General features: G+C 69.9%; 26 protein-coding genes and 2 pseudogenes (1 of these 28 running past the window's edge). 7 read left to right on the plus strand and 21 right to left on the minus strand.

Annotated features, from left to right (window positions below; translation table 11 throughout):
• Window positions 1–188: 188 nt before the first annotated feature.
• Window positions 189–3,539, minus strand: coding sequence for a TM0106 family RecB-like putative nuclease (locus ACZ7SW_RS11180; protein ID WP_470230261.1), 3,351 nt, complete (start codon window positions 3,537–3,539; stop codon window positions 189–191).
• Window positions 3,540–4,429: 890 nt separating this feature from the next.
• Window positions 4,430–5,389: an alpha/beta hydrolase gene (locus tag ACZ7SW_RS11185; protein WP_470230477.1), complete on the minus strand. Its 960-nt coding sequence runs from the start codon at window positions 5,387–5,389 to the stop codon at window positions 4,430–4,432.
• A 321-nt stretch (window positions 5,390–5,710) separates the two neighbouring features.
• On the opposite strand from ACZ7SW_RS11185, the gene ACZ7SW_RS11190 reads away from it, so the two are divergent.
• On the plus strand, window positions 5,711–6,250 hold the full coding sequence (locus tag ACZ7SW_RS11190; protein WP_470230262.1) for a GNAT family N-acetyltransferase: 540 nt from the start codon (window positions 5,711–5,713) through the stop codon (window positions 6,248–6,250).
• A 199-nt stretch (window positions 6,251–6,449) separates the two neighbouring features.
• Here the strand turns inward: ACZ7SW_RS11190 and ACZ7SW_RS11195 are convergent, their stop codons facing one another.
• The 4 genes from ACZ7SW_RS11195 to ACZ7SW_RS11210 all read right to left on the minus strand — a co-directional run bounded on the left by ACZ7SW_RS11195 (window position 6,450) and on the right by ACZ7SW_RS11210 (window position 10,296).
• Complete coding sequence (locus tag ACZ7SW_RS11195) at window positions 6,450–7,292, minus strand: aminoglycoside phosphotransferase family protein (protein WP_470230263.1); 843 nt, start codon at window positions 7,290–7,292, stop codon at window positions 6,450–6,452.
• An 11-nt stretch (window positions 7,293–7,303) separates the two neighbouring features.
• The gene (locus tag ACZ7SW_RS11200) at window positions 7,304–8,212 is read right to left on the minus strand and encodes a ribonuclease Z (RefSeq protein WP_470230264.1); all 909 of its coding nucleotides are present in this window, start codon (window positions 8,210–8,212) and stop codon (window positions 7,304–7,306) included.
• 153 nt (window positions 8,213–8,365) lie between these two features.
• A complete protein-coding gene (locus tag ACZ7SW_RS11205) occupies window positions 8,366–9,331 on the minus strand; it encodes an NAD-dependent epimerase/dehydratase family protein (RefSeq protein ID WP_470230265.1) in 966 nt (321 codons plus the stop codon).
• Window positions 9,328–10,296, minus strand: coding sequence for a ScbA/BarX family gamma-butyrolactone biosynthesis protein (locus ACZ7SW_RS11210; RefSeq protein ID WP_470230266.1), 969 nt, complete (start codon window positions 10,294–10,296; stop codon window positions 9,328–9,330). Before ACZ7SW_RS11210 ends, ACZ7SW_RS11205 begins: the two co-directional genes overlap by 4 nt.
• Before the next feature lie 181 nt (window positions 10,297–10,477).
• On the opposite strand from ACZ7SW_RS11210, the gene ACZ7SW_RS11215 reads away from it, so the two are divergent.
• On the plus strand, window positions 10,478–11,101 hold the full coding sequence (locus ACZ7SW_RS11215; protein ID WP_470230267.1) for a ScbR family autoregulator-binding transcription factor: 624 nt from the start codon (window positions 10,478–10,480) through the stop codon (window positions 11,099–11,101).
• A gap of 405 nt (window positions 11,102–11,506) precedes the next feature.
• Here the strand turns inward: ACZ7SW_RS11215 and ACZ7SW_RS11220 are convergent, their stop codons facing one another.
• On the minus strand, window positions 11,507–12,124 hold the full coding sequence (locus ACZ7SW_RS11220; protein WP_470230268.1) for a ScbR family autoregulator-binding transcription factor: 618 nt from the start codon (window positions 12,122–12,124) through the stop codon (window positions 11,507–11,509).
• Window positions 12,125–12,398: 274 nt separating this feature from the next.
• Here ACZ7SW_RS11220 and ACZ7SW_RS11225 point away from each other — a divergent pair, with 274 nt between their 5' ends.
• The gene (locus ACZ7SW_RS11225; RefSeq protein WP_470230269.1) at window positions 12,399–13,166 is read left to right on the plus strand and encodes an AfsR/SARP family transcriptional regulator; all 768 of its coding nucleotides are present in this window, start codon (window positions 12,399–12,401) and stop codon (window positions 13,164–13,166) included.
• 270 nt (window positions 13,167–13,436) lie between these two features.
• Here the strand turns inward: ACZ7SW_RS11225 and ACZ7SW_RS11230 are convergent, their stop codons facing one another.
• The 11 genes and pseudogenes from ACZ7SW_RS11230 to ACZ7SW_RS11280 all read right to left on the minus strand — a co-directional run bounded on the left by ACZ7SW_RS11230 (window position 13,437) and on the right by ACZ7SW_RS11280 (window position 41,484).
• A complete protein-coding gene (locus tag ACZ7SW_RS11230; protein WP_470230270.1) occupies window positions 13,437–14,009 on the minus strand; it encodes a hypothetical protein in 573 nt (190 codons plus the stop codon).
• Between the two features lie 149 nt (window positions 14,010–14,158).
• A complete protein-coding gene (locus ACZ7SW_RS11235; protein WP_470230271.1) occupies window positions 14,159–14,986 on the minus strand; it encodes an ABC transporter permease in 828 nt (275 codons plus the stop codon).
• Window positions 14,986–15,909, minus strand: a complete 924-nt coding sequence (locus ACZ7SW_RS11240) for an ATP-binding cassette domain-containing protein (protein WP_470230272.1) — start codon at window positions 15,907–15,909, stop codon at window positions 14,986–14,988. The genes ACZ7SW_RS11235 and ACZ7SW_RS11240 overlap by 1 nt, the downstream gene beginning before the upstream one ends.
• Window positions 15,910–16,013: 104 nt before the next feature.
• A complete protein-coding gene (locus ACZ7SW_RS11245) occupies window positions 16,014–26,351 on the minus strand; it encodes an SDR family NAD(P)-dependent oxidoreductase (RefSeq protein ID WP_470230478.1) in 10,338 nt (3,445 codons plus the stop codon).
• Window positions 26,352–26,479: 128 nt separating this feature from the next.
• Entirely contained in the window at window positions 26,480–31,198 is a 4,719-nt protein-coding gene (locus ACZ7SW_RS11250; RefSeq protein ID WP_470230273.1) for a type I polyketide synthase, read from the minus strand.
• 11 nt (window positions 31,199–31,209) lie between these two features.
• A pseudogene (locus ACZ7SW_RS11255) lies at window positions 31,210–36,219 on the minus strand (type I polyketide synthase); the annotation flags it as partial.
• Window positions 36,220–36,436: 217 nt separating this feature from the next.
• Window positions 36,437–37,309 (minus strand): nucleotide disphospho-sugar-binding domain-containing protein, encoded by an 873-nt coding sequence (locus ACZ7SW_RS11260; RefSeq protein WP_470230274.1) that lies wholly within the window; start codon window positions 37,307–37,309, stop codon window positions 36,437–36,439.
• A gap of 99 nt (window positions 37,310–37,408) precedes the next feature.
• The gene (locus ACZ7SW_RS11265; protein ID WP_470230275.1) at window positions 37,409–39,964 is read right to left on the minus strand and encodes an ABC transporter permease; all 2,556 of its coding nucleotides are present in this window, start codon (window positions 39,962–39,964) and stop codon (window positions 37,409–37,411) included.
• Window positions 39,961–40,701 carry an ABC transporter ATP-binding protein gene (locus ACZ7SW_RS11270; protein ID WP_470230276.1) on the minus strand — a complete coding sequence of 247 codons (741 nt, stop codon included), beginning with the start codon at window positions 40,699–40,701 and terminating at the stop codon, window positions 39,961–39,963. The genes ACZ7SW_RS11265 and ACZ7SW_RS11270 overlap by 4 nt, the downstream gene beginning before the upstream one ends.
• 23 nt (window positions 40,702–40,724) lie before the next feature.
• Complete coding sequence (locus tag ACZ7SW_RS11275; RefSeq protein ID WP_470230277.1) at window positions 40,725–40,955, minus strand: hypothetical protein; 231 nt, start codon at window positions 40,953–40,955, stop codon at window positions 40,725–40,727.
• 109 nt (window positions 40,956–41,064) lie between these two features.
• Window positions 41,065–41,484 carry a hypothetical protein gene (locus ACZ7SW_RS11280; RefSeq protein ID WP_470230278.1) on the minus strand — a complete coding sequence of 140 codons (420 nt, stop codon included), beginning with the start codon at window positions 41,482–41,484 and terminating at the stop codon, window positions 41,065–41,067.
• 181 nt (window positions 41,485–41,665) lie between these two features.
• Between ACZ7SW_RS11280 and ACZ7SW_RS11285 the strand changes: the two genes are divergently transcribed.
• A complete protein-coding gene (locus tag ACZ7SW_RS11285; protein ID WP_470230279.1) occupies window positions 41,666–42,265 on the plus strand; it encodes a TetR/AcrR family transcriptional regulator in 600 nt (199 codons plus the stop codon).
• Between the two features lie 149 nt (window positions 42,266–42,414).
• Here the strand turns inward: ACZ7SW_RS11285 and ACZ7SW_RS11290 are convergent.
• A pseudogene (locus ACZ7SW_RS11290) lies at window positions 42,415–51,867 on the minus strand (SDR family NAD(P)-dependent oxidoreductase); the annotation flags it as partial.
• A gap of 248 nt (window positions 51,868–52,115) precedes the next feature.
• Here ACZ7SW_RS11290 and ACZ7SW_RS11295 point away from each other — a divergent pair.
• From ACZ7SW_RS11295 to ACZ7SW_RS11305, 3 genes are all read left to right on the plus strand, one after another.
• Complete coding sequence (locus tag ACZ7SW_RS11295; protein ID WP_470230280.1) at window positions 52,116–52,799, plus strand: PIG-L deacetylase family protein; 684 nt, start codon at window positions 52,116–52,118, stop codon at window positions 52,797–52,799.
• Between the two features lie 77 nt (window positions 52,800–52,876).
• A complete protein-coding gene (locus ACZ7SW_RS11300) occupies window positions 52,877–54,169 on the plus strand; it encodes a nucleotide sugar dehydrogenase (RefSeq protein WP_470230281.1) in 1,293 nt (430 codons plus the stop codon).
• A 12-nt stretch (window positions 54,170–54,181) separates the two neighbouring features.
• Window positions 54,182–55,141: an NAD-dependent epimerase/dehydratase family protein gene (locus ACZ7SW_RS11305; RefSeq protein ID WP_470230282.1), complete on the plus strand. Its 960-nt coding sequence runs from the start codon at window positions 54,182–54,184 to the stop codon at window positions 55,139–55,141.
• A gap of 59 nt (window positions 55,142–55,200) precedes the next feature.
• Here ACZ7SW_RS11305 and ACZ7SW_RS11310 read toward each other — a convergent pair whose 3' ends face one another.
• On the minus strand, window positions 55,201–55,344 hold the full coding sequence (locus ACZ7SW_RS11310) for a LuxR C-terminal-related transcriptional regulator (RefSeq protein ID WP_470230283.1): 144 nt from the start codon (window positions 55,342–55,344) through the stop codon (window positions 55,201–55,203).
• 17 nt (window positions 55,345–55,361) lie between these two features.
• Window positions 55,362–57,671, minus strand: the 3' portion of a protein-coding gene (locus ACZ7SW_RS11315) for a helix-turn-helix transcriptional regulator (RefSeq protein ID WP_470230284.1). 279 nt of this gene lie beyond the right edge of the window; the window shows 2,310 of its 2,589 coding nt (coding positions 280–2,589); its start codon lies beyond the right edge, outside the window — the gene reads right to left on this strand; it ends in the stop codon at window positions 55,362–55,364.

A 57,671-nucleotide genomic window follows, 5' to 3' on the forward strand; every position in this document is an offset into this window, starting at 1 on the left:
ACCCGCCAGGCCAAGCAGCCCATGGTCCTAGCCCGGGCAGGGCAGGCAACCCCCACAGCCCAGCCAGATCCGCCAAGGCGAGCGGCCCCAGCAACCCAGCATCACCCGCCATGGCAGGCAGCCCACGGTCGAGCCACACCGGCCAGTCAAGCAGCCCACAACTCAGCCAACCCGCCAGGGCAGGCAGCTCAGTCGATCCACTCGCGGGCGTCGCGCAGCAAGCCGAGCATCCCGGAGACCAGCCGCATCTGGTCCACCGTTCTGATGTCCGCCTCGAGCAGCTTCGGCGAGCACACCAGGACCGCGACGGACTGCGCGCGTGACAGAGCGACATTCAACCGGTTGCGGGACAACAGAAAATCCAGGCCTCTCGGCAAGTCTACCGCCGACGAGGACGTCATGGTCGTCACCACAACGGGTGCTTCCTGCCCCTGGAACCGGTCCACCGTCCCGACCCGGACGTCGCCGAAACCAGCGTCGGACAGCGCACGCGTCACTACTCGCGCCTGCAGGTTGTACGGGGCCACGACGAGGAAATCGGCGTCGGTGAGCGGCCGGCCTTCCCACGAACGGCCGTGCAGCGACTTGATCACCGAGACCACTTCCTCGGCTTCTTCCACCGAACGCGTGGTATTCCCGCGATGCTCGACCGACGCCAGGTAGAGACCCGACGGGAAACCGTCGATCGAACGTTCCGCGCTGGGATGCGAGTGCAGCAACCCGGCGTACGACAGGTTCGAGACCGGCGCACACACAGCGGGGTGCATACGGCGCGTCAGGTCGAGGAAATATCCCAGTTCCGGCGGGATGATGTCCGCGTCACCGATCAGGTGGCCCAGCGCGGACGCTTCCGCGCCCGCCGGGTGCGTGCCCTGCACCACCTGCGGCAGCTGCTGCGGATCCCCCAGCAGCACCACGTTTTTCGCGCACATCGACACCGCCAGCGCGTCCGCGAGGGCGAACTGGCCGGCTTCGTCGATCACCAGGACGTCGAAGGGTTCTTCGCGCACGGCGGCGTTGGCAAAGGTCCACGCCGTGCCGCCGACCAGGTGACCGGTGTCGTGTTCTTCACGCCAACGTACCAGCGCGGTGTTGTTTTTCGGTTGTTCCCAAGGCAATGACGGGTCCGGCGTCCGCTTCGCACGCTTGGCGCAGGCCATCTCCGGCGCGTTCTCCATGGCCGCCGACAGCACGTTCTCGACCGCTTTGTGACTGTTCGACGTGACGCCGACGGTCCGGCCCGAACGCACCAGGTGCGCGATGAGTTTCCCGGCCAGGTAAGTCTTTCCGGCTCCAGGCGGGCCCTGGACGGCGAGCACGGAACCGTCGAGCTGGTCGACCGCGGTGATCACCGTGGCGACCAGATCTTCCCCCGGTTCGGGCAAACCGCCGCGCAGCCGGGGGATGCGGCGGAGCAGGTCGACGCCGGGGTGTGACGGCAGCACAGGCAGAGTTTCCCCCACCAGCCGGGCGAGATCGGCCACCGCCTCGTCCTTCGGCGACGGACGGACGGGGCTGCCCGGCAGGACCGCCGCGGGAAGGTCGTTGGACGTCCGATCCGGGGCGCTGCTCTCTTCCAGGGTCACTTCGACGGCCGTCGCGGACACGACTTTCGCGTCGCGGGCATCGGCGCCGTAGCGCAAGCGCACGTCGTCACCGGGTGCGAACGGATGCGGACGGTCCGGGTCGCACCTCACGGACAGCGTGCGTTTCGCGGTGCGCAGCCGGCCGGACGGCGGCACCCACTCGCCAGCGGTCACCGACACCGGGACCGCGCAGGTCGTGTCCACTTCGAGGTCGGTGAGCGGGGCGGCTAGCTGCCGGAAGAACTCCCACCACGCCGGGTTCGTCTCGCGCCGGTGGTAGCCGACGGACGCCGCCAGCAGCGCGCGGGCGTGGTCGTCCGGAGTGAAATCCGCGGGGTCTTCGGGGAGGCCGTCCAGCAGCGGGTCCACCAGAGCCGCCATCGCGGCGGCACGTTCGGCTCGGCGCTGGGCGGCTTCCTCTTCTTCGGTGCGGCGGAGCAGAGCGTCCACTTCGGACTCGGGCTCCGGCTCGGCCAGGTCGATTCCGGCTTCGGCGCGCACGCGGTGGAGGAACTCGTGCAGGCGCAAGGTGGAGACGCAGTCGTACTCGTTGTAGTCCGCGATGCCGCGCAGGATTTCATCGGCTTGTTCGGTGTTTCCGGCGGAGGAGAGCGTCAGGTAGTCCTCGTACGCCTCGATGCTCGACGCTGCCGTTTTTACCTCGCCGTCACGGGCTTCCGGCATGTACAGTGGTTCTAAATACTTGATCGAATACGACCGCTGTCCTACCCGCAAAGCCTTGCGTACCACGGCATACAGGTCGATCATCGCGCCGCTGCGCACCAGCTCGTCCACGGCTTCCTCCCGCGTGCCGTGGACGGCGGCGAGCCGCTTGATCGCCGTGACCTCGTACGGCGCGTAGTGGTAGACGTGCGCGTCGGGGTGTTCCGCGAGCCGTGCGGTGGCGAAGTCGATGAACTCCTCGAACGCCCGTTTCTCCTGCGCGCGCGAATGTGCCCAGAACGGGGTGAAGCGCTCGTCCGGGGTGACCGCGCCGAAGAGGTACTCCAGGCCGGTGCCCGCCAGGGCGTACGGGTCGCCTTCCATGTCGAAGAAGACGTCGCCGGGGCTGGCTTCGGGCAGTTCGGCGAGCGCGTCCGGGGCGATGATTTCGTAGGCCAGCTCACCGGTTTCGTCCTGCCGGACCTGGATCGCGGCCTGCGCGCGCAACGAGGCGAACGTGCCCTCGGACATGTCGCGCGGACGGTCGGCGGGTTCGGAGCCGGCGAGCGCGTCGATGGTGCCGAGCCCGGCGGTCACCAGCTTGCGCCGCTGCTCGCTGCGCATCCCGGCGACCAGCGACAGATCGCGGTCGGCCTCGCGCGCGGACGAACAGTGGTCGGCGAACGCGCATCCGGTGCACGCCGGACGCTCGTCGGCCCAGACCCGGTCCGGCAACTGCGGCGGACGGTCCTGCAACCGGTCGCGGAGCCGGTCCACCAGCGGGAGGAAGTCGTCGACGCGGAGGCTGCGCGTGCTGCCGTCGCCGAGCAGCAGGTGCATCTCCGGGCCGGCGGGCCAGCCGCCGCGGCGCAGAGCGTCGGCATACGCGGTGAGCTGCACGACCGCGGACGGCTTGGCGTGCCGGGCGAGTTTCGTGTCGTAGACCTCGTAGCGGCCCTGGTCGTCGCGCAGGAGGAAATCGGCGCGGCCGGAGAAATCGCCGTCGTGGAACACCGCCTGGTAGACCACCGGCGCTCCCGCGCGCAACGCTTCCTCGGTGGCCTTCGCCGCGGCGACCGGATCGTGCTCCTCGATCTCGACGACCTGCGTCCGCTCGCCGCGCAACCGGCTGAGCGTGGCCGCCTCGTGCGCGCGCCCGTGCTTCACCGCCAGCCGATCGGGTGCCGAACTGGGCCGCGGCGCGCCGGGTATCCCCGCCGCCAGCGCCTGCTTGAGAATGCTCCGGTGCTCGCATTCGAGCAGGTCAGCGAGATCAGACGGCGTGTACATCGCTCGGCAGTCTGTCACGGGCGGTGGTGGCCTCTTGCGAGGCGGGGTGGCGACACGCCGCCCGGAATTGTCGGTGGTGGGTGGGATGATCTTGAGGTGGCGGGGAGAGGGAGCTGGGAAGGGTGGAGGTGAGTGCTGGAGCGGAGGTTTGGGGAGATGAGAGTGGGGTGGTGGCGAGTTGATGGTGCGGTTGGCCTGGTGCGGCGCGGTTGGCCTGGGGTAGTGCGGCTGGTCCGACGGGGCGCGGTTGGTTCGGCGTAGGGCAATTGGTCTGACGCGGTGCAGTTGGTTCGGAGGTGGTGCGATGAGTCGGAGTCGGAGGTGGTGCGGTTGGTCTCGCGGTGCGGTTGGCCTGGCGTAACGCGGCCGGTCGGACGCGGCGCAGTTGATCGAACGCGATGCGGCTGGTCCGACGCGGCGCAGCTGGCCTGACGTAACGCGGCCGGTCGGACACGGCGCAGTTGATCGAACGCGATGCAGCTGGTCCGACGCGGCGCAGCCGGCATGACGCAATGCGGCCGGTCGGAGGCGGTGCGATGAGTCGGAGGTAGCTCTGGGTTGGAGTCTGTGCTGATTAGCGCTTGGTGATCTGCGGGCTGGTGAGGTTGTCGGTCATGCCGTTCGGCGGGGTGCACACCGTCCCGGCGACTTGGGCGACCTCGGCGGGCGAAGCGCGATCCAGCTACGGCACGGAACGTGCCTAGCAACCGGAGCAACCGGACCGACCGGCGGAGCCAGGATCCACGAAACCGGTGTCGTCGGTCAGCGACAGCTCTGATCGACATCCACGCCGGGGCGCCGTGCCGCGCAAGGCGGTGGCGTTGTCGATCACGTCGTTCCGCCAGGTGCGCGCCACCCCGACGGCCTCGGCAGGGCGGCGCGCCATCCCGTTACGCAATCGGGCGGCTGAGCAATCGCTCGAGCCAGGACTCGCGTGCCGCGACGCATGCTTTGGCCAGGGCGGATTGTGGTGCCAGGTCGTGGAAGCCGTGGAACGCGCCGCCCCAGACGTGGAGTTCGGCGTTGCCTCCTGAGGCCCAGATCGCGGTCGCGAGGGCTACATCCTCGTCGCGGAAGACCTCCGCCGAGCCGACGTCGATGAAGGTTGGCGGGAGGCCGCTCAGGTCGGTCGCGCGTGCGGCTGCTGCGTAGGGCGAGACGTCGGCGGTTCCGCGGCGGTCGCCTAGGACTGCTGTCCACGCCGTCAGGTTGCTCGTGCGGTCCCAGACGCCGGTGCCGTCGTACTGGCGGGAAGACACTGTCTCGTTGCGATCGTCGATCATCGGGCATTGCAGCAACAGGCCGAGCAGTGCCGGGCCGTTGCGGTCGCGCGCCAGCAGCGCGGTTCCGGCGGCGAGCCCTCCGCCGCCGCTGCCGCCGAACATGATCAGGCGGTCGGGGGCGAAGCGCAGGGTTTCCGCGTTGGCGGCCATCCATCGCAAACCGGCGTAGCAGTCCTCGACGGGTACCGGGTCGGGATGCTCCGGAGCCAGCCGGTACTCGACGGTGACGGCGACTGCGTCGTGCTTCAGCACCCAGTCGATGAGCGGGCCCGCTGCGGCGAAGCGGTCTCCCATGACCATTCCGCCGCCGTGGAGGTGGTAGATGCCGACGCCGGGGGTCTCGTGGTCCGCGTGCGACAGGACGGAGACCTCGATCTTCGCGCCTTCGTAGCCGGTGATCGTGTGGTGCGTGCAGCGGATCGGACGGTCGCCGATTTGTTCTTCGATAGTGGGGAAAGGGAGGTTCCGGTAGTGCGGCAGCTGGTCTGCTGTCATGCCGACCGGTACGCCGCCGTCGAGGGTCGGCAGGATCGCGGCTAGTTCTGGATCAAAGGCGGGACGCGGCATTTCCTGCGTCATGAGTGCTCCTGAGCATCATCGTGCCCTCGCCGCGAACTGGCGCGCGACTGGGCGCACGCGTCGGATCGCGCGAAGAGGAGGTTGGCGGGAGACAGCTACTGCCAGGGCACTCGTCGGCCGGTGCGCCGCCGAGAACCCGGCGGCTAGCTTCTGTCCACCTCGATGAGCATGCCGCGAGTTTACCCGACTGCCGGGGCATCCCGGGCCGAATTTCTCGGGAACAGCACCCGAAGCCGGTGTCGGGTAAGGACTTTGGGCTGGCTCCGGAGTGGCTCGCGGACAAGGCTCGACGGTGCAGAATGGGCGGTCGTGACGGTCACCCTCGCCATCCCCCCAACCGGATCCGTGGCCGCTTTGCGGCTGCGGCCGTGGCGGCCGGAGGATCGGCAGGCGCTGGTCGCCGCGCATCGCGATCCGTTGTTGCGCCGCCGGTTGACCTCCCCGCTCATCGACGACGGCGATGCCCGGCGGTGGCTGGACGCGCAGGCTTCCGGCTGGGAGTCCTCGACACAGTTCAGCTTCGCGGTGGTGGCCGAGAACGACACGCCGCTCGGCCACGTCGTCGTGAAGGTTCGGGACGCTGGCACAGCCGAGGTCGGCTACTGGACTGCTGCCCAGGCCCGGGGGCGTGGCGTCGCTACCCAGGCGTTGGAAACCACGTCGCGGTGGGCGCTCGGCACGCAGCGGGTCGTCCCGTTGAGCCGTCTGGACTTGCTGCACGCCGAGGACAACCCGGCGTCCTGCCGGGTCGCGGAGAAATGCGGCTACGCGCTCGACGAACTGCTGCCGCCCGCACCGCCGGACTTCCCGGTCAGCGGGCACCGGCACGTACGCACTTCGGGTCGCTGACTGGGCCGTCACCAGCGAGTACACCCGAACAGGCAAACGGAGGCGTTCCCGTTGATGTTCCAGCGGTCCTCGCCCGATGCGCCCCCTCGCGTGAGCGGCTTAGTCGGGGTTCGAGCGCGGGGATGGGCGACCACGAGACGGTGGCGTTCATCCCTGCCACGAACACCGCCGACCCGAGCGCCGAAACTTCCGGGAAGCGCTAGCCGCGTGCCTCCAGCCAGGCGGCGACGGCCCGGACGAAGCCGTCGACGTTCGACAGAGGCTTGCCCGCGAAGACCGCGTGCAGGTGCTCGACGCCGATCGGGTCGTTCCAGGCTCGGGCGCGGCGGAAGGTCTCCTCGTCGGCGGCGGCGCGGAGGACGTCCCAGCCGTGCCAGGTCGCGACTAGTGCGGCGTCGATCGCGGGGTCCGCCAAACTCGCCAGGTCCCAGTCGAGGACACCGGTCAGCTTGCCGTCCGCGTCGAAGTGGACGTTGCTGCCGCCGAGGTCGCCGTGAACGAGCCTGGCTGGAACCTCTTCGAGCGCCAGCATCGTGTCGAGCCGTCGCCGGACTCCGTCCCGCCGCTTCGACGGCAGCCGGGGAAGGACCTCGTCGCGCAAGAGGTCCGCCCAGCCCAGGCCGTTGGCATATCTGCGCGGCCGGTGGAGAACGGCTTCGAGCTCCGGTGAGATCTCAACCTCACGCAGTGCGGTCAAGAGCGGGCCGAACGCCGCTGGGTCGCCGACGCCTTCCGGCAGGCCCTCGCCGTCGATCCAGGAGACCGCGACGGCCGCGCGGTCTCCGAACGTCGTCACCGGAGTCAGCGGCTCTGGCACGGCGAAAGGCAGTCCGGCCGCCGCGATGGCGCGAAGGATCTCGACTCGGCGCGGTAGCTCGGCTGCGGCGTCGGGGCGTTTGCTGATCCGCACGGCGGCGACGCTCGGCAGCAGCACGACGTGGTGCATGTTCCCCTGCGCGGCAAGGCGGGCGGAGCCAGCAGCGAAGCCGGGGACGAGGGCTTCGGCGATTTCCAGCAGGTCGGCGGGGACCGGTTGAGGCATTCCGCGAGTCTTCACCGTCGCGGAGGCAACGGCACCACGTCCAGGTCCCGTGCCACGTGGATCTCGCCGTCGAACACCTTCGCGGCCTCGTCGCGGAACCGGTCCGCCTCCTCGTACGGGTAGCGCTGCGAGAAGTGCGTCAGCAGCAACTCCCGGGCGCCCGACTCGGCCGCGATCCGACCGGCATCGGTGCTGGTCAGGTGGCCGTATCGGTAGGCCAGGTCGGCATCGTCGGCGCGGAAGGTCGATTCGGCGATCAGCAGGTCCGCCTCTCGCGCGCAGGCGAACGCGCCCGCGCACAGGCGCGTGTCCATCACGAACGCGACCACCTGGCCCCGGCGCGGCACGCTCACGTCCTCCAGCCGGACCACGCCGTCCGCTGTCTCGAAGACACCCTCGGCCTGGAGTTTTCGTACCGCAGGGCCTTGGACCCCCGCTGCGGCGAGCGCGTCCGGCAGCATCCGGATTCCGTCCGGTTCGGAGTAGCGGTAGCCGAAGCAGTCGATGCGGTGTTCCAGCGGATACGCCGACAGGGCGCCGCCCAGCGGGCCCGGCGCGGAGATCGGCAGCGGGACCAGCTCGGCGCGCTCGTGGAACGACGTCGAGTGCCGCAGCCGGTCGAAGTACTCCTGGCCGGACGCCGGGTAGTGGCAGCGCACAGGGTGCGCGACGCCGTCCAGCGACAGCCGCTGGATGATGCCGGCGAGGCCGAGGCTGTGGTCGCCGTGGAAGTGGGTCACGCACAGGTGCGTGAGTTCGCTCGCCGTCGCTCCGGCGTACATCATCTGCCGCTGGGTGCCTTCGCCCGGATCGAAGAGGACGCCGTCGGTGTCGAAGCGCAGCAGGTAGCCGTTGTGGTTGCGGTGCCGGGTCGGCGTCTGGCTCGCCGAGCCCAGCACGACTAGCTCGCGTCGGGACATGACGATCATCTTCGCGCCGCGCCCGTGCCCGACGCCACCGAAATGAACTCCGCGGAAACAGCGGCGGCCGTCCGGGATGAATTCCCCGGACAGCCGCGCGCCGCGAACAATTGCAGTTCGAATTCGTTCGATCACTTTCCGCGAATTCGATCTTCACCCGGCCTCGGGAATTGCCAGCGTTTCCCGATACCAGTTCCGGGCCCGTGCCATTCGGATGCCGAGTCCCGGCCCGGGAGAAACTCCGGTGACGTCCCAGACCTTTTCGCTGGCATACCAATGGTCCCGGGTGAGCAGCGACCACTGGTGCCCGCTGAGCCACGGCGTGCGCGCCCGGTGCTCGGCGAGCGGTACGTCGTGGCCGGGAATCGGCAGGTCAAGCAGGGTGCAGACGGCTTCGAGCAGCTCGCGCATCCGCACCGGTTCGGGGTCGGCCACGTGGAACACCTCGCCGGGCCGGCCCAGTGCCGGGTCCAGCGCGAACGCGCTGAGCACAGCAGCGAGATCCCACGACGAGACCACTGATGTCCGGGACCTGCCGCCCTCGGCCCACGCCGGCACCGCCCGCAGCCACTTGACCAGCGCCGGGACCACGTGCCGGTCGCCGTCGCCGTACACCAGGTGCGGCCGCAGAACGATCCCGCCCGCGGCGCGGACCCGCTGTTCCCCGGCCAGCCTGGTGCGGCTGGTGGCCGAGGCGGGCCCGAGGTCGAGCGTGTCCTCGGGCGCGCCTCGATGCTCGCCGTCGCGGTAGACCGCGCAGGTGCTGAGGTACACGATCCGGCGCGTGCCCGCACGCCGCGCTTCCGCGAGGAGCCGGGCCGTGCCGCGGTCGTTGACCTCGGCGCATTCCTCTTCGGTGCCGCCGATCCGGGACGCGGCGTGCACGAGCGTCGCGACGCCCGTGCACGCCCCGGCCAGCCCGGCGGCGTCGGTGAGATCGCCTCGGTGGATCCGCGCGCCGGATCGCGTGATCCACTCCGGCACCGCACCGCGCGCCAGCACCCGCACCGCGGCGCCGCGGGCGAGCAACGCCCGCAGCACCGCCGAGCCGATGAACCCGGTCGCTCCGGTGACGAGGATTTCCCCGGTCGTACTGTCCGCCCCCAGGCCGGCAGTCATGACCTGCGCATCGCCAGGGTGCCGCTCGCCACGGGACGGCCCTTCTGCTCCGCCACCACTCGCACCAGGCTGGACCCGTCCGCGTCGACGCCGATCTCTTCCGCCGTCAGCAGGCATTCCGAGTCGAACTCGATGTAGACGGAGAAGTCGAAGTCCGTGCGCAACGGCAGCGCGTACGGGTCTCCGAGCGTCAGCAACGCCGCCTGCCGCGCGCCTTCCAGCAGCACCATGCCCGGGACGTGGTCCACCGAGTGGTCGAACAGGACCGGGTGGTCCGGGTCGAACTGCAGGGACCAGGTGCCGGGCGTCGCGGTCTCCGCGACCAGCACGTCTTCCCCGCGTTCCCGGCCGACGAGCACCGGTTCCACCGTGGGCAGCGCGATGGCCTGGAACGGCGTCGCCGCGAAGTGGTCGCCGCGCAACCGGCGGTAAACCGCCGGGGACACACAGCGAATGGTCTCCGAGGCGGTGCCGATCAGCTCCCCGTCGCGGAAGCAGCCGAACTCGAACCGCATGCCGCCGACGTTGTCGCCCCGGCGGATCACGTCCCGCACGCTCGCCCGCAGCACCACGTCGATCGGCCTGCCCGCGGTGACCAGCCCTTCGGGGGTGATAGAGCTGGTCTTGCGGCCGGAGACGAAAGCGGTGCCGAGCGAGACGCCGTACGCGCGGTGCGCGACCAGCATGATCGCCTGGCGGAACGTTTCCAGGTACAGCATGGGATCGTGCGATCCCGGGGTGCGCGGGCCGAAGAACCCGTGCCGGCGCGGCCACTGCGCGCCGACCTCGAACCGGTTCTCGCCCACGATGTTCAGATCAGTGACGAAAACTTCCGAGACGGCCGCGCGGTGCACGAGATTGCGCGGGATCGTCTGCTGGAAGTCGACCGGGCTTCCGCCCGGCGAACTCTCGCCGTTGATGATGAAGGTTCTTCCGACAGACTCCTCTAACAACGTACCGACCATGTCGGTCCTCCCAGAAAAAAAGTACTTCCCCAGTACCCCCACAACATTTTTAGCGGAAACGAGCGGACAAAACCATACCTACCTACCGGTTTTTTTCTCTGGTCCCGGAGGGTGATGCGGAGGTAGACTGGAGTGTCAGCGTGGCCCGGCGTGGGCCCGCAGTCCCCCGAAAGGAGACACAGTGGCTCGCCAGGAACGCGCGGAGCAGACTCGCAATGCCATCCTCGACGCGGCCGCGTCCAGGTTCGACGCGGTCGGCTTCCTCGGCGCGAGCCTGTCGGACATCCTCGCCGAGGCCGGGGTCACCAAAGGCGCGCTGTACTTCCACTTCAAGTCCAAGGAAGAGCTCGCGGACGCGCTGATCAACGAGCAGTTCACCGTGTGGGACCCGCTGGCCGACATCGAGAGCCCCGGGCTGCAGACGGTCATCGACCTGACCCAGAACATGGGGCACAGCCTGCGCAAAGACGTGCGCGTGCGCGCCAGCATCCGGCTGGTCATCGAGCAGGGCTCGTTCGTCACGCCCGCCGCGGGCGCGTACAAGCAGTGGACCGACACCATCCACGGCTGCCTGCTCGCCGCGAAGGCGGCGGGCGACGTGCGGAAGGACGTCAACGCGCACGATCTCGCGCAGTACGTGGTCGCGTCGTTCACCGGGACCCAGCTCAGCTCGCAGGTGCTGACCGGGCGGACGGACCTGCACGAGCGGGTCACGTTCATGTGGCAGACGATCCTGAACTCGGTCGTCCCGCCCCGGCGGCTGCACAAGTTCGATCCGGCCGGGACTTTTCCCGCCGACGCCTAGCGGGATCCGGGGGCGCGGGCGAAACCGGGCGGTCGGTCCGCGGGTCTGAAGGGGCTGCGGGACTGTCGCGGGGCGCCTTGGGGATCGGCCTGGCGGAGTGGCCGCTTGGGTGCTGACCGTCTCGGCCGCGGGTGGCAGTTCGCGCAGGTGTTGGGCACCTCGGCTGCGGTCGGCAGCCTCTCGGACGCCGGTTGCCTCAGCTGCAAGCCGCGCTCGGCAGCCCGCTCAGGCACCGGTTGCCTCCAGCCGCAGGCGGTGGTCGGCAGCCCGCTCAAGTGCCGGTCACTTCAGCCACAGGCTGCGGTCGGCGGCCTCTCAGGTGCCGGTCACCTCAGCTGCAAGCCGCGCTCGGCAGCCCGCCCAGGTGCCGGTTGCCTCCAGCCGCGGGCGGTGGTTGGCAGTCGCTCAGGTGCCGGTCGCCTCGGCGGCAGTCGAATCCGCCGGCTGTGCCGCCTCGATCACCCGCCACAGTTCGGAAAGCGTGCTCGCCAGGTCCGTGCCGGACGGGATCGTCCCGCTCGCCGCGGCCGATTCCAGGCCGACGCAGGTCACCACGACCAGCAGCGCCGCCATGTCCGGGCGGACGTGCGGGCTCAGCTCCCCCGCCCCGTGCGCGGCGGCGATATGCGCGCGCACCTGACCCAGCCACGCGCGGACGAACGCGACGAACCGCGGGTCGTTCGAGCCCATTTCGCGGGCCAGCCGGAAACTCGCGCCCACCTTCGCGTCTTCGGCGAGCCAGCCCATCAGCGCCCGGCTCAGATCCGCCAGCCTGCGCAGATGCGGACGGCGCCCGCGCGCTCGCGCGACGTGCTGGTGCAGGACCGCGACGGCCGCAGATTGCACCTCGTCGCAGATCTCGTCCTTCGACGAGAAGTGGAAGTACAGGCCGCCCTTGGTCACGCCCGCTTCGCGCGCGATGTCCACCATGCTCGTGGCCGCGTAGCCGTCGCGGTGCAGCAGCGCCGCGGCGGCGTCCAGCAGCAGGAGCCTGGTGAGCTCCGCACGGGCCTGTTTCGTCACCGTCTTCCCCATCGTCTCGCGCCGGGAACGACACGGTGTGCGTCCCGACCGCCCAATCATGACATACCGACCGCCCGGTTTACCAGAGATTCCGGCCTATTACCTGGCCGCCGTCGCCCATTCAAGATCAAAACAGACCAACCTCCCGGTTTTATCTTGAAAACCGACCTCCCGGTTTGCTATGGTCCAGTGGTGGACCCGGCTCGGACCGGCAGGCAGCGGCGCTGGGGGCGCCGCCGGGCGGGTCCGGCGCGAGAGACACCGGAGGGCAGTCATGCTGAACTACGAAATCCTCGGACAGATCAGAGTGAGCGGTCAGCCTGGCGTCTGCGCCCCGCGGGCCCGCAAGATCGAGACCCTGCTGTCTGTACTGCTGGCGAAGAACAACCAGGTGGTGACCGCCGAGCACCTGATCGGCGAGATCTGGGGCGAACATCCGCCGGCGCGGGCGAGCGCGGCGTTGTACGTGTACGTGTCACAGCTGCGGAAACTGTTGCGCGGCACCAGTAAAGATGCGGAAGAAAGCCCTGTGGTGACCAGTCCGCGGGGGTATTCGCTGCACGTCGGCATCGACGAGCTTGATGCTGACCGGTTCACCCGGCTTTACGAGCAGGGACGCACATTGCACTGGGACCGTAGCTACGGCCAGGCGGCGAAGGTGCTGCGAGAGGCCACGAATCTGTGGCGCGGGCTGGCTTTTGGCGGGTTCACTGACTCGCCGGATGTGCAGGCGTACGCGACTTTGCTTGAGGAGAGCCGGCTCGGGTGTCTTGAGTTGCTGATGGAGACCGAGCTGCTGATCGGGCGGCATCGTGAAGTGGTGGGGCAGCTGTCCGCGCTCGCGAAGGAGCATACGCTTCGGGAGACGTTTACCGAGTACTTGATGACTGCGCTCGCTCGGTCCAATCGGCGGGCCGAGGCGTTGGAGACGTTCGCTTCGGCGCGGCAGAATTTGGTGCAGCAACTGGGGATCGAGCCGGGGAGTTCGTTGCGGAAGCTGCATCACAGCATTCTTGTCGGGGAGATGTCGGACGCGGTTTGATCTTGATCGTGGGGGTGGCCCGGTCTTCCGTTGGTGGGGGGCCGGGTCTTTTTTGTGCGGGGAGGGCGCGGCTGCGCCGCGGAAAGAAGGGTGCGGTGGGGCACCCCGAAGCCTGATTGTGCTGACGGGAGGCTTCGTATCGGGGTGCAGGGCGGGGGCTGGGTGCCTGGATAGTTGGGTGCACCGGCTGCGGTATGGCGGGGTGGGGAAAAGCCGTGAGGGGAACCCCGAGGGAATCTGAGTCCCTCTGGGTTCCCCTCACGACACCCCTCAGCTGCGGTAGACCGAGACTACGAAACCCCCGCACGTAACCGGTTCTCCGTACCAACCGCCCCATCTGCTGTCCAGGGCCAGGCCTGCCAGCTCGGCCATCAAGTCCAGTTCGGCGGGCCAGACGTAGCGCAGCGGCAGCGACGCGTCGGTCAGGTGCACGATCTGCCGGACGTCGTCTACCGCGCGTACGCGGGCGTCTGCGGTCCAGCACGCCGGATCTGGGTGGCGGCCCTGCACCACCAGGGCGCCGCCGGGGCGCAGGAGGCGGCTGTAGCGGCCGATGGCGCGCAGCTGGTCTCGTTGGTCCGGCAGGCGGGAAAGCACGTCCGCGCCCAGGTATCCGGCGTCGAAGCGCGGGCCGGGTTCCAGGTGGACCTCGTAGCCTTCTCCGGCCAGTGCGTCCGCGACTGGGCCGCCGCCGGGGACCAACACCCGGCCGGAGCCGTGGTGTCGCGATACGCGGTCGGTTACTTCGGAGAGGAACGCGACGGCGCCCGCTGGGTCGTCCGCGAGCGGGGCCAGCCACGCGGCCACCGGATCGACCGGCTTTTCCATCACCCGGGTCGGCATTCTCGCCACCTCACTTCACGCAGTGGTCCTCTCTACTCCACAGAGAGTGCCGGAGTGATCTAAAGCGGACCTAGCGGGCTCGGGGTCCCCTAGGCACGGCGAAAGGGCGACCCGCGGGGAAGCGGGTCGCCCTTGGGCAGGAAAGAAGCTCAGCCCTTGGTGCGCCGGTTGAACTTGCGCACCGCGAGGAACGAGGCCGCGACGGTGATCGCGCCCCACCAGGCGAGCGCGAGCCACGCCGTGCCGCCGGCGGGAGTGCCGTTCATCAGTGCGCGCACGGCGTCCATGAGCACCGTGAACGGCTGGTTGTCCACGATCACCCGCAGCACGCCGGGCATCGCCTGGGTCGGCACGAGAGCACTGGAGGCGTACGGCACGAACACGAGGATCATGCCGAGTCCGCCGGCGCCCTCGACCGTCTTCGAGATCGAGCCGAGAAGCACCGCCAGCCAGAAGACGCCGGCCGCGAACAGGACCAGCAGGCCGATCGCGGCGAGCCAGCCGAGTGCGCTGCCGCCGGGGCGGAAGCCGATCGCGAAGCCGATCGCCACCATGATCACGAACGACACCAGGCTGCGCAGCATCCCGGCGGCGACGTGGCCGACGAGCACGGCCGGGCCGAACATCGGCATCGAGCGGAAGCGTTCCACGAGGCCCTGGGTGAGGTCCGCGGCGACGCCGACGACCGTGGTCGTCGAGTTGAAGCCGATGCTGATCGCCAGCAGGCCGGGCACCAGGTAATCGACATAAGCCATGCCGGGCACGTTGATCGCGGGCCCGAACATGAAGCGGAACAGCAGCAGCAGCACGATCGGCAGCGACACCGCCTGCAGCAGCATCTCCGGGTTCCGCGTGATGTGCTTGACGTTGCGCCCGATCAGCACGCGGAAGTCGGACAGCACCGTGGCCAGCCCGGCGCTCTCGGGCGCCGCGGGGAGCTGCGCCCCCTCGGTTTCCCTGGACAAGGTCTGGGTCATCACTTCGCTCCCGCGGTTGAGGTGAGGGTGTGGAACACGTCGTCGAGCGTCGGTTCGGACAGGTCGATCCCGGCGGGCTCGAGCCCGGCGTCGGCGACCCGGTTGAGCGTCGCCCGCACCTGGCCCGGGTGGTCGATCGGGACGCTGACCGTCTCCTCCAGCAGCACGCCGCCGGTGACCTGCTGCGCGCGGCCCGCTTCGGCGACCGAGGCGAAGGTCAGCTTGAGCCGTTCGGTGCCGACCCGGCGCTTGAGCTCGGTGGCGGTGCCCTCGGCGACGACGCGGCCCTTGTCGATGACCGCGATCCGGTCGGCCAGCTGGTCGGCCTCGTCGAGGTACTGCGTGGTGAGCAGGACCGTGGTGCCGCCGTCGAGCAGCTTGCGGATCGCGTCCCACATCGCCGCGCGGCTGCGCGGGTCGAGGCCCGTGGTGGGCTCGTCGAGGAACAGCACCGGCGGCGACGTGATCAGGCTGATCGCGAGATCCAGCCTGCGCCGCATGCCGCCGGAGTACGTCTTCACCGGACGGCTGGCGGCTTCTTCGAGGTCGAACTGCGCGAGCAGTTCGGTGGCCCGCTCCTTCGCCCGCGCGATCGGCAGGTGGAACAGCCGCCCCATCATTTCCAGGTTTTCGCGTCCGGTGAGCAGTTCGTCGACCGCGGTGTTCTGTCCGGTGAGGCCGATCTGCTCGCGGACCTTGCGGGTGCGCTTGGCGACGTCGTGCCCGTTCACCGTCACGGTGCCGCCGTCGGCCTCCAGGAGGGTGCTGAGGATCCGCACCGTCGTGGTCTTGCCGGCGCCGTTGGGGCCCAGCAGCGCGAACATCGTGCCCCGCTCGACACTGAGGTCGACGCTTTCCAGGACGTCGACATCGCCGTAGGACTTGCGCAGCCCCCGTGCTTCGATTGCGTAGCCGGTGACCATCGGGTTACCTCTCCTCGGTTCGGTCAAGCGGGGAAACTGTCGGGATCAAGTGGGCCACAGCGGCCGCGAGAGCGGCAATACCGGCCGGGCCCGATAGGGGTGGGCTAATCGTCGTCCCCACCCCCGATCGCCATGCTGATCAACGCGTCGGTGTCCAGCTCGTCGATCGTGTCCTCGTCCACTGCGGACGATTCGTCCTCGAGGTGCTCGGCCTGTTCCGGGATCTGGATCCCGGCCAGTTCGAGCAGCCCGTCCAGCAGTCCCGCCGAACGCAAGCGTTCCAGCGGGATCGCCGCCAGCGCGTCCCGGATCCCCTGGTCCGACAACGGTTCCGGCTCAGCTTCGGCCGGGGCCAGCTCGGTTGCCAGGTGCTCGGCGAGGATCCGCGGCGTCGGGTAGTCGAAGATCAGGCTGACCGGCAGCTTCAGGCCGGTGACGAGGCTGAGCTTGTTGCGGAACCCGGTGGCGGACAGGGAATCGAAGCCGACCTCGTTGAACGAGCGGTCCGCTTCCACCGCCTCCGGACCGGCGTGCCCGAGCAGCGTCGCCGCGTGCGTGCGCACCAGGGTGAGCACGGTCGGCACCCGCTTGCCCGGCGGGAGCGCGCCGAGTTTCTGCGCCAGCGATTCGGTGTCCTCCATGGCGTCCTGAGCCGCGCGACGGCCGCGAGTGCCCGCGAGTTCGCGCAGGACGGCCGGGAGGTCGTCGTCGCCGGAGGACGCCAGTACGCGGGTGTCCAGCGCGATCGGCACGAGCAGCGGTTCGGGTGAACCCGCTGCCGCGTCCAGCAGTCGCAGACCGTCCTCAGTGGACAGAGCGGTGATGCCGGTTTCGCCGATGCGGTGGGCGTCCGCGTCCTCCAGTACCGCGCCCATGCCGCCGCCCCACAGGCCCCAGGCGAGCGAGGAGCCCGCGAGACCCTCGCGTCGGCGGCGGACCGCCAGTGCGTCGAGGTAGGCGTTGGCCGCGGCGTAGCTGCCCTGGCCTGGTGCGCCGAGCACGCCGGCGGCCGAGGAGAACAGGACGAACGCGGTCAGGTTGCGGTCGCGGGTCAGCTCGTCGAGCGTTGCCGCGGCGTCGACCTTCGGGCGCAGGACGTTGTCGAGGCGTTCTGGCGTAAGGGAAGTCAGCACCCCGTCGTCCAGGACACCGGCTGCGTGCACGACTCCGCGCAGGTCGATTCCTTCCAGCAGCGTGGAAACCGCAGTGCGGTCGGCCACGTCGCAGGCGGCGAGCGTGACTTCGGCACCGAGACCGGTCAGTTCGTCCCGCAGTTCGGTCGCGCCCGGTGCGTCCGCACCGCGACGGCTGACCAGCAGCAGGTTCCGCACACCGTGTTCGGTCACCAGATGCCGGGCGACGGAACCGCCGAGCGCACCGGTCGCGCCGGTGATCAGCACCGTGCCGTCCGGATCCCAGACCGGGGCGGCTGCCGCGTCAGCGGCCCGTTGCAGGCGTGGCACCAGCACCGCACCGGCACGGAGAGCGACCTGCGGTTCGTCCGACGCCGACACTGCGGCAAGAGTGCGGCCGCTAGGGGTTCCGGTGCCGAGGTCGACCAGGGTGATCCGGTCCGGGTGCTCGGCTTGCGCCGAACGGACCAGTCCGGCCACCGCGGCTCCGACCGGATCGGGGCTTTCCTCGGCGTCGGCCGCGACCGCGCCTCGGGTGACCACCAGCAGCGAGCCCTCCGGACGGGCGAGGAACGTCTGCAGTTCGCCGAGGACCCGGTGCAGTTCCGCGTGCACGTCGTCTCCGGCGGCAGGCAGCACGACCAGGCCGGAGGCGTCGCCGATGCTGGTCGTGGCGGTGGCGCCGAGGGCTTCGGTGAGGCCGAACGGGTCGTCGCCGACCACGGTCCAGTCGGTGATCTCGGCGACCGCGTCGAGGTCGGTCTGCTCCCACGCGAGGCGGAACAGCGACTCCGCACCACCGGTTTCGGCGGCCTGCGGCTGCGCGGACATCGGGCGCAGCAGGAGTGAATCCACCGAAGCGACCGGTGCGCCAGTGGCGTCGGCGATCTTCAGTGCGGCCGCACCCGAGCCGATCTGCTTTACGTGCACCCGCAGCGTCGTCGCGCCGACTGCGTGCAGCCGGACGCCTTCCCACGCGAACGGCAGCGCCGGTTCGTCGCCGACCGCGCCGGAGACGCCGATGGTGTGCAAGGCGGCGTCGAGGACGGCCGGGTGGATACCGTAACGGTCCACATCGGACACTGTGACGGGCAGCTGGATCTCGGCGAACGCTTGCCCGTCGCCCTTCCAAGCAGCGACGAGGCCGCGGAACGCCGGGCCGTACGCGAGACCGTCGGCGGCCAGTTCCTCATAGGTGCCTTCGAGTTGCACCTGCTCGGCGGCGGGCGGCCAGGCGGAGAGGTCGAACTTCTCCGACTTGCCCGCCTTCGCGAGACGTCCGGTGGCGTGCCGGGTCCACGGGACGCCGTCCGCCGCGCCTTCCGGTCGCGAGTGGACAGTGAACGTCCGGACGCTGTTCTCCGCGGCGTCGAGCGCGAACTGGACGCGCACGCCGGTCCGCTCCGGAACCACCAGCGGGTACTCCAGGGTCAGCTCGTCCAGGCGCGGGCACCCGGCCTCGTCGCCGGCGCGGATCGCCATCTCGACGAAACCGGTGCCGGGGAACAGGATCGAGCCGCCGACGACGTGATCGGCCAGCCACGGGTGCGTGCCGACGGACAGCCGCCCCGAGAACAGGAGACCCTCCGCGCCAGCCAGCTCCGTCGCGGTGCCGAGCAGCGGGTGGTCCTCCTGGCCCGGTGCCGTGGCAGTGCTCTCCAGCCAGTAACGCTGACGCTGGAACGGATACGTCGGCACCGGAACCGGGTGTGCGCCGGTCGGCGAGTAGATCGCCGACCAGTCGACGTCGACGCCGCTGACGTGCAATTGTGCGACACCGGTCAGCGCCGCGACCGCTTCGTCCTGCTCCTTGTGCAGCAGCGACGCGAGCACGAGACCGTCCGGACGCTCGTCGAGGCAGGCGTCGGCCATCGCGGTGAGCGTGGTGTCCGGGCCCAGTTCGAGGAAGCGGGTCACGCCGTCCGCAGCGGCCCGGGTGACCGCGTCGCGGAACTGCACGCCTTCGCGGACCTGGTTCACCCAGTACTCCGGCGAGGTCAGGTTGTCGGCGGGTTCGCCGGTGACCGTGGAGATGATCGGGATCCGCGGCTCCGCATAGGACAGTCCTTCCGCGACAGTGCGGAACTCGGCGAGCATCGGTTCCATCAGTCGCGAGTGGAACGCGTGCGAGACGCGGAGTTGCTTGGTGCGCTCGAATTTCGCTGCCACTTCGGCGACTGCTGCCGCAGCTCCGGAGATCACGACGGCGGTCGGTCCGTTCACTGCGGCAATGTCCACAGTGTCCCCGGCGGCTTCGCGAACCGCTTCGGGCGTCCCGTCAATCGCGACCATCGCACCGCCGGTCGGCAGCGCCTGCATCAGTTTGCCGCGGGCAACCACGAGCTTCGCGGCGTCGGCCAGCGAGAAGACCCCAGCGCAGTGCGCGGCGGCGAGTTCGCCGATCGAGTGCCCAGCCAGCAGATCCGGCTTCACGCCCCAGGATCGAACCGTTCGGAACAGCGCGACTTCCAGCGCGAACAGCGCCGGTTGCGTCCAGCGGGTCTCGTCGAGGCCATCGCCGCTTTCGATCACTTCGCGCAACGGACGGTCGAGGTGCTTGTCGAGTTCGGCGCACACCTCGTCGTAGGCCTCGGCGAACGCCGGGTACCGCGCGGCCAGCTGGGTGCCCATCTGTGCCCGCTGCGAACCCTGGCCCGCGAACAGGAACGCGGTCCGGCCGCTACCGGTGGCGATGCCGCGGACGACGCCGCGTGCGTCCTCCTCGTCCACCAAGGCCGCCAGCCCTCGCACGAACTGCGGCGAACGGCTGCCGATCAGCACCGCGCGGCGGTCGAACGCACTGCGCGCGGTCGCCAGCGAGAGGCCGATGTCGGCGAGGCTGCCTTCCGGTTCTTCGTCCACATAGGACATCAGCTGCTCAGCCTTGGCCCGCAACGCCGCCGCGCCCCGACCCGAAACCGGCCAGGCGACCGGACCGTCGTACTCCGGACCCGTCGAGGCGGTGACCTCGCGGCGGTCGCCTTCCTCCAGGATCACATGCGCGTTCGTGCCGCTCACGCCGAAGGACGAGACGCCGACGCGGCGAGTGTGGCCGTTCGGCAGCCACTTCACCGGCTCGGCGAGCACGCGCACCGCGCCCGTGGACCAGTCGATCTCGCTGGACGGCTTGCCCACGTGCAGCGTCGCGGGGAGTTCGCCGTGCCGCATCGCTTCGATCATCTTGATCACGCCCGCCGCACCCGCGGCGGCTTGGGTGTGCCCGATGTTCGACTTCACCGAACCAATCCACAACGGACGGTCCGCCGGCGTCTGCGTTCCGTAAGTGGCCAGCAATGCCTGGACTTCGATCGGGTCGCCGAGCTTCGTGCCGGTGCCGTGCGCCTCAACGGCGTCCACATCGGACGGTTCGAGACCGGCATCGGCCAGCGCGGCGCGGATGACCCGTTGCTGCGCGGGACCGTTCGGCGCGGTGAGGCCGTTCGACGTGCCGTCCTGGTTCACCGCGCTGCCCTTGAGAACGGCGAGCACCGGGTGGGCGTTGGCGCGGGCATCGGAGAGGCGCTCCAGTACCAGCACGCCGACGCCTTCGGACCAGGTCGTGCCGTCGGCGTCGTCGGAGAACACCTTGCACCGGCCGTCGGCCGCGAGACCTTGCTGGCGGCTGAATTCCACAAAGGTCTCCGGCGTGGCCATCACCGTGACGCCGCCAGCCAGCGCGAGCGAGCAGTCGCCGCCGCGCAGTGCCTGTGCTGCCATGTGCATCGCGACCAGCGAAGACGAGCACGCGGTGTCGACGGACACGGCTGGACCCTCAAGGCCGAGAGTGTAGGAAACCCGGCCGGTGACGATCGAACCAGCGCTGTTCGCGCCCACATAGTCGTGGTACTGGACACCCGCGTACACGCCGGTCGGGCTGCCCTTGAGCGAGACTGGGTCGATCCCGGACCGCTCCAGCGCCTCCCAGGACGCTTCGAGCAGCAAGCGCTGCTGCGGGTCGATCATCGGTGCTTCCTTCGGCGAGACACCGAAGAACGTCGGGTCGAAATCTCCTGCGTCGTAGACGAATCCGCCGCGCGCGACGTAGGTCGTGCCGGGACGGCGGCCGGTCGGGTCGAGCAGGCCGTCGATGTCCCAGCCGCGATCGGCCGGGAAATCCCCGATCGCGTCGCGGCCCTCGGCGACCAGTTCCCACAGCTGTTCCGGCGAGGTGACGCCGCCGGGCAGCCGGCAGGCCATGCCGACAATCGCGATCGGCTCGTCCGAGTTGTCCTTAGTGGACACCGTCTTGACTTCGACTGCGGTACCGGCCAGTTCGTCAAGCAGGTGCGCGGCGAGTGCGGTCGGCGTGGGGTGGTCGAAGATCAGCGTGGCCGGCAGCCGCTGGCCGGTGGCCGCGGTGAGTCCGTTGCGGAGTTCGATCGCGGTCAGCGAATCGAAACCGAGCGACTGGAACTGTGCCGACGGCTCGATTTCGTGCGCCGCGCGGTAGCCGAGAACGGTGGCCGCGTGGCTGCGCACCAGTTCCAGCACCGCGTCGCGGCGGTCTTCTTCCGGAAGGCCAAGCAGCCGTGCGCCAAACGAGTCCACTGAGGACTCCGCAGCGGCGGCGACCCGGCGCGTCGTGCGGCCGACGAGTTGTTCCAGCGTGCGCGGGAGCCGGTCGAGTTTACGCAGCACCGGCAGGTCGAGTTTGGCCGGAACAGCGGTCGGTTTGCGGACGGCGATGGCGCGGTCGAACATCGCCAGACCCTCCGCAGTGGACAGTGGCACGATGCCGCTGGCCGCGAGCCGCTGCACCTCCTCTTCGGTGAGCGTGCCGCCCATGCCGCCGACCTCGCCCCACAGGCCCCAGTCCAGCGACAGGCCCGGCAGGCCGTGCGCGACCCGGTGCGACGCGAGGGCGTCCAGGTAGGCGTTGGCTGCGGCGTAGCTGCCCTGGCCAGGTGCGCCGAGGACGCCGGAGACCGACGAGAACAGCACGAAAGCGGACAGCGCGATCTCGCGGGTGAGTTCGTGCAAGTTCAGCGCGCCGTCGACCTTCGGAGCGAGCACCGCGTCGACCCGCTCCGGGGTCAAAGCGGTGACCACACCGTCGTCGAGAACGCCAGCGGCGTGCACGACCGCGGTGAGCGGGTTCCCCTCCGGCAGCGACGCCAGCACGCCGGCCAGCGCCTCGCGGTCGGCGACGTCGCAGCGCTCCAGCCGGACGTCGACCTCGCTTTCGCGCAGCTCAGCGGCCAACTGGTCGAGAGCGGGCGTGATCCGGCGGCTGAGCAGCAGCAACCGGCGAACGCCGTGCTCGGCGACCAGGTGCCGGGCGAGCTTTCCGCCCAGCGCGCCGGACGCGCCGGTGACCAGGACCGTGCCGTGCGGGCAGAAGTACGGCCGCTCCAGCTCCGGCGTCGTGCGGACCAGCCGGGGCACGAGGACGGTGCCGAGCCGGACCGCCGCCTGCGCCTCGCCCGAGGCCAGGACCTGCGGCAACACCGCTTCCGGCGTGGTTTCGGCGTCGAGGTCGAGCAGGACGAAAGCGTCCGGGTTCTCCTCCTGCGCGGAGCGGACCAGGCCCCAGACCGCGGAGGCGGCGAGGTGGGTGACGTCTCCGGCGGCCGGGACCGCGCCGCGCGTGACCACTACGAGCCGGGCTTGCGCGGGGTGTTCCTCGGTCAGCCAAGCCTGAAGCGCAGCCAGTACGCGGTGCGTGAGTTCGTGCGTCTCCGCCGCGGTGCCGGATTCGCCGATGCACTCCAGGATCTGGGCATCGGAAGTGTCCACAGTGGCTTCGATGTCTGCCGACCGCTGCCATTCGATCCGGTACAGCGGCGCGGCCTGCTCAGCGACCGGTGCGGCGAACGCACGGAACACCGTCTCGGCGACCGTCGCGACCGGAGCCCCAGTCGGGTCGGCGAGGGCGATCGTGAAACCGTCCTCTGTGGTCGGCGTGAATCGCACGCGCAGTGCGGACGCACCGGTGGCGTGCAGCTCAACTCCGGTCCAGCAGAACGGAACCCGGCCGACGCCGCCGTCACCGCCTCCGGCGACGCGCAGCGCGTGGGTGCACGCGTCGAGCGCGGCCGGATGGAGGCCGAAGCGGTCGGCGTCGCTGTCCTCCGGCAGCGCGACCTCGGCGAAGATCTCGCCGTCGCGCTGCCAGACTGCTTGCAGAGAACGGAAAAGCGGGCCGTAAGTCAGGCCAGTGTCAGCGAAGTCGTCGTACAGACCGTCGATAGCGACCGATTCCGCGCCAGCGGGCGGCCATTCGGTCAGCTCAGTGCCGCCGCGGGCCGACTGCGGTGCGACACTGCCGCTTGCGTGCAAGGTCCAGTCGGCGTCGTCCTCGGGTCGCGAGTGGACAGTCACCGAGCGGACGTCGCGCTCCCCCGCCGCTCCGACGGCGACCTGAACCTGAATGCCGCCGCGGGCGGGCAGGACGAGCGGGCTGCCCAGGGTCAGTTCCTCGATCCGGCCGGAGCCGACCTGGTCTCCCGCGCGGACGACCAGCTCCAGGAACGCCGTACCCGGCACGGTCACCGCGTCGCCGAGCTGGTGTTCAGCCAGCCACGGGTGCGTCTCGACGGACAGCCGGCCGGTGAGCACGACGCCGTCGGTGTCGGCGAGCGCGACGGCCGCGCCGAGCAGCGGGTGCCCGGCGGACGTCAGCCCAGCGGCGGTGACCTCGTCGCGGTTGGCGCGCGCGTCGAGCCAGTAACGCTTGCGCTGGAAGGCATACGGCGGCAGGTCGACGCGCTGAGCGCCACGGTCGGCGAAGACCGCGGCCCAGTCCGGGGTCAGGCCGCTGACGAACAGCTCGGCCAGCGCGGTGAGCGCGGCGGCCGGTTCTTCGCGGTCCTTGCGGAGCACCGGGACCACGAGCGCGTCGGAGGTCTGGCGGACCAGCGCGGAGAGCACACCGTCCGGACCGACCTCGACGAAGCGGCCGACGCCTTGTGCGGCAAGGGTTCCGACTCCGTCGTGGAACCGGACCGCCGCGCGGACCTGGTCCACCCAATAGTCCGGAGTGGACATGTCGACATCCGGGCCGACCGTAGAGACCAGCGGGATTTCCGGCTGGCGGTAGGCCAGTCCGCGGGCCACGGCGGCGAACTCGGCGAGCATCGGCTCCATCAAGGGCGAGTGGAACGCGTGCGACACCTTGAGCTTCGAGGACTTCCGCCCGTCGAACGCGGCCACCACGGCGGCGACGGCGTCTTCGGTGCCGGAAAGCACGACAGAATCCGGGCCGTTGATCGCGGCGATGCTGACCTCGTCGGTCAGCTGCGGGGTGACCTCGTCCTCGGTCGCCTGCAGAGCCACCATCGAGCCACCGGACGGCAGCGCTTGCATCAGGCTCGCCCGGGCGGCGACCAACGTGGCAGCGTCGGCCAGCGAGAAGACCCCAGCGACGTGCGCCGCGGCGAGTTCGCCGATCGAGTGGCCGAGCAGGAAGTCCGGCTTGATCCCCCACGACGCGAGCAGCCGGAACAGCGCCACCTCGATCGCGAAGAGCGCGGGCTGGGTGTAGCCGGTTTGGTTGATCAGCCGCGGCTTCTCGAACAGGACAGTCTTGAGTGGACGGTCGAGGTGCTGGTCCAGTTCGGCGCAGACCTCGTCCAGCGCCGCGCGGAAGACCGGGAACGCGGCGGCCAGCGCGGCCCCCATCCCGGCCCGCTGCGCGCCCTGACCGGAGAACAGGAACGCAGTCAGTCCTTCCGCCTGCGTGCCGGTGACGACGTCCGGAGTGGCGACGCCGTCCGCGAGCGCGGCAATGGCCTGCTGCGGGTCCTCGGCCAGCACGACCGCGCGGTGCGACAGCGGCGACCGCGAGGTGGCGAGCGAGAATCCCAGGTCAAGCGGGGTCGCCGAGGAGCCCACCAGCTGCGCGGCCTGTGCCCGCAGCGCCGCGCTGCCGTGGCCAGCCAGCGGCAGCGGAACCGCAACGCCCTCGGGCCAACTCGGCGTAACCGGCGCAGCGGCCTCGACCGCAGGCGCTTCCTCCAGGATGATGTGCGCGTTGGTGCCGCTCACGCCGAACGACGAAACACCCGCGCGACGCGGCCGTTCCCCGGCTGCCCAAGGACGCTCGGTGCGCAGCAACTCGACCGCGCCGGAGGTCCAATCGACCTCTGTGGACGGTTCGGTGACGTGCAGCGTGCGAGGCAGCAGCCCGTGCCGCAACGCCTGCACCATCTTGATCACGCCGCTGACGCCCGCCGCCGCCTGCGCGTGGCCGATGTTCGACTTGATCGAGCCCAGCCACAACGGTTCGGAGCGGTCCTGGCCGTAGGTGGCCAGCAATGCTTGCGCCTCAATGGGATCGCCCAGCGTGGTGCCGGTGCCGTGGCCCTCGACCGCGTCCACATCGGACGCCGACAGCCGGGCGTTGGCCAGCGCCTGCCGGATCACCCGCTGCTGCGAAGGACCGTTCGGCGCGGTGAGACCGTTGGACGCGCCGTCGGAGTTCACCGCCGAGCCGCGCACGACGGCGAGTACCGGGTGTCCGTTGCGCTGGGCGTCGGAAAGCCGTTCCAGCAACAGGGTTCCGGCACCCTCGGCCCAGCCGGTGCCGTCCGCGCTGTCGGAGAACGCCTTGCAACGACCGTCGGCGGCGAGACCGCGCTGACGGCTGAAGGCGAGGAACGGACCCGGGCGCGACATGATCATCACGCCGCCCGCCAGCGCGAGCGAGCAGTCCCGCTGGCGCAGCGACTGGACCGCCAAGTGCAGCGCGACCAGCGAAGACGAGCACGCGGAGTCGATCGTGACGGCCGGGCCCTCCAGTCCGAGCGCGTAGGCGATCCGGCCCGAAATGACCGAGCCGGCGTTGCCGGTGCTCAGGTAGTCCTCGACCTCGCCCGCGAGCACGGACGGCGGCAGCTCGTCGTAATAGTCCTGCCCGCCGCTGCCGACGAACACGCCGACCTGCTGTTTCGCCAGCGAGTGCGGCGCGATGCCGGCCCGCTCGAAGGTCTCCCACGCCAGTTCCAGCACGATCCGCTGCTGCGGGTCCATCGCCAGCGCCTCGCGCGGCGAGATGCCGAAGAACGGCGCGTCGAACTCGCCCGCGTCGTGCACGAACCCGCCTTCGGAGACGTAGCTCGTGCCGGGGCTGTCCGGGTCGGCGTCGAACAGCCGGTCCAGCGCCCAGCCGCGGTCGGAGGGGAACTCCCCGATCGCGTCGCGGCCCTGCGCGACCAGCTCCCACAGGTCGTCGGCGGACCGGACGCCGCCGGGGTAGCGGCAGCCCATCGCGACGATCGCGATCGGCTCGGATTCGGCGGCCTCGACCGCGCGCAGCCGCGCCCGCGTCTCCTGCAGGTTGGCGGTGACCCGCTTCAGGTAGTCGACCAGCTTGGTTTCGTCGGTCCTGGCTTCGTCAGACATCTGGAGAACCTCTTGTCGCGGTGTAGTGGACCGTCCGTGAGGGGAACCCTGAGGGACTCTGATTCCCGGAGGGTTCCCCTCACGGACAACGGGGGTCAGGCGCCGAGCTCGTCGTCGATGAGGGCGAACAGTTCGTCGGTGGTGGCCGCTTCGAGCGCTTCGGAACCGGACTGGCCGCCCGAGAGCGTCTGGTGCAGCGCGGCGACGACCGCCTGCAGCCGGGGCAGGATGCGGGACCGGTCGATCTCCGCGGCGTCGAGCGCGGCGGCCGCCGCTTCGAGCCGGTCGAGCCCGGCCTCGAGCGGGACCTCCGTCTCGCCCGCGCACAGCTGGCTCCACAGATGCTCGGCCAGCGCCTGCGGGTTGACGTGGTCGAACGCGACCGTGGCGGGCAGCTTCAGTCCGGTGCCGGCGCCGAGCCGGTTGCGCAGGTCGACCGCGGTCACCGAGTCGAAGCCGAGTTCCTTGAAGGCCCGCGCGGGTTCCACCGCGCCGCCGTCGTCGTATCCGGCGACCGCGGCGACCTCGCCGCGCACCAGGTCCAGCACGGTCCGGCGCTGTTCAGCCGGGCTCAACGAGGCCAGCCGGGTGGCGAGGCCGCCCGCGCCCACCGGTTCGGCGTCCGTCTGGTCCGCCGCCGCCTCCGGAATGCCGCGCAGCAGCGGGCGGGGCCGGGCGAGCTGGTAGACCGGCGCGAACGCGGCCCAGTCGATGTCCGCGACGACCAGCTGGGACTCGTCGTGGTCGAGCGCCTGACCGAGGGCTTCGACGGCCAGTCGCGGCTCCATCTCGGCCAATCCCATGCGGCGCAACAGATCGCTCGCGTCCGCGTCGACCATGCCGCCACCGCCCCAGGAACCCCAGGCCACCGCGGTCCCGGTACGTCCGGCCGCGCGACGGCGGCGAGCCAGCGCGTCGAGGTAGGCGTTGCTGGCCCCGTAGGCGGGCTGGCCGGAGGTGCCCCACACCGCGGCGCCGGAGGACATCAGGACGAACGCGTCGAGTTCGGTGTCGCCGAGCAGCCGGTCGAGCAGCGCGGCGCCGGTGACCTTCGCCCGGATCGCGGCGGTGAACTCCTCCGGCGTGACGTCGACCAGCGCGGGTTCGCGGGTCAGCACCCCGGCGGCGTGCACCACTGCGGTCGGCGGGTGCTCGGCGAGCAGCTTGGACAGCGCTGCCTCGTCGGCAACGTCGCAGGCCACGACGGTGACGCGAGTATCGGACAGCTCCGCCACCAGCTCGCGCGCACCTTCGGCTTCGAGGCCACGACGGCTGGTCAGCACCAGGTGCTCCGCGCCTCGTCCGGCGAGCCAGCGCGCGACGTGGCCGCCGACCGCGCCGGTGCCGCCGGTGATGAGCACGGTGCCGCGCGGCTGCCACGGCTCGGCGACGTCCGCGCCGAGCGGTGCGTGGACCATCCGCTTGGCGAAGACTCCGGACGGCCGGATCGCGACCTGGTCCTCGTCGCTGATGCCGGACACGACGGCGGCGAGCTTCGCGGCGTCTGAGGCGTCGGTGATATCGACCAGACCGCCCCAGCTGCCGGGCTGGTCCAGGGCGACCACGGTGCCGAGGCCCCACACCGACGCTGCTTCGGGGTCCGCGTCGGAGAAGGCGTCGACTGCGACCGCGCCTCGTGTAACGACCCAGGCCGGAGCGTCGATCTCGTTGTCTCGCAGGGCTTGCAGGAGCGCGATCGTGGTGAGCGTCGGGTTCTCGTCGAAGGCGAGCAGCGAGAGGACGCCGTCGAACGGACGAACTGCGGTTGCTTCGCCGAGCAGTTCGGCCAAGGCCGCGCGGGTGTAGTCGGCGGCGACCAGGCGGACGACGTCGCCCTGTTCGGCCAGTGCATCCGCCAGGTCGGTTGCGTGCTTGTCTCCAGCGGGGACGACGATCAGCCAGCTGCCGGTGAGTCCACTGACCACGCCGGACAGCGGGGCCCAGGACACGCGGTACCGCCACGAGTCCACCGTGGACAATTCGGTGCGGCGCCTGTGCCAGGCGGCCAGTGCCGGGACGACCTCGGAGAGCGGGCCGGTGCCGACGCCGAGCCGGGTGGCGAGCGCGCCGACGTCGCCGCCGGTCACGTCCTGCCAGAACTCCTGGTCGGCTACCGGGATGGCTTGTTGCTCAGCAGCGGCTTCCTCTTCGTGCCAGAAACGCTTGTGCTGGAACGGATAGGTCGGCAGGTCGACGATCTGGCCGCCGGGGACCAGCGAGAGCCAGTCGACCGAACCGCCGCGGACCGAGTACTCCGCCATCGAGGTGGCGAACCGGGTCAGGTCGCCCTCGTCGCGGCGCAGCGTGCCGACGACCGAACCAGTGTGTCCGGTTTCGTCCAGCGTCTCCTGGATGCTCATGGCCAGCACCGGGTGCGGGCTGATCTCGACGAATCGCGTGCAGCCCGCCTCGGCGAGCTGCGCGACGACCGGGGCGAACCGGACCGTGCGGCGGAGGTTGGCGAACCAGTACGCTGCATCCACAGTGGACTCTTCGACCGCGTCGAGGGTCACCGTGGAGGTCATCGCGACCTCGCCGCGCATCGGCTGGATCGGACCGAGGTCGGCGAGCAGCCGGTCCGAGAGGTGTTCGACGTGCGCCGAGTGCGACGCGTAGTCCACCGGCACCAGCTTCGCACGGAAGCCTTCAGCGACCAGCTGGTCGCGCAGCTCTTCGAGGGCTTCGGTGTCGCCGGACAGCACCGCGGAGGTCGCACCGTTGTCGGCAGCGACCGAGATCCGGCCGTCCCACGCGCCGAGCCGCTCTTCCAGTTCGGTCGCCGGGAGTCCTGCCGCGAGCATGCCGCCGCCACGTCCGCCGAGGACATCGCCGATCGCCTTACTCCGCAGCGCAACCACCAACGCGCCGTCCTCAAGCGACAGTGCACCTGAGACAGTCGCGGCGGCGATCTCGCCCTGCGAGTGGCCGATCACCATGTCCGGCTCGACGCCGTGCGCACGCCACAGCGCGGCCAGCGACACCATGACCGCCCACAGCATCGGCTGCACGACATCGACCCGGTCGGCCGGTGGGGTGCCCGGTCCGCCGCGCAGGACTTCGATGACCGACCAGTCAGTGAACTTCCGCAGTGCGGTGTCGCATTCGGACATTCGCGCGGCGAAGGCCGGGGACTGCTCGATGAGGTCGAGCGCCATGCCAGTCCACTGTGAACCCTGGCCGGGGAAGACGAAGACGGTACGTCCGCGCACATCCGCGGTTCCGGTGATCACGTCCGGGCACGAAGCTCCCGAAGCCAAGGCGCGCAACGCTTCCTCAGCCTGCTTGCGATCCTTCGCGACGACCACCGCGCGGTGGTCCAGCGGTGCGCGACCGGCGACGAGCGTGTGCACGACGTCGGCAAGGTCACTGTCCACGTCAGCCAGTTGCCCAGCGGCGTTGGCCAGCGCGGCGGACGTCTTCGCCGACAGAGCCAGCGGATAAACGGGAGCCGAAGGAGCTGTGACTTCCTCTGCGACGGGAGCCTGCTCCAGGATCACGTGCGCGTTCGTCCCGCTCACGCCGAACGACGACACCGCCGCCCGCCGCGGCCGGTTCACCTCGGGCCACGCCTGCGGTTCGGTGAGCAGCTCGACCGCGCCGGACGCCCAGTCGACGTGCTTCGACGGCGTCCCGACGTGCAGCGTCTTCGGCAGCCGAGCGCGCTGCAGGGCCTGCACCATCTTGATCACGCCCGCGACCCCGGCAGCGGCCTGCGGGTGCCCCATGTTCGACTTGATCGAGCCGAGCAGCAACGGCGCGCCGCTGCTGCGCTGACCGTAGGTTTCCAGCAGCGACTGGGCTTCGATCGGGTCGCCCAGAGCGGTCCCGGTGCCGTGCGCCTCAACAGCGTCCACATCAGACACCGAGAGTCCAGCGTCGACGAGCGCGGCTTCGATTACACGAACCTGCGAAGGGCCGTTCGGCGCGGAGAAACCGTTGCTGGCCCCGTCCTGGTTCACCGCCGAACCGCGCAGCAGCGCGAGCACGCGGTGCCCATTGCGCTGCGCGTCGGAAAGCCGTTCCAGGACCAGCACACCGACGCCTTCCGCCCACGAAGTGCCGTCGGCGTCGTCGGAGAACGACTTGCTCCGGCCGTCCGCCGCGAGACCGCGACGGCTGCAGAAGTCCACGAACATCTCCGGCGTGCCCATCACCGCGACGCCGCTCGCCAGCGCGAGCGCGCAGTCGCCGCGACGCAGCCCTTGCGCGGCCATGTGCAGCGCGACCAGCGAAGACGAGCACGCGGTGTCCACCGACACCGACGGTCCTTCGAGGCCGAGCGTGTAGGAAACCTGGCCGGACACCAGGCTGCCGTCCGGGCTGCCGCCGCTGTAGTCGTGGTACATCACGCCGGCGTAGACCCCGGTCGCGCTGCCCTTGAGTCCGTGCGGGTCGAGCCCGGCGCGCTCGAACGCCTCCCACGACGCTTCGAGCAGGATCCGCTGCTGCGGGTCGGCGCGGCGGGCGTCACGCGGGCTGATGCCGAAGAACTCGGCGTCGAAATCCGCTGCGTTGTAAAGGAAACCGCCGTGCCGGGTGTAGGTCTTGCCGGGCCGCTCAGGCACCGGGTCGTAGACGCCCTCGATGTCCCAGCCGCGATCGGCCGGGAACTCCCCGATGGCGTCGCGACCCTCGTCGACGAGGCTCCACAGGTCGTCCGGCGTGCGCACGCCCCCGGGGTAGCGGCAGCTCATGCCGATGATGGCGATCGGCTCGGTGTCGCGCGCCTCCAGCTCGTGCAGCCGGCGGCGGGCCTGCTTCAGATCGGCCGTCGCACGCTTCAGGTAGTCGCGGAGCTTGTCCTCGTTGCTCATGGTCTGCCCGTTCATGAGATGCCCAATTCGTCGTCCAGGACGGCAAACAGCTCGTCGTCGGTGGCCTCGTCCAGATCGGCTTCGGTTTCGGCTCCGGCGTGCGCGTCGGTCCACTTGCGCACCAAGGCGTCCAGCCGCGCGGTGACCTTCGCGGTCGACCCGTTCAGCGTTCCGGCCGCACCTCCGAGGAGGGTCTCCAGCCGGTCGATCTCGGTCAGCAGCGGTTCGGCCGGGCCGCGGCCCACGCCGAGCAGCTCGTGCAGCCGCCGGGCCAGCGCGGCCGGGGTCGGGTGGTCGAACACGATGGTCGCGGTCAGTTTCAGACCGGTCCGCGCGCCGAGCTGGTTGCGCAGCTCGACGGAGGTGAGGGAGTCGAACCCCATCTCCTGGAACGCGCGCTCCGGCTCGACCGCCGTGGCGCCGGCGAAGCCGAGAATCGCCGCGACCTGCTCGGACACCAGGCCCAGCAGGTACTCCTCGCGTTCGGCCTCGGGCACGGTCGCCAGCCGGGGCGCGGCCGGTGCCTTTTTGACCGGACGGCGCACCATTCCCCGCAGTACCGGCGGCAGTTCGTCGGTCCGGGCGCGCAGCGCGGCCTGGTCCAGGCGGACCGGCGCGAGCACGGGTTCGGCCGAGGCGAGGCTGGCATCCAGCAGAGCGAGTGCTTCGGCGGTCGCCATCGGCGGCGTGCCCAGACGGCGAAGACGGCGGAAGTCCGCTTCGGACAGTTCGCCCGCCATGCCGCCGTCTTCGGACCACGCGCCCCAGCACAGCGACGTCGCCGGAAGTCCTTGTGCGCGACGGTGTTCGGCCAGCTCGTCGAGGAAGGCATTGGCCGCGGCGTATCCCGCCTGACCGGCCGCGAGGACCGTGCTGGCCGCGGACGAGAACAGGACGAACGCGTCGAGGTCGCTCGTCAGCTCGTGCAGGTGCCAGGCACCGTCGACCTTGGGCGCGAAGACGCGGGCGGTCTCTTCCTCGGTGAGTGTCTCGACGCGGCCAGCCGACGGCACGCCTGCCGCGTGGATCACCGCGGACAGCGGGCCGACGGTGGCGAGAAGATTGCGCACCGACTCCGCGTCGGTGACGTCGCAGCTTTCGATCGCGACCGTCGCGCCGAGTGCGGTCAGCTCGTCCCGCAACTCGGCCGCACCGGGGGCGTTCGCTCCCCGGCGACTGGTCAGGACGAGGTTCCGCACGCCGTGCTTGGTCACGAGGTGCCGGGCGACGACCGCGCCGAGTCCTCCGGTGCCGCCGGTGACCAGCGCCTTGTCCCAGTTCAGTTCGGTCGGTTCCGCGGCGACAGCGGAGAATCGCGGGGCGAAGACCTGGCCGTGGCGGACCGCAGTTTCGGGTTCGCCGGTGGCCAACGCCGTCTCGGGATCGCCGTCGACCAGCGCGAACCGGCCGGGGTTCTCCGCCGCAGCGGCGCGGACCAGACCCCACGCAGGAGCCAGCGCCGGATCGACGTCCTCGCCGTGCACGGACACCGCACCGCGCGTGACCACCGCGAGGCGACCGTCTCCGTCGAGGGTTTCCTGGATCGCTGCGAGCACCTTCGCCGCGACTGCTCGCGCTGCGTCCGGCACTCGACGCTCCGAAGTGGACACTTCGAGGATCCGGAAGTCGTGCTGCTCGCCAATGTTCGCGACAGACTCCCAATTGACGCGGTACAGCGTGTCCTTCGCCGGAGCCAGCTTCAGCGCCCGCGCGGCGAGTGCCTCGACGGTGAGCACCGGGCCGCCGGTGGAGTCGGCGATCTGCAGGGAGATCGCGTCGGTGCCGGCCGGGGCGACTCGGACTCGCAGCGTAGACGCGCCCGGCGAGTGCACCGTGGTGCCGCTGAAGGAGAACGGCAGCATCGGCTCGGCTCCGCCCTCGGGGGCCGGACCGAGGAGTTGCGCGTGCATGGCGGCGTCGAGCAACGCGGGGTGGACGCCGTAGTCACGGGCCTCGGCACCGTCGGGAAGCGTGACCTCCGCGTAAATGACGTCGCCGTCTTGCCACATCGCCTGCAGGCCTTGGAAAGCCGGGCCGTAGTCGTAGCCGAGCGCGGCGAGGGTCGAGTACGGATCGTCCAGCTCTACCTTGGTGGCACCGGTGGGCGGCCACTCGGCGAGGTCGAACGTCGGCGCTTCCGCAGTCGGAGCGACGAAACCGCTGGCGTGCCGGGTCCAGGCTTCGGCGCTGTCGGGTCGCGAGTGGACAGTGACCGTGCGGCGGCCGTTCTCGTCCGGAGCCTCGACCGAGACCTGGATCGCCGCGCTTTCGGTGAGAGTGAGCGGCGCTTCGAGGGTGAGTTCCTCGATGTGCGGGCACCCGACCTCGTCAGCGGCGCGGTGCACCAGCTCGACAAACGCCGTCCCGGGAACCAGGACCGTGCCGAGCACGACGTGGTCGGCGACCCAGCCGACGCTGGTGGTGGACAGGCGGCCGGTGAGCACCACCGAACCGGTTTCCGGCAGGTGGACGACGGAGCTCAGCATCGGGTGTTCGGCGGGCCGCTGGCCGTGCTCGGTCGCGTCGCCGCTGGCCGTGTCGGCGGGGAGCCAGTAGCGAGTGCGGCGGAAGGCGTAGGTCGGCAGCTCGACGCGGCGTGCACCCGGGTAGAACGCCGTCCAGTCGACCGGGACGCCGCGTGCGTGCAGCGTCGCGAGCGCGGTGACTGCCGTGAGCGCTTCGTCGCGGTCCTTGCGCTGAGCCGGGACGAAGGCGAGGCTGTCGTCGTCAAACCCGTTCTGCGCGGCGGCGGTGAGTACTGCGGACGGTCCAATCTCGACAAACGTCCGGACGCCTTCGTCCACTAGCTTCTCGACCCCGGCGTGGAACCGGACCGCAGCGCGGACCTGACGGACCCAATAGTCCGGAGTGGGCAGATCCTCGTTCACGCCGACCGTGGAGACGATCGGGATCTGCGGCTTCGCGTAGGTCAGTTTCTCCGCCACGACGGCGAATTCGGCGAGCATCGGCTCCATCAGCGGCGAGTGGAACGCGTGCGACACCTTGAGCTTCGAAGATTTCCGTCCGTCGAACTCCGCCACCACCTTGGCGACCGCGGCTTCGGCACCGGAAAGCACCACCGAGTCCGGACCGTTGATCGCGGCAATGCTGACCTCGTCCGTCAGGTGTGGCGTGACCTCGTCCTCGGTCGCCTGGAGAGCCACCATCGACCCGCCGGACGGCAGCGCCTGCATCAGCCGCGCCCGCGCACCGACCAACGCCGCCGCATCCGGGAGCGAGAGAATCCCGGCGACGTGCGCGGCAGCCAGTTCGCCGATCGAATGGCCGAGCAGGAAGTCCGGCTTGACCCCCCACGACGCGAACAACCGGAACAGCGCCACCTCGACGGCGAACAACGCGGGCTGAGTGAAGGCGGTGCGCTCCAGCTCGGCGGCATCGCCGAGGACTGTCTTCAGTGGACGGTCCAGGTGCGGGTCGAGTTCGGCGCACACGGCGTCGAAAGCTTCGCCGAACACCGGGTACTTCGCGGCGAGTTCGGTGCCCATTCCGGCGCGCTGGGCACCCTGGCCGGTGAAGAGGAACGCTGTACGGCCATTCGTGCGGCGGTCGCGCACTTCGCGCAGCTCGTCTCGCGTGGTACCGACGAGCACAGCGCGGTGGTCGAGCATGGACCTGGTGGTGGCCAAGGAGAAACCGATATCCGTCGGCGAACGTTCAATGTCCAGCTGGTTCAGTTGAGCGTCGAGGGTGTCGGCGCTGTCCGAGGACACCGGCCACGCGAGCACCGGCACCTCGACGGGCGCAGCGGCGTCCTCGACCGGCTCGGCCTGTTCCACAATCACGTGTGCGTTGGTGCCGCTGATCCCGAACGACGACACCGCGGCGCGACGAGCGCGTCCGGTCTCCGGCCACGGGCGGGCCTCGGTGAGCAGTTCGACCTCGCCGGCCGACCAGTCCACGTGCGGCGAGGGCGCGTCGACGTGCAGCGTCTTCGGCAGCACGCCGTGCCGGATCGCTTCCACGACCTTGATCACGCCGCCGACCCCGGCCGCGGCCTGGGTGTGCCCGATGTTCGACTTGAGCGAGCCCAGCCACAGCGGCTCAGTGCGGTCCTGGCCGTAGGTCGCGAGCAGAGCCTGCGCTTCGATCGGGTCGCCGAGCTTCGTGCCGGTGCCGTGGCCCTCGACGAGGTCGACGTCCGCGGTGGTCAGCCCGGCCGATTCCAGCGCCTGACGGATCACTCGCTGCTGCGCGGGTCCATTAGGGACAGTCAGACCGCTCGACGCGCCGTCGGAGTTCACCGCGGAACCGCGGACCACGGCGAGCACCGGGTGTCCGTTGCGGCGGGCTTCGGAGAGCCGCTCGACGACGAGGACGCCTGCGCCCTCGCCCCAGCCCGTGCCGTCGGCCGCGGCGGCGAACGCCTTGCACCGGCCATCGTCGGAAAGCCCGCGCTGCTCGGAGAAATACACGAAAGTTTCGGGCGTGGCCATCACCGTGACGCCACCGACCAGCGCCAGCGAACAGTCTCCGCGGCGGAGTGCTTGGGCTGCCCAGTGGAGCGCGACGAGCGACGACGAGCACGCGGTGTCCACGCTCACCGCCGGCCCTTCGAGCCCGAGCGCGTAAGCGACCCGGCCGGAGACAACGCTGCCAGCGGCCGCGTGTCCGGCGTAGTCGTGGTACATGACGCCGGTGAAAACCCCGGTTTCACTGCCGCGCAACGTCTCCGGCACGATCCCAGCGCGTTCCAGTGCGGCCCACGAGGTTTCCAGCAGGATCCGCTGCTGCGCGTCCATCGAGAGCGCCTCGCGCGGCGAGATGCCGAAGAACTCCGGGTCGAATTCCGCCGCGTCGTAAAGGAATCCGGCCTCGCGCGTGTTCGTGGTGCCGGGCCGTTCGCCGGTGGGGTCGTACAGCGTGTCCAGCGGCCAGCCGCGGTCCTCCGGGAAGCCGCCGATCGCGTCGGTCCCGGTGGCGACGAGGTTCCACAGGTCCTCCGGCGACGTGACGCCGCCCGGGTACCGGCAGGCCATGCCGACGATCGCGATCGGCTCGCCGTCGCGCTCGCGCGTTTCCTGCAATGCGCGCTTCGCCTCGCGAAGATCGGTGGTCGCGCGTTTGAGGTAGGCGAGCAGTTTGCGCTCGTTCTCGCCCCCGGACTGGATGTCGCTACTCACGCCAATCGCCCCGCCTAACCGCGAAAAGGGTGGAAAGTGCCACGTCGGGAACGCTACCGACGGCCTCCGCGCGCCCCCACCCCTAGCGGCCCCACATTCAGCTGGCCAGCGCGGCGGCGACCGCGCGAGGGGCCGGCGACGCGGCCACCTCCGCACGCAACGCGCTCGCACCGGCACGAAGCGCGTCGTCCAGCAGCCGGGAAATCCCTTCTGCGGCACCGGAAAGCCCCGCGCCTGCGGTCGTGACACGAGTACCGAAAGCAGACTCGGTCAGCGACAGCTGCGGTAGTCCGTACGCCACTGCGGCAAGCGCCAAAGCCTCATCACCGTCGTGCACCACCGCCGCGCAGGTCGGCAGCACGGCGGCTGGCGGCGCGGCGTCGACGAGCTTCAGTTTCTGCGGCAATTCGAGACCGGCAGGCAGTTCTGCCGCACAGACGACTTCAGCGTCCACATCGGACATTGCGCGGAATACCGGCTCGTACCACGAAGGATCGTTCAGCGACAGGAGAATGCGAGCCCGGCGTGCCTTGCGGCGTAACCAAGTCGGCACCTCGACGGGACCGAAGTAGGGCACGTGCCGCAGCGGCTGTCCGGGAGAGTCTCGCAGTGAAGGCGGAACGACGTCGAGCGTGAGGTCCGCAGCGGAGTCAGGATCATCAGCCGGACCCAGCACGCGCACTGCCTTAGCCTCGACCACGCGGGCGGCGGCGATTCCGGCAGGCGCGTTCGACACGACCACCGCAGGCCGCCACAGTCGCGCGAACTCGACCAGTGCCGCGGATTCGGTCAGCGCCGCGTCGCCGTCCTCGAGCTCGACCGCGACGCAGCCGGTGCGGAGGATGTCCTCGACGAACGCGGGCCGTCCGGCGATTTTCACGTCGTGCCCGGCACTTCGCAGCGCCCACGCGAGGGGCACCAGGGTGTGGAGACGGGCCGTGGACGACGGCGCGGCCAGGAGTACACGCATGGGATCACTCCAGATACGACAAAAACCGGGCCGGCCCGGTGCGGACAGTCGTGACGAGACTATCCACCCCGGACCGGCCCGGCGTACCCCTAGAAACCGTTACTGGCCGGGCATTTTCACCGCTTCGATGGCGTTGCGGCGCATCGCCAGCCTTGCCGAGAGCGCGGTCGCCGGCCACACGATCAGGAAGATCGCGAGGACCACTCCGAGGAACACCCAGATCGGCCCGGACGGGATGATCTCGCCGGTGGTCAGCGCCATCGGCACCACGGTGAAGAGCGAGATCACGATGCCGAGCACCAGCCCGGTCACCGCCACGATCCCGCCTTCCACGAACAGCATCCGCCGGATCTGTCCCCGGTCCGCGCCCGCGAGCCGTTGCGCGCCGAACTCCCGTCGGCGGGCCAGCACGGCCACCGCGAGCGTGTTCACCGCGGCGATCGCGGCGTACGCGATGGCGAGCACAGCCAGCAGGTAGTTGATCAATGCCTCGACGTCGGCACTCGCCTGGAAGCTCGCGGCGAGCGCACTGTCGTCGCCGACCGTGACCCCGGGCCAGTCCTTCGCCCGGTCGGACAGCGCCGACACGATCGCGCTGGCGTCCCCGCCCCGCACGAGCACCTGCGACGCCAGGCCGCTGGTGGTGTGCGCGGCCAGGAGATCAGCGGGCAGCACCATGCTCGCGTAGCTGGACGGGCTGTCCAGCAGCGCGACCACGGTCACCGGGACCTGCGCCCCGTCGCCGAGCCGCATCTTGATCTTGGAGCCGACCTTGACCTCGAGCTTGTCCGCGACCGACGCGGGCAGCGCGACGGAATTCCCGCGCAACTGCGTGAGCGAGCCTTCGGTGACCTCGGTGGCGAGCACTGTGCCGCCCTGGTCCTGCGCGGCGACGCCCAGCAGCCGCAGCGGGTCGCTTCCGTTGCCGTCGTAGGGATCCTCGACCCAGCCGGAGCTGGTGACGAGCGGCGACGAGGTCGAAACCCCTGGCGTGCTGCGGATCTGCGCGAGCTCGTCCGGCGAGAACCCGCCCGCGGTCGAGCTGACCACCGCATCCGCTTTCAACTGCCCGGCGTACGCGGCGATCTGCGCTTTTTGGGCGGTGGTCTCGGAATACACGTTGCCGAGCGCGACCGCGCTGGCGAGCGTGATCGGCGTGAGCACCGCCGCGAACGCGACCGCCCGCGCCCGGGTGTTGATGACCGCGAGCGTGGCGTCGCGGCCGGCGATCCGGCGCACGAACGGACCGAACCGGTCCACCACCCAGGCGATGATCTCCGGACCGAGCAGCGCGACGCCGATCGCGCCGGTGAGCACCGCCGGTCCGCCGATCGCCGCCGCGGTGTCGGCGGGCATGAAGATCGTGGTCGCGGCGAGCAATACGGTGGCCCCGCCGCAGATCAGCGCGCCCATGCGGCGCATTGCGTTCACCTTGACGCCCGGGATCGCCGCTTCGGCCAGTGCCTGGATGGGCCGGGCCCGCGCGGCGGCCAGCGCGGCGAACCACGCGGCTCCGAAGGTGATCGCGAGCGTGGCGATGATCCCGGCCGCGAACGCGATGATGTCCTGGGTGAAGGCGAGTTCGTCCGGCACGATGCCGAGCGAGCCGCTGGTGCTGAAGATCCAGTTGCCGAGCAGGCTGCCCAGGAACGCGCCGCACACCGCGGCGATCGCACCGACCGCCATCGTCTCCATGACGACCATGCGGTGCACCTGTTTCGGCGTCGCCCCGGTCGCCCGCAGCAGCGCGAGTTCCTGCTGCCGCTGCCGGACGGTGAGGCTGATCGTCGCGGAGACCACCAGCGCCATCACGACGAGCACCATGCCGCCGAACACCGCCGCGAGCAGGATCAGCGGCAGCTGGCTTCCGCTGACGCCAAGGAATTCGGCCGAACCGCGGTCGTCGCCGGTCAGCACGGTGAGCGAGGGAACCTGCGCGGAGATCTTGCCCGCCAGGTCCGCCGCGTCGACCCCGTCGGCCGGGAAAACGCCGACGAGCCCGACCGTGCCGGGATGCGGGTTGAACCGCTGGGCGTCGGCGACAGAGAAGAAGAACGCGGGCGCGCGCACGGTCTGCGAAGGCTGCGCGATCCCGGAAACCTGGAACGACTGCCGCTGCCCGTTCACCGCCAGGTCGACGGCCGAACCGGCGTGCAGGCCAGCCGCGGCCGCGGTGGTCGCGTCGAGCACGACCTGTCCCGGCGTGTTCGGAGCCGCTCCTTCGGTGAGCTTGTATCCGCCCAGCGAAGCCGAATCCCAGCCGTGTCCGGAAAGGACAGACGCCCCCGACTCGGCGGGCGCGCCGTCGTGCAGCAAGACCGTCGCGAACGACACGTCCGGCACCGCTTGTCCGACGCCCTGCACCGCCGAGATCTTCGCGACCTGGTCCTCCGGCAGCACCGCGCGCTCGGCGTACGGGACGACCTGGGATTCCTCGTCGGGCAGCTTGAACCCGGCGGACCCGCCGACCACGAGAGGCGCCGCGGACAGCCGTTCCGGCGCCGCTTTCAGCACGATCGCCGTCTCGAACAGCCCGGCGCACGCGATCAGCAGACCGCAGCCGATGAGGATGGCGACGAACGACGCGAGCGACGCCGCCGCGCGGTACCGGAGGCTCGACAGCGCGAGCGCGAGCACCACTCGCCGCGAACTCACCGCTGCCTCCTCGCTTGCTCGCCGAGGTGCGCCAGGGTGCTCGCGACCGCGTCGACGCTGGGCGAGGCCATTTGCGTGACGATCCGGCCGTCGACCAGGAACAGCACGTTGTCCGCGTGGGACGCCGCGACCGGGTCGTGGGTGACCATCACGATGGTCTGGCCCGCGCTGACCAGCTCGCGCATCAGGCCGAGCACCTCGAGCGCGGTGGTGGTGTCGAGCGCGCCGGTGGGCTCGTCGGCGAACACCACGGCCGGACGGGCGGCGAGCGCGCGGGCGATCGCGACGCGCTGCTGCTGTCCGCCGGACAGCTCGCCGGGCCGGTGCTTGACGCGCTGGGACAGCCCGACGCGCGCGATCACCTGGTCCACCCACGCCTTGTCCGGCGCGCGGCCGGCCAGCAGGGTGGGCAGCGTGACGTTCTGCTCCACGTTCAGCGCCGGCATCAGGTTGAACGACTGGAAAATGAACGCGACGTGCTCGCGGCGCAGCTCGGTGAGCTGGGTTTCGTTCTTGCCCTTGAGGTCGGTCCCGACGAGGGTGACCTTCCCCGAGGTCGGCGTGTCCAGCCCGGCCGCGCAGTGCAGCAGCGTGCTCTTGCCCGAACCGGACGGGCCCATCACCGCGGTGAAGGTGCCCGCCGGGAAGGCGACGGACACGCCGGCGAGCGCTTCGACAGCGCTCTCCCCGCGGCCGTAGGTCTTGCGCACCGCGTCCAGCTGGACGGGTGTTGCCACGGAAGTGGTGGTGGGCACGTCGTTCACTCCGATCCGTTCCCGGAACCGCGGCGGTCGAGCGACCACCAGACCGCGAGCACGATGGCGCCCCCGCCCAGCGTCCACAGCCAGAAGGGCGATTTGAAGGACATGCTGATAAGGCTCATCAGCAGCCAGATCACGAACTGCACGCCCGTGATGACGGCCCAGGCGATCGTGACGATTCGGCGAGCGAGTCCGCTCCCGGAGCGGGTCTTCTCGGTGCTCTCCGACATGAGGCCCCCAATACGGCTTCGACGGAGTCGGGATTAATTGTGTAAGGCTTGAACAGTTTAGCGGACTACCTCGGATCGGGGAACCCCAGACCCCTCGTGCCGGGTCCGCTCAGGACGCCCCGCCCGCCGTGGCCCGCGCCCGCCGGTCGAAGTCCCGGACGCTCCACACGCCCGCGACCAGCACTCCGCCGCCGAGCAGCACCCAGAGCAGCCACAGCGGATCCCACTGCCCGCCGATCACGCCGATCCCGAACCAGATCAGCGCGTTGACCGCGACGACCACCACCCAGAGCCCGAACGCGAGCTTCGGCGCGGCCTCCAGCAACGGAGGCGGCGACCCCGAAGCCCGCCCTTCGACCGCGGCCCGCAACGCCGCGTGCGACCCGGCGAGCCGGATCCGAGCCAGCCTGCGGGCCGCTTCCTGCCCGTCGCAAGCCCCCTCGGAACGGGCGTGCTCAACCTCGGCAGCCGCCAGCTTCCGGTCCAATTCGGTGACCTTCCCGAATCCGAACCGGTTGGTCTCGCTCACGTTGGCTCGCCCCCAGACCAGATCAGTGTAAGACTTGCACAGTTTACTGAAAGACGTACCGGAGCGAAAGATGCCGATCGAGCCCGATCCCCGAGCCCTGCCGCCGGGCCTGACCCCAGCGTGGGAAGGCGCCCCCCGCCCCCGCCGAGGACCGAAGCCGTCGCACACCGTGGAGGCGGTGGTGACGGCCGCCGTCGAACTGGCCGACACCGAAGGCCTGGCAGCCGCGTCGCTGCCGAACATCGCGTCCGCACTAGGACTGACGACCAACGCGCTGTACCGGTACGTAAGCTCGAAAGACGAACTGCTGATCCTCCTCGCAGACGCCGGCTTCGGCCCACCCCCACCCGCCCCGGTCGACCTGGACTGGCGCTCCGCGGTCCGCACCTGGGCAGACGCCGCAACCAAACGCTATGCGGCCCGCCCCTGGCTGCTGGACGTCCGCGAGGGCCTGACCCCGCACCGCCTCCGCTGGACCGAGCAACTCCTGGCCGTCTTCGCCGGGGTTGGTTTGTCCACAGTGGACGCCCTGTCCTGCGCGGAACTGGTCACCGCGGTAGTCCGAGCCACCGCGGACCGTCGGCGCACGATCGCCGACCCGGACTCGCCGGAATCGACCGAGTACGCAGGTGAGGTGCGCGCGTTCCTGCACCCCCGCCTGGCCGAGGGGGACTACCCGTACCTGGCTGAGCTGGCAGGAACTGGGGAGTACCCCGCCGCCGCGCCTGAGGACTTCGCCCTGGAGCGGGTTTTGGACGGAATCGCCGCCCTGCTCCCCTGACGCCCCGTTCGTGAGGGCCACCCCCACAGCCCCTGATTCCCTCAGGGTTCCCCTCACGGACGTCGCCCGTCATCACAATGAGCTTCGGGGTGCCCCACGCGCGATCGAGGCGCAATGTCGCCGCCAGGCGACGAGCCGCCCCCGCAGATTTACCCGACAGAACCCAGCCACCCCTCCACAGCCTTGGCAGTAGTCTCCACATCCGAATCCACAATACTGAAATGATCCCCAGGAACAGTAACCACCACGTCCGCCCGATCCCAAGTAGTCCGCCACAACCCAGGATCCTCCCCCGCCCGATCCACAGAATCCCCCGAAATGACAAACCTCCGATCCGGCCGAACCAACACCACCGGAACAGAAACCTCAGGCAGCTCAACCCCGTCCAGCAACCCAAGGTAATAAGCCATAGCAGTCAGCTTATCCCGATCGAACGGCCCGAACTGCTCCTCCCGCTCAACCATCCCCGCAGCCATATCCCGAACAGTATCCCCGGCATCCCCGGAATCTTCCATGGAGTAGCTATCCAAAAGAACAACCCCAGCCGCCCCCACCCGAGCTGCCAGCGCATAAGCCAGCACCCCGCCAGAAGAATGCCCCACTAAAACAAACGGCCCATCCCCAGCAAGCCGCACACTCTCCGCCAACACATCCAGCAACGCGTCGAGATCAGCAGGAAGCATCTCCCCAGCCACGAACCCAGGCGTAGGCAAAGCAGCAACCCGCCGCACCCCCCGGAACCGGGCCGCCAGCTTCGCGTACTGATAAGCCCCGCCCATCCCAGCCGGAGTGGGAACCGCCAGCAACCGCACTCCGGCGGGCCCGTCGGCGAGCTCCACCGGCCGAGGCTCCTCCGGAAGCTCCGCCACCGTCCGGAACGTGGGCCGCAACCGAGCCGCCGCCCCCAGCAACGCGAGACCGTTCTCCACCTGCCCACCTCGGACAGCCTCGAAGAACATCTCCGCGACCGGGTCCCCGCCAGCCTCAACCGCCGGCCCGGTCAACACGGAAAGCAAATGCCTCGCCAACCCACTCGGCGTCCGGTGATCGAACGCGATCGAGGCGGGCAACGAAACCCCGGCCACTCCCACGATCCGATTCCGCAGCTCAACCGCGGTCAGCGAATCAAACCCCATCTCCAAGAAGTGCGCGTCCTTGTCAAGCTCCGCGGGGTCGGCATACCCGAGCAGCCCAGCGACCTGCTCCAGCACAAACGCCCGCAGCCCCTTCTCAGACAGCTCCAACTCCGAGACAGAGTCAGACACCGCACGCCGCTTCTTCACCACAACCTGCGCCGAGCCAGCCGCCTCCGGCACCGCCAACTCCCGCAACGCCACCGACTCGGCCGCCGCGACCGGCCGCCCGGAACGATCGGCGAGCAACACCGCCACCCGGTCGTCCCCCAGCGGAGTCAACCGAACCCGCAGCTTCGCCGCCCCAGTCGCGAACAACCGGAAGTCCCGCCATTCCACCGCGTCCCCGCCCACCACGGACAGCGCGGCATCCAGCACCGCCGGAGGCAAACCGAACCGCTCGTCCGGAGAAACTTCCATCTCCCCGAACACCACCCCGTTGACCGCCCAAGCCGCGTCAAGCCGCCCAGCCGCCACCGATTCCGCCCCGGCGGGCGGCCACTGGCCGATCCCTTCCGGCTCAGCACCGTCGTCCACGGCCAGAACACCCTCGGCATGCCTAATCCACGCACCATTGTGTCGCGAGTGGACAGTCACCGAACGCTGTCCAGCGTCATCCGGCTCGCCCACCACGGTCTGCACCTGCTCAGAAGCCAAAGGCGACTCAACGGCCAACCGCACCACGCGTCCGCAGCCGACCTCGTCCCCAGCGCGAAGCGCCAGCTCCACAAAACCCGCAACCGGGAACGCTTCACCAGCGGGCAAGGTCCCGCTCAACACCACCTTGGACGATCCAGCGATCGTCAACGCAGGCCCGAACAACGTCGCGAGCCCAGTTCCAGTCGCCCGGCGAGCCTCCATGTCCACCGACGGCCAGTACCGCGTCCGGTGGAACGCATACGGCGGCAACGGAACCGTAGCCGTGGAGCGCCCGTGGAACATCCGCCGGACGTCCAGCCCCGCGCCAAGGACGTGCAACTGCCCAGCAGCCAGAAGGGTCGAAGCAACCTCTCCACGATTCCGCCGAAGCACCGGAACGAACTCCGCGTCCTCAACAGTCGCCTCAGCGGCCGCGGTGAGCACCCCGTTCGTACTCAACTCGACAAAGCGAGTCGCCCCCGAAGCCCGCACCGCGTCCGCGAAACGAACCGTGTTCCGGCAGTTGGCCACCCAATGCGCCGGATCGGACAACTCGTCGGTCACCTCGGCACCAGTGACCGTCGAGACCACCGGCACAGTCGGTGCGGCGAACGTCAGCTCCTGCGCGATCTCTTCCAGCTCTTCGAGAATCTCGTCCAGCAACGGCGAGTGCACCGCACAATCGATCGCCAGCCGGTTAGTACGCCGGCCAAGCTTCTCGAAGTGCTCGACGAGCACCTGAACCGCACTGTCCACACCGGACACCACCACCGACCGCGGCCCGTTCACCGCCGCGAGCGAAACGTCGTCGCCCAGCAACGGCCGCACCTCGTCCGCGCTGGCCTCGACCGCGACCACGGCACCAGCCCGAGTCTCCGCCATCAGCTGACCCCGGTGCGCGACAAGCTTCACCGCGTCGTCCAAAGAGAACACGTCGGCCAGATGGGCGGCCGCGATCTCGCCGACCGAATGCCCCACGAGCACCTCCGGCCGCTGCCCCCACGACTCCAGCAGCCGATACAACGCCACCGAGAAAGAGAACACCGCGGCCTGGCTGAACTGAGTCCGGTCCAGCAACTGCGCATCCACCGATCCGGCCTCGGCGAACATCACCGTGCGCAACGAACGGCCGAGATGCTGATCGAACTTCGCCGCGACCCGCTCCAGCTCGTGCCCGAAAACCGGGAACGCAGCAGACAACTCCGCGCCCATCCCGGCCCGCTGGCTGCCCTGCCCCGGCAAGAGATACGCAGCCCGCCCGCCAGAGCGAGCACGCCCCGTCAAAACGGAGTCCGAAGTAGACAAAGCCGCTAGCGCCGCACGAAGCTCAGCGGCATCCGAACCGACCACTGCGGCCCGATGCGAGAACAACGGCTGCCGATTCGCCTGCGAGTAAACGACATCCAAAGTCGGATACGCGTCGAGGTACGCCAGCAACGCCCGAGCCTGATCCGGAAGCGCCGCTGCAGTCCGAGCGGAGAACACGAGCGGCGGCAACACACCACCAGGATCAACCGTCTCAGCCGCTTCCGACACGACGTCCGGAGCCTGCTCCAGAATCACGTGCGCGTTAGTCCCGCTGTACCCGAACGCCGAGACCGCAGCGCGACGCGGCCGATCCACTTCCGGCCAGTCCCGAGACTCGTCCAGCAGCCGCACAGTTCCGGCGCCCCAGTCGACATCGTGCGTCGGCTCGGTGACGTGCAAGGTCGACGGCAACACCCCGTGCCGCATCGCCTGCACCATCTTGATGACGCCCGCGACACCCGCCGCGGCCTGCGTGTGCCCGATGTTCGACTTCACCGAACCAAGCCACAATGGACGGTCCGCCGAGCGCTCCCGGCCATAGGTAGCCAGCAGCGCGGAAGTTTCAATCCGGTCACCCAGCGGAGTACTCGCACCATGCCCCTCGACAGCGTCCACATCGGACGCCACCAGACCAGCAGCCGACAACGCGTGCCGGATCAGCTTTTCCTGCGCCGGTGCACTCGGCGCGTTAAGACCGTTGGAAGCACCATCGGCATTGACCGCGCTGGACTTCACCACAGCAAGTACGTTGTGCCCGTTGCGCTGCGCGTCAGTCAGCCGCTCGAGCACGAGCACTCCGACGCCTTCGCCCCAGCCGAACCCGTCCGCTGCCGCCGAGTACGGCTTGCACCGGCCATCCCGAGCGACAGCACCGTCGAGGAATTGCGCGAATGGCGCCGGCGAGACGAGCGCCGAGACACCGGCGACCAACGCGAGCGAGCAGTCACCCCCGCGCAACGCCTGGGTCGCCTGATGCAAGGCCACCAACGACGACGAGCACGCGGTATCCACCGACACCGCGGGCCCTTCGAGACCGAAGGCGTACGCGACCCGTCCGGAAACCACACTGCTCAACGCGCCGGAGCCGCGGTAGAGCCCGCCGCCCTGTTCGAGCGCGTCCCCCGGGTCGTAGTCGGACTGCATCACGCCGACGAACACCCCGGTCGTGCTTCCCTTGAGCGCCAACGGATCCACGCCCGCGTTCTCCAGCGCGATCCACGAAGACTCCAGCAGCATCCGCTGTTGCGGGTCCATCATCACGGCTTCGTTGGGGCTGATGCCGAAGAACGCCGCGTCGAAATCGGTGGCGTCCGGGACGAACCCGCCGCGCGGGGTGCCGCCTTCCGGCGCGACCTGCTCCAGCCAGTGGTCCATGTCCCAGGCACGGTCGGTCGGGAAGTCGCTGGTCCCGTCCTGGCCGGCGGCGACCAGCTGCCACAGCTCCTCCGGCGTGGTGACGCCGCCGGGGAACCGGCAGGCCATGCCCACGATCGCGATCGGCTCGTCGCTGCCCACGACGGTGGTCTCCGGGCCGGCCGTGTCCGCGTCCAGGTCGCCGAGCAGCTCGTCGTGCAGGTGCGCGGCGAGATCGGCGGCGGTCGGGTGGTCGAAGACGAGCGTCGCGGTGAGGCTGAGGCCGGTGGCCTCGTTGAGCGTGTTGCGCAGCTCGACCGCGGTCAGCGAGTCGAAGCCGAGGTCCTTGAACGCCCGGTCGGCGTCGATCACGTCCGTCGACGTGTGGCCGAGCACCACCGCCGCGTGCTCGATGACCAGGTCACGCAGGTGGTCAAGGCGCTTGTCCGCGGGAAGGCGGACCAGTTTGCCCAGCAGCGAGTCCGTCCCGGCTTCACGGTCGGCGACGGTACGCCGGGTCGCCGGGACCAGGCCGCGCAGCAGGTCCGGCACCGCACCGGCCTCGCGCCACGCGGGCAGGTCGAGCTTCACCGGCACAAAGACCGCGCCAGTCGAGCTGACCGCAGCGTCGAACAGCGCCAGCCCCTCCGCCGCGGTGAACGCGCCGAGCCCGCGTTTGCCGTTCGTTTCGCCAGCCATCCCGGCCGCCGATTCCCACATGCCCCACGCGAGCGAGTGCGCGGGCTTGCCTTCGGCGCGCCGGTGCGCGGCGAGAGCGTCGAGGAAAGCGTTTGCGGCGGCGTAGTTCGCCTGGCCAGGAGCGCCGAGCACCCCAGCGGCCGACGAGAAGGTGACGAACGCCGAGACGTCTCCAGCCAGTTCATGCAGGTGCCAGGCGGCAAGTGCCTTCGGGTTGAAGACGCCGTCGATCCGCTCCGGAGTCATCGACGGCAGCACCCCGTCGTCCAAGACTCCGGCGGCATGCACCACCGCAGCGACCGGGTGCTTCTTCAGCAACCGCGCCACGGCCTTGCGATCAGTGAGGTCGCACGCGGCGACAGTCGTCTCTGCGCCGAGCTCGGCCAGTTCCGCGACGAGTTCCGCAGTGCCCGGGGCCTGGTCACCACGGCGGCTGACCAGCAGCAACTGCCGCGCCCCCTGCTTCGCGAGGTGGGTGGCGACGATCCGGCCGAGCGCCCCAGTGCCGCCAGTGAGCAGCACGGTTCCGGCCGACCAGTCGACCGGCTCCCCCAGCTCCGGCGTAGCCCGGACGAGACGCGGCACGCGCACCTCGGTGCCGGACACCCGCACCGCCGATTCGTCCGCCGCGGCGATGGCCGCGAACTGCTCGACGGTCGCGTCGCCCTCGACGAGCACGATCCGGCCCGGGTTCTCCACCTGCGCGGACCGGACGAGACCAGCCACCGCGGCGCCAGCGAGGTCGTCGCCGGTCACGACGAGAAGCTTCTCTTTTGCGTCCGACTGCAGTTTGGACAGTGCACTGTGGACGGCCTTCTTCGCCCTAGCAGCGTCGTTCCCGCTGCCAGCCGAGTAAACCTCGTACGCCGCCTGTGCATCCGGCAGCGTCGTCGGCACCCAGTCCACTTCGTACAGTTCGTCCGAACCAGTCGGAGCCGCGGCCGCCAGCTGGTCCTCGCTGATCTGCCGCAACTTCAACGTCCCGACCCGCGCGACCGGCGCCCCAGCGCTGTCGGCAAGACGGAGCTCGACCGCCTGTTCACCGGTCGGTCGCACGTGGACTCGCAGCGCGGACGCGCCCGTCGCGAAAAGCTCCACTTCGGACCAGGCGTACGGCAGCGTTGTGCCCTCTCCGGCCGCCGCGCTAAGGCCCACGGCGTGCAGGGTCGCGTCGAACACCGCCGGGTGCAGGCCGAACGCCTCCGCCCCGATCCGCTCTTGTTCGGGCAGCGCGACCTCGGCGTACACGTCCTCACCGCGCTGCCACGCCGCCTGCAGGCCCTGGAACACCGGCCCGTAAGCCATTCCGTGCTCGGCCAGCAGCTCGTACATTCCTTCGACGTCCACCGTCTCGGCACCGGCCGGCGGCCATTCGCTGAGCTCGAAGTTCGTCCCGGAAGCGGCGGACGCGAGCGTGCCGTCCGCGTGCCGGGTCCAGCCGGCGGCGGTGGCGAGATCGTCGGGTCGCGAGTGGACACTGATCGGCCGGGTCCCGTCGGCGGCCGGAGTTCCGATGCGCACCTGGATCCGCGCGGCCCCCTTCGCGGGCAGCACGAGCGGCGCGTGCAGGGTCAGCTCCTGGACCCGGCCGCAGCCGACCTCGTCCCCGGCACGCACGGCAAGCTCGACAAACGCCGTGCCGGGCAACAGGATCGAGCCCCCGACAGCGTGATCGGCCAGCCACGGATGCGTCGCCGTGGACACGCGACCGGACAGCACCACGCCGTCCGCGTCGGCGAGCAGCGTCGCCGCGCCGAGCAGCGGGTGGTCGACCGGGTCGAGGCCCATCGACGAGACATCCCCGGATTCGGACGAAACCTCCAGCCAGTAACGCTGGTGCTGGAACCCGTACGTCGGCAGGTCCGCCCGGCTCGCACCCCGAGAGGCGAAGTGCGCGGCCCAATTCGGCACCACGCCGCGAACGTGCAGCGTTGCCAACGCGGTCAGCAGCGCCACGTCCTCGGGGACGTCACGACGCTGGCCCGGCACCGCCACCGCGTCACCGGCGGACTGCGGAACCACCGCAGTCAACGGGGCGTCCGGGCCTAGCTCGAGGAAGCGGTTAACGCCCTCGGCGGCAAGAGCGCGGACCGCGTCGGCGAACCGGACCGGCTCGCGGACGTTGCGCACCCAGTACTCCGGGTCAGCCAGTTCGGCGTAGACCTCTTGGCCGGTCACGCTGGAGATCACCGAGATCGTCGGCTGCGCGTAAGCGATGCTCTGCGCGACCGTACGGAACTCGGCGAGCATCGGTTCCATCAGTCGCGAGTGGAATGCGTGTGAGACTTTGAGCTGCGTCGTCCGTCGCCCGGCGTCGCTGAACTTCGCGGCCACCGCTGCGACGGCGTCCTCGGCACCGGAGAGCACCACCGAGCGCGGCCCGTTCACCGCGGCGACATCGACCGTCCCTTGTGGATCGTGCTCGGCGACCTCATCGGGAGTTCCTTCAACGGCCGCCATCGCGCCGCCCTTCGGCAACGCCTGCATCAACCGTCCGCGAGCGGCGACCAGCTTTGCCGCGTCAGCCAACGAGAATACGCCCGCGCAGTGCGCGGCAGCGAGCTCGCCGATGGAGTGGCCACACAACGCGGCCGGAGCGAGACCCCACGATTCGACCAGCCGGAACAACGCGACCTCGAACGCGAACAGCGCGGCCTGGGTGTTCACGGTCTGCCCCAACGCGTCCGCGTCGCCGTCGATGATCGCGCGGATCGGCCGGTCGAGATGCCGGTCGAGCTCCGCGCACGCCGCCGCGTAAGCCTCGGCGAAGACCGGGAAGACCTCCAGCTGACGGCCCATCCCGACCCGCTGAGAGCCCTGTCCGGAGAACAGGAACGCCAGCGACGCCTCGCCGCGTGCCAGGCCGCTCACCGCGCCCAGCTCGCCGTTCGCGAGCGCGTTCAACGCGGGCAGAACGTCCTCAATGGACTTCCCGATCACCGCGGCCCGGTGGTCCAGATGCGTCCGCGACGCGCCCAAGCTGGCGGCGACGTCGAGCAGTTCCAGTTCCGGCTGTGCCGCAAGGTGTTCGGCCAGCCGTACTGCCTGCGCCCGCAACGCCTGTGGCGTCCGACCGGAGACGACGACCGGAACCGCCGCCTCGTCGCGCAGCGTCTCCACCGCCTCCGGCGCAGGTGCTTCCTCGATGATGATGTGCGCGTTGGTCCCGCTCAGCCCGAAGCACGACACCGCACCGCGTCGCGGCTGTTCCCCGCGCTCCCACGGCCGGGCCTCGGTCAGCAGCTCGACCTTGCCCGCGGCCCAGTCCACATGCCGAGTCGGTTTGTCGACATGCAGCGTCTTCGGCAGCAGGTCGTTGTTCAGCGCCAGCACGATTTTCAGCACGCCAGCGACCCCGGACGCGGCCTGCGTGTGCCCCACGTTCGACTTGATCGACCCCAGCCACAGCGGCTCTTCGCGCTCCTGGCCATACGTCGCGAGCAGTGCCTGCGCCTCGATCGGGTCGCCCAGTTTGGTCGCGGTGCCGTGCGCCTCGACGACGTCGATCTCGTCCGGCCGCAGCCGCGCGTTCGCCAGCGCCTGCCGGATCACGCGCTGCTGCGCGGGCCCGTTCGGCGCGGTCATGCCGTTGGACGCGCCGTCCTGGTTTATCGCGGTGCCACGGACGAGCGCCAGCACCGGGTGCCCGTTGCGTTGTGCGTCGGACAGCCGCTCGACCAGCAACATGCCGCAGCCCTCGGACCAGCCAGTACCGTCCGCCGAGTCGGCGAAGGTACGGCAACGAGCGCTGCGAGCGAGCGTGCCGTCGAGGGAGAACTCGACGAACGTCCGCGGCGTCGACATCACCGAGACGCCGCCGGCGAGCGCGAGCGTGCATTCGCCGTTGCGCAGCGCCTGCACCGCCAAGTGCAGCGCGACGAGCGAGGACGAGCACGCGGTGTCGATGGTCACCGCGGGTCCTTCGAGCCCGAAGGTATAGGCGAGGCGGCCGGAAATGACGCCGGAAGAGCCGTAGCTGCCCTGATAATTGTGGTACATCGTACCCGCGAAAACGCCGGTCGCGCTGCCCTTCACCGAATGCGGTGCGATCCCCGCGCGCTCGAACGCCTCCCAGGACGTTTCGAGCAGCAGCCGCTGTTGCGGGTCCATCAGCAGCGCCTCGCGCGGACTGATGCCGAACAGATCGGCGTCGAAATCAAGCGCGTCGTGCAGGAAACCACCCTCGCGCACATAACTCGAACCCGGCCGTTCGCCGGTCGGATCGTAGAGCCGGTCGAGATCCCAGCCCCGGTTCGACGGGAACTCGCCGATCGCGTCGATCCCACCGGACAGCAGTTCCCACAACGCTTCCGGTGTCCCCGCGCCGCCGGGAAGCCGACAGGCCATCCCGACGATCGCGATCGGCTCCCGCGCGGCCTCGGTGAGCTTGCGGTTCTTCTCGCGCAACCGCTCGGTTTCCTTCACCGAAGCGCGGAGCGCACCGACCAGCTTCTCCTCGGAGTTGCCCACGTGCCCACGTTCCTTCCGCGTCGCATGCTCGCCCGACGCCGTGACGATACGAGCGCGCCCGCGCGCGGACCCACCCCTAACGGCCCCTGCCGCGCCGGTCCGCCCGCCCGGCCAAGGTCCGCTTTAGACGGTCTTTAGGGGTTGTCGCAGGCACCGCCGGGTGTCAGATTTTGCTGGCGTTCCAAGCCATTTCGCACGGCTCGTTTCCGCTGGGGGTTTCACCGCCCGGACAAGGACTGGGGAATCGTATGCACACGTTGACACGCAGGCTGCTGGTGGTGGGAGCCCACGGCGACGACGAAACGCTCGGCGCGGGCGGGACTATCGCCCGGCTCGCCGACGAGGGCGTCACCGTTTCGCTTTGCATTCTCACCAACGACGACGGTTCGCGTTCGGCCGCCGGCGCCGAGGTCACCAATCGCACCGACGCGATCGAACTGGCCGCGAAAACGCTCGGCATCGAGCGTGTGCGAGTCCACGGATTCGGCGACAACCGGCTCGACACGGTCAGCCATCTCGAGCTGAACCAGGTCGTCGAGCGCGAGGTCCGCGAATTCGAGCCGGACACCATCTTCGCCACGAGCATGTGCGACCTGAGCACCGACCACGCGCTGGTCAGCCGCGCCGCGCGGGTCGCCGGACGGCCGGGCAAGGGCCCGGTGCGCGAGGTACGCACGTTCGAGATCCGCTCCGCCACCGACGTCGGAGAGGCCTCCGGGCTGCCGGTCACGTTCCGGCCGAACTGCTGGCAGATCATCGACGAGAGCCACCTCGAACGCAAAATCGAAGCGCTGCGCGCCTACGGCAAGGAACTGGAGCCGTGGCCGAATCCGCGCAGCGAACGCGGCGTCCGCGCCTTGGCCGAATACCGCGGCTCACAGGTCAGCGCCGGGCTCGCCGAGGCCTTCGAAATCGTCCGTTCGGTCCGATGACCGGTGTTTCCCCGCTTTTCCCATTCGCTTCTACCACTCGCTTTTACCACTGCCCATCCAGAAACGGGTGACCAGGAATGACCAGTACTGTCGCTGAATTCGAGACCATCGCCGAACGGAACGAACTGACGTCGGTCGCGGTGATCGGGATGGGCTACGTCGGCCTGCCGACCGCGCTCGGACTGCACGCCGGCGGCGTCGGCGTGATCGGCATCGACCTGTCGCAGAACCGGCTCGACTCGATCCGCTCCGGCGAGGTCGACCTCATCGAGGCCGATCACCGCAGGCTCGAGAAAGCCGTGCACCAGGAGGACTTCCAGCTCACCGCGGACTCGGCGCGGATGGCCGAGGCGGACGCGGTGCTGGTGTGCGTGCCGACCGGGCTCGACGAGTACCTGATGCCGGACCTCGGCCCGCTCGAGGCGGCGTGCGCGGCGCTCGTCGCGAACGCCCGGCGCGGCCAGACCTTCATCCTCACCTCGACCAGCTACGTCGGCACCTCGAACCGGCTTCTGGTGAAACCGCTGGTGGCCAAGGGCTTCACCATCGGACGCGACCTGTTCGTGGCCTCCAGCCCGGAGCGGATCGACCCGGGCAACGTCACGCACACCCAGTCCGAGACGCCGCGCGTGCTGGGCGGCGTGACCCCGGTGTGCACCGCGATGGCGCAGCGCGTGATCAACGTGCTCACTCCAAGCGTGCACTGCGTCAGCTCGCCGGAAGCGGCGGAGATGACCAAGCTGTACGAGAACACGTTCCGCGCGGTGAACATCGCGCTGGCCAACGAGTTCGCCGAGATCAGCGACGGCTTCGCGATCGACCCGATCGAGGTCATCGACGCGGCGGCCAGCAAACCGTACGGCTTCATGGCCTTCCACCCGGGCCCTGGCGTCGGCGGCCACTGCATCCCCTGCGACCCGCACTACCTGCTGTGGCAGCTGCGCGCGACGCAGAGCAACGCGCCGTTGGTCACCCAGGCGATGCACGCCATCGCGGAGCGGCCGAAGCAGGTTGTCGACCGCGTACTGAACACACTGTCGCGCGAAGGCAAGGGCATGGCGGGTACTCGCGTGCTGGTGGTCGGCGTGACGTACAAGCCCGGCGTGCAGGACGTGCGTTCGTCGTCCGCGCTCGACATCCTCGACCTTCTCGCCGCGAAGGGCGCGACGGTCGGCTACTACGACCCGCTGGTCCCGAACGTCCGGGTCACCGGTGGTTCGCTCGACACCGTTCCCGAGCCGGAAGGCCAGGACTGGGACGTCGCGCTCATCCACACCATCCAGCCCGGCCACGACTACGAATGGCTCGCCGACTGCCCGACCGTCATCGACTCCACTTACCGCTTCGACCGCGCGCTCTTCGCGAACTGAGAGGAAAACACAGTGCGTTACCTGATCACCGGAGGCGCCGGGTTCATCGGCTCCCACCTCACCGAGCACCTGCTGGCCCGCGGCGACGAGGTCGTCGCACTGGACAACCTCAGCACCGGCACCCTGGACAACCTCACCGGCGTCGCCGGGCACCCCGGATTCCGGTTCGTGCGCGGTTCGATCACCGACCCGAACGCGGTCGAATCGTGCATGGCGGGCATCGACGCGGTGTTCCACCTCGCCGCCGCCGTCGGCGTGTTCACCATCCTCGACAAGACCATGGACAGCCTGCGCACCAACCTGCACGGCACCGAGAACATGCTCGACGCGGCGCTGCGCCACGACGTGCCGATCCTCGTCGCGTCCACGAGCGAGATCTACGGCAAGAACACCGCCGACGGGCTCCGCGAGGACGACGACCGGATCATCGGCTCGCCGCTGAAGAACCGCTGGTCCTACGCCGAGGCGAAGGCGCTGGACGAGACTTTCGCCCACTTGTACGCGGTGGAGCACGGCCTGCGCACGGTGATCGTGCGGCCGTTCAACACCGTCGGGCCGCGCCAGACCGGGCGCTACGGCATGGTCATCCCGCGCTTCGTGACGCAGGCGCTGGCCGGCGAACCGATCACGGTGTTCGGCGACGGACAGCAGACTCGCTGCTTCTGCCACGTGCACGACGTCGTGCCCGCGCTGGCGGACCTGCTCGCCGACGAATCCGCGTACGGCAAGGTGTTCAACCTCGGCAGCAACGAGCAGACGACCATCTCGCAGCTGGCCGAGCGCGTGATCGGCGCGACCGGTTCGAGCAGCACCATCACGAAGGTGCCCTACGAGGAGGCGTACGGCGACGGGTACGAGGACATGCAGCGTCGCATTCCCGACTGCACCCGCGCGTACAACCAGATCGGCTTCGTGCCGACGCGCTCGCTGGACGACATCATCGACGCGGTGGTCGCCGACCGCCGATCCTGACCTGTTTCCGGTTCCGGTTCCGGTGAAGGGCCTCTCGCGGATTTCGCGCGAGAGGCCCTTCACGCGTTTCGGAGCTTGACGTAGACGGCAGTCAGGTGGCTGGCAGCGGTGTTCGCGGACACTCCCAGTACCTCCGCGATCACCGCCACCGGCGTGCCCTGCGCGGCGAGTTCGGCGACTCGCAGCTCTACGTCGGTCAGCACCCTTGTCCCGCTTTCCATTACTGTCCGGCGCCGGCCAGCTCGCCGGCGAGCGCACTTCGCCCGGCCACGCCGAGTTTCCGGTACACCCTGGTCAGATGTTGCTCCACAGTGGACACTGTGATGTACAGCGTTTCGGCGATCTGGCGGTTGGTCCGCCCGTGCGCCGCGAGCTCCGCGACGCGCAATTCCGCCTCGCTGAGCGCCGTCGCCACCACTCCTTCGGGATCCGCGCGAGGCGGCTCGGGTCTCGACGCGACCGGACGCGGCGTGAGCGGACGCATCGGCTGCCGCGGCACCTGCACCGGTTTCACCAGGCCCGCCGAGCGTTCCGCACGCTGGCCGAGCTGGTTGATCGCGCGGACCGTGCGGGCCAGCTCAAGCCGGTCGCCGGATTCCTTGAACGCCTCCGCCGCACGGTTCAGCAGACCGGAGCGCGCACCGGTGTCCCCGGCGAATGCCAACACTCGCAGCGCCACTGCCTGCGAGAACGCGTCCGTCGTGTCCGCCAGCTGCTGTTTCGCCAGCTCGACCGCCAGGGTCGGATTGCGCAACCGCAGGTTCGCTTCGGCCAGATCGGTCCGCCATGGTGCGACCGCGGGCAAATCGAGATTGCGGTCTCGGAGAATCCGTTGGCATTGCTGGAAATCACTCACTGCGGAAAGGCCGCGGTTTGTGGCCAGATGGAACTGCCCGCGCGCTCTGAGGAACCGTACGCCGCCGAGTGTCGTGTACACCGTTTCAGGCAGAGCGTGTCGCAACACCGCTGCTGCCGCCTTGAACGCACCTGCCGCGGTGTACGCGGTCAGCATCGTGGCCAGTGGGTACGTGATCGCGACGCCCCAGTTCGGTTCGTCGAGCAACGCGAGCGCACGGCTCGCCGCTTCCGCTGCTTCGGTCGGTTCTCCGCGACGCAGCAGCAGACTCGCGCCGATAGCGTCAAGCATCGCCTTCCACGTCACCGCGCCGCGATACTCGGCCTCCTCGGCGAGCGAAGAGCACCATCCTTCCGCGCGGTCCGCCTTACCGTCGTACGCGAGCGCGAGAATGGCTGTGGCCAACGCTTCCAGCGAAGTGTCCGAGAGTCGACAGTTCTGCAGAATCCGCTCCGCGCACACCGAAGTCTCTTCGCTGCCGCCGACCTGCCATACCGAGGCGAGCGTGCTCGCCGTGCGCATCCAGGGATCCGACGCGTCGACCGACAGCTGCGGTGCCGCGCCGTAATGCCAATGCGCCGCGAGAGTCAGCTCAGCTGCCGTTCGCGGGTGTAGCGGCTCGAGGTCGTCGCCCAGCCGGACCAGCGCGGACTCGAACGTTTCCCGGTCACCGAACCACAATGACTGGCGCACCAACGCGATCCGGTCGGATTGATCGAGCGAACCAGCCTCGCGCAGCGCCGCCAGATGCGGTGCGGCCGCCGCCGGGTTGACCCGCCAGGTGATCTTGGCCAGCAGCTGCGAAATCATCTGCTGCTCCCACGACGCGGTGGTCGTCGATGCCGCCAGATGCAGACAACGGGTGGCGAAGTCGACGTCGTCGCCGAGCATCACCTGCTCCGCCGCCGCGACCAGCACCGGCAACGCCCACTCCGCCTGAGCCTCGCCCGCCGCCACGAGATGCCGCGCGACCTCCGGTGCCGGCAATCCGCGTGCGTGCTTCACCTCAGCCGCCCGGATGTGCAGCTGCACCTTCTCGGACCCGCGCAACCCGCCGACGACCGCTGCCGCGGCCGGCTGCTGCCGGAAGCGCACCCCGTCGACCAGCCCAGTCTCCACGAGCAGCCCAGCGGAAGCCTCCGCTTCGACCGGATCGACGCCCGCGACCGTCGCCACCGCGTCCGTGGTGACGTCGGTGTCCAGCACCGCGATCGCCGTCGCCACTTCCCGCAGCGGAGAACCGTAGCGATGCAGAAGCCGTTGCACCGCATCGGAATACACCGCGCCGTCGTCCACCGAACTACGACACGCGTCGACCAATGCGCTGACCAGCAACGGATTCCCCGCGCTCAGCCCGTGGATCCGCTCAGCGTCACCGTGGTCCGTGACCAGCCGCGCGATCGCCTCCACGGTGAACGGCGTGAGATGCACGTACCGGTGCGGCTGCGCGGCGAATTCGACGCCCTCGCCGGAATACCAGCCGTCCGGCTGCGTCAGCACCAGCAACATCGCGGCCGACTGCGCCCGCCGCTGCAGTCGCTGCAATAACCGCGCCGACGTCTCGTCCACGTGCTGCAGATCGTCGACCGCGATCAGCAGCGACCGTTCCCGCGCCAGCCGGTGCAACGCACTGCACAACGCGGAGATCCGGTCTTCGCCGTCGCCTGCGGCCAG

The organism is Amycolatopsis sp. NPDC114484 (assembly GCF_055633755.1).

Bases quoted from the DNA above. Each gene is read 5' to 3' on its own strand.
- ACZ7SW_RS11295 (WP_470230280.1), top strand. From the start codon at position 52,116: ATGCACACGTTGACACGCAGGCTGCTGGTGGTGGGAGCCCACGGCGAC.
- ACZ7SW_RS11250 (WP_470230273.1), bottom strand. From the start codon at position 31,198: ATGAGCAACGAGGACAAGCTCCGCGACTACCTGAAGCGTGCGACGGCC.
- ACZ7SW_RS11260 (WP_470230274.1), bottom strand. From the start codon at position 37,309: ATGCGTGTACTCCTGGCCGCGCCGTCGTCCACGGCCCGTCTCCACACC.
- ACZ7SW_RS11240 (WP_470230272.1), bottom strand. From the start codon at position 15,909: ATGGTCACCGGCTACGCAATCGAAGCACGGGGGCTGCGCAAGTCCTAC.
- ACZ7SW_RS11210 (WP_470230266.1), bottom strand. From the start codon at position 10,296: ATGGTCGGTACGTTGTTAGAGGAGTCTGTCGGAAGAACCTTCATCATC.
- ACZ7SW_RS11230 (WP_470230270.1), bottom strand. From the start codon at position 14,009: ATGCCGACCCGGGTGATGGAAAAGCCGGTCGATCCGGTGGCCGCGTGG.
- ACZ7SW_RS11185 (WP_470230477.1), bottom strand. From the start codon at position 5,389: ATGCCGCGTCCCGCCTTTGATCCAGAACTAGCCGCGATCCTGCCGACC.
- ACZ7SW_RS11275 (WP_470230277.1), bottom strand. From the start codon at position 40,955: ATGTCGGAGAGCACCGAGAAGACCCGCTCCGGGAGCGGACTCGCTCGC.
- ACZ7SW_RS11300 (WP_470230281.1), top strand. From the start codon at position 52,877: ATGACCAGTACTGTCGCTGAATTCGAGACCATCGCCGAACGGAACGAA.
- ACZ7SW_RS11180 (WP_470230261.1), bottom strand. From the start codon at position 3,539: ATGTACACGCCGTCTGATCTCGCTGACCTGCTCGAATGCGAGCACCGG.
- ACZ7SW_RS11195 (WP_470230263.1), bottom strand. From the start codon at position 7,292: ATGCCTCAACCGGTCCCCGCCGACCTGCTGGAAATCGCCGAAGCCCTC.
- ACZ7SW_RS11200 (WP_470230264.1), bottom strand. From the start codon at position 8,212: ATGTCCCGACGCGAGCTAGTCGTGCTGGGCTCGGCGAGCCAGACGCCG.
- ACZ7SW_RS11235 (WP_470230271.1), bottom strand. From the start codon at position 14,986: ATGACCCAGACCTTGTCCAGGGAAACCGAGGGGGCGCAGCTCCCCGCG.
- ACZ7SW_RS11225 (WP_470230269.1), top strand. From the start codon at position 12,399: ATGCTGAACTACGAAATCCTCGGACAGATCAGAGTGAGCGGTCAGCCT.
- ACZ7SW_RS11205 (WP_470230265.1), bottom strand. From the start codon at position 9,331: ATGACTGCCGGCCTGGGGGCGGACAGTACGACCGGGGAAATCCTCGTC.